This window comes from Allosphingosinicella sp. (genome assembly GCF_036402135.1).
Taxonomy (GTDB): Bacteria; Pseudomonadota; Alphaproteobacteria; order Sphingomonadales; family Sphingomonadaceae; genus Allosphingosinicella.
This window is the reverse complement of sequence record NZ_DASWTN010000001.1, coordinates 1-53,602: the sequence shown is the minus strand read 5'-3', so window position 1 is coordinate 53,602 and position 53,602 is coordinate 1. Positions and strand designations below refer to the sequence as shown.

Annotated in this window: 62 protein-coding genes and 1 riboswitch (1 of these 63 cut by a window edge); of the genes, 29 read left to right on the top strand and 33 right to left on the bottom strand. The window is 64.3% G+C overall.

Annotation, left to right across the window (positions count from 1 at the left end; genetic code table 11):
* The 9 genes from VGD10_RS00310 to VGD10_RS00270 all read right to left on the bottom strand — a co-directional run.
* Positions 1-343, bottom strand: the 5' portion of a protein-coding gene (locus tag VGD10_RS00310; RefSeq protein ID WP_331038789.1) for a hypothetical protein. Its footprint begins 935 nt before the window's first position; the window shows 343 of its 1,278 coding nt (coding positions 1-343); its start codon is at positions 341-343; its stop codon lies off the left edge, out of view.
* A 2-nt stretch (positions 344-345) separates the two neighbouring features.
* On the bottom strand, positions 346-1,926 hold the full coding sequence (locus VGD10_RS00305; RefSeq protein WP_331038788.1) for a WecB/TagA/CpsF family glycosyltransferase: 1,581 nt from the start codon (positions 1,924-1,926) through the stop codon (positions 346-348).
* Positions 1,923-3,173 carry a hypothetical protein gene (locus VGD10_RS00300; RefSeq protein ID WP_331038787.1) on the bottom strand — a complete coding sequence of 417 codons (1,251 nt, stop codon included), beginning with the start codon at positions 3,171-3,173 and terminating at the stop codon, positions 1,923-1,925. Before VGD10_RS00300 ends, VGD10_RS00305 begins: the two co-directional genes overlap by 4 nt.
* Before the next feature lie 2 nt (positions 3,174-3,175).
* On the bottom strand, positions 3,176-3,874 hold the full coding sequence (locus VGD10_RS00295; protein ID WP_331038786.1) for a CpsD/CapB family tyrosine-protein kinase: 699 nt from the start codon (positions 3,872-3,874) through the stop codon (positions 3,176-3,178).
* Positions 3,868-5,394, bottom strand: coding sequence for a GumC family protein (locus tag VGD10_RS00290; protein ID WP_331038785.1), 1,527 nt, complete (start codon positions 5,392-5,394; stop codon positions 3,868-3,870). The genes VGD10_RS00295 and VGD10_RS00290 overlap by 7 nt, the downstream gene beginning before the upstream one ends.
* A 25-nt stretch (positions 5,395-5,419) precedes the next feature.
* Positions 5,420-6,100, bottom strand: coding sequence for a polysaccharide biosynthesis/export family protein (locus VGD10_RS00285; protein WP_331038784.1), 681 nt, complete (start codon positions 6,098-6,100; stop codon positions 5,420-5,422).
* Positions 6,101-6,222: 122 nt separating this feature from the next.
* On the bottom strand, positions 6,223-7,605 hold the full coding sequence (pgmG, locus tag VGD10_RS00280; protein WP_331038783.1) for a phosphoglucomutase/phosphomannomutase PgmG: 1,383 nt from the start codon (positions 7,603-7,605) through the stop codon (positions 6,223-6,225).
* A gap of 27 nt (positions 7,606-7,632) precedes the next feature.
* The gene (locus tag VGD10_RS00275) at positions 7,633-8,052 is read right to left on the bottom strand and encodes a J domain-containing protein (RefSeq protein ID WP_331038782.1); all 420 of its coding nucleotides are present in this window, start codon (positions 8,050-8,052) and stop codon (positions 7,633-7,635) included.
* A 4-nt stretch (positions 8,053-8,056) separates the two neighbouring features.
* Positions 8,057-8,860: a division plane positioning ATPase MipZ gene (locus VGD10_RS00270; protein WP_331038781.1), complete on the bottom strand. Its 804-nt coding sequence runs from the start codon at positions 8,858-8,860 to the stop codon at positions 8,057-8,059.
* A gap of 96 nt (positions 8,861-8,956) precedes the next feature.
* On the opposite strand from VGD10_RS00270, the gene panC reads away from it, so the two are divergent.
* A complete protein-coding gene (gene panC, locus VGD10_RS00265; protein WP_331038780.1) occupies positions 8,957-9,802 on the top strand; it encodes a pantoate--beta-alanine ligase in 846 nt (281 codons plus the stop codon).
* Here panC and VGD10_RS00260 read toward each other — a convergent pair.
* Positions 9,799-10,647, bottom strand: a complete 849-nt coding sequence (locus VGD10_RS00260; protein WP_331038779.1) for a hypothetical protein — start codon at positions 10,645-10,647, stop codon at positions 9,799-9,801. The genes panC and VGD10_RS00260 overlap by 4 nt on opposite strands.
* Before the next feature lie 155 nt (positions 10,648-10,802).
* On the opposite strand from VGD10_RS00260, the gene VGD10_RS00255 reads away from it, so the two are divergent.
* The gene (locus tag VGD10_RS00255) at positions 10,803-11,102 is read left to right on the top strand and encodes a hypothetical protein (protein ID WP_331038778.1); all 300 of its coding nucleotides are present in this window, start codon (positions 10,803-10,805) and stop codon (positions 11,100-11,102) included.
* On the opposite strand, the gene VGD10_RS00250 is transcribed toward VGD10_RS00255, so the two are convergent.
* From VGD10_RS00250 to VGD10_RS00230, 5 genes are read right to left on the bottom strand one after another with little or no spacing between them, the layout of a single operon-like run.
* Positions 11,099-12,271 (bottom strand): GNAT family N-acetyltransferase, encoded by a 1,173-nt coding sequence (locus VGD10_RS00250; RefSeq protein ID WP_331038777.1) that lies wholly within the window; start codon positions 12,269-12,271, stop codon positions 11,099-11,101. The genes VGD10_RS00255 and VGD10_RS00250 overlap by 4 nt on opposite strands.
* On the bottom strand, positions 12,228-12,968 hold the full coding sequence (locus VGD10_RS00245; protein ID WP_331038776.1) for a glycerophosphodiester phosphodiesterase family protein: 741 nt from the start codon (positions 12,966-12,968) through the stop codon (positions 12,228-12,230). Before VGD10_RS00245 ends, VGD10_RS00250 begins: the two co-directional genes overlap by 44 nt.
* Positions 12,940-13,401, bottom strand: a complete 462-nt coding sequence (locus VGD10_RS00240) for a RidA family protein (RefSeq protein ID WP_331038775.1) — start codon at positions 13,399-13,401, stop codon at positions 12,940-12,942. Before VGD10_RS00240 ends, VGD10_RS00245 begins: the two co-directional genes overlap by 29 nt.
* Positions 13,402-13,456: 55 nt before the next feature.
* Entirely contained in the window at positions 13,457-14,437 is a 981-nt protein-coding gene (locus VGD10_RS00235; RefSeq protein ID WP_331038774.1) for a quinone oxidoreductase, read from the bottom strand.
* Between the two features lies 1 nt (position 14,438).
* Positions 14,439-15,479, bottom strand: coding sequence for a nitronate monooxygenase (locus VGD10_RS00230; protein ID WP_331038773.1), 1,041 nt, complete (start codon positions 15,477-15,479; stop codon positions 14,439-14,441).
* 98 nt (positions 15,480-15,577) lie between these two features.
* Here VGD10_RS00230 and VGD10_RS00225 point away from each other — a divergent pair, with 98 nt between their 5' ends.
* Positions 15,578-16,060, top strand: coding sequence for an Lrp/AsnC family transcriptional regulator (locus tag VGD10_RS00225; RefSeq protein WP_331038772.1), 483 nt, complete (start codon positions 15,578-15,580; stop codon positions 16,058-16,060).
* Positions 16,061-16,306: 246 nt separating this feature from the next.
* Here VGD10_RS00225 and VGD10_RS00220 read toward each other — a convergent pair whose 3' ends face one another.
* The 3 genes from VGD10_RS00220 to VGD10_RS00210 are packed head-to-tail and all read right to left on the bottom strand — an operon-like array spanning position 16,307 to position 17,972.
* A complete protein-coding gene (locus VGD10_RS00220) occupies positions 16,307-17,056 on the bottom strand; it encodes an SDR family NAD(P)-dependent oxidoreductase (protein ID WP_331038771.1) in 750 nt (249 codons plus the stop codon).
* On the bottom strand, positions 17,053-17,706 hold the full coding sequence (locus tag VGD10_RS00215) for an HAD family hydrolase (RefSeq protein ID WP_331038770.1): 654 nt from the start codon (positions 17,704-17,706) through the stop codon (positions 17,053-17,055). The genes VGD10_RS00220 and VGD10_RS00215 overlap by 4 nt, the downstream gene beginning before the upstream one ends.
* Positions 17,703-17,972, bottom strand: coding sequence for a DUF3572 domain-containing protein (locus tag VGD10_RS00210; RefSeq protein WP_331038769.1), 270 nt, complete (start codon positions 17,970-17,972; stop codon positions 17,703-17,705). Before VGD10_RS00210 ends, VGD10_RS00215 begins: the two co-directional genes overlap by 4 nt.
* A 37-nt stretch (positions 17,973-18,009) precedes the next feature.
* Between VGD10_RS00210 and VGD10_RS00205 the strand changes: the two genes are divergently transcribed.
* Positions 18,010-18,390 carry a response regulator gene (locus VGD10_RS00205; protein WP_331038768.1) on the top strand — a complete coding sequence of 127 codons (381 nt, stop codon included), beginning with the start codon at positions 18,010-18,012 and terminating at the stop codon, positions 18,388-18,390.
* A 34-nt stretch (positions 18,391-18,424) separates the two neighbouring features.
* On the opposite strand, the gene rpmG is transcribed toward VGD10_RS00205, so the two are convergent.
* The gene (gene rpmG, locus VGD10_RS00200) at positions 18,425-18,592 is read right to left on the bottom strand and encodes a 50S ribosomal protein L33 (RefSeq protein ID WP_022672986.1); all 168 of its coding nucleotides are present in this window, start codon (positions 18,590-18,592) and stop codon (positions 18,425-18,427) included.
* Positions 18,593-18,728: 136 nt separating this feature from the next.
* Here rpmG and VGD10_RS00195 point away from each other — a divergent pair, with 136 nt between their 5' ends.
* Both VGD10_RS00195 and VGD10_RS00190 read left to right on the top strand, forming a co-directional pair.
* Positions 18,729-19,088, top strand: a complete 360-nt coding sequence (locus VGD10_RS00195) for a hypothetical protein (RefSeq protein ID WP_331038767.1) — start codon at positions 18,729-18,731, stop codon at positions 19,086-19,088.
* 153 nt (positions 19,089-19,241) lie between these two features.
* A complete protein-coding gene (locus VGD10_RS00190) occupies positions 19,242-20,840 on the top strand; it encodes a cisplatin damage response ATP-dependent DNA ligase (protein WP_331038766.1) in 1,599 nt (532 codons plus the stop codon).
* Here the strand turns inward: VGD10_RS00190 and VGD10_RS00185 are convergent.
* Positions 20,837-21,013 carry a hypothetical protein gene (locus VGD10_RS00185; protein WP_331038765.1) on the bottom strand — a complete coding sequence of 59 codons (177 nt, stop codon included), beginning with the start codon at positions 21,011-21,013 and terminating at the stop codon, positions 20,837-20,839. The genes VGD10_RS00190 and VGD10_RS00185 overlap by 4 nt on opposite strands.
* Positions 21,014-21,158: 145 nt before the next feature.
* A complete protein-coding gene (locus tag VGD10_RS00180; RefSeq protein ID WP_331038764.1) occupies positions 21,159-21,950 on the bottom strand; it encodes a cold-shock protein in 792 nt (263 codons plus the stop codon).
* A 214-nt stretch (positions 21,951-22,164) separates the two neighbouring features.
* Here VGD10_RS00180 and VGD10_RS00175 point away from each other — a divergent pair, with 214 nt between their 5' ends.
* A complete protein-coding gene (locus tag VGD10_RS00175; protein ID WP_331038763.1) occupies positions 22,165-23,169 on the top strand; it encodes a DUF1176 domain-containing protein in 1,005 nt (334 codons plus the stop codon).
* Between the two features lie 9 nt (positions 23,170-23,178).
* Here VGD10_RS00175 and VGD10_RS00170 read toward each other — a convergent pair whose 3' ends face one another.
* Positions 23,179-23,352, bottom strand: a complete 174-nt coding sequence (locus VGD10_RS00170; RefSeq protein ID WP_331038762.1) for a hypothetical protein — start codon at positions 23,350-23,352, stop codon at positions 23,179-23,181.
* Positions 23,353-23,505: 153 nt separating this feature from the next.
* On the opposite strand from VGD10_RS00170, the gene VGD10_RS00165 reads away from it, so the two are divergent.
* From VGD10_RS00165 to VGD10_RS00150, 4 genes are all read left to right on the top strand, one after another.
* Positions 23,506-24,294 carry a transglutaminase family protein gene (locus VGD10_RS00165; RefSeq protein ID WP_331038761.1) on the top strand — a complete coding sequence of 263 codons (789 nt, stop codon included), beginning with the start codon at positions 23,506-23,508 and terminating at the stop codon, positions 24,292-24,294.
* 26 nt (positions 24,295-24,320) lie between these two features.
* On the top strand, positions 24,321-24,536 hold the full coding sequence (locus tag VGD10_RS00160) for a hypothetical protein (RefSeq protein WP_331038760.1): 216 nt from the start codon (positions 24,321-24,323) through the stop codon (positions 24,534-24,536).
* 71 nt (positions 24,537-24,607) lie between these two features.
* Entirely contained in the window at positions 24,608-25,702 is a 1,095-nt protein-coding gene (dinB, locus tag VGD10_RS00155; protein ID WP_331038759.1) for a DNA polymerase IV, read from the top strand.
* Positions 25,702-26,271 (top strand): SOS response-associated peptidase, encoded by a 570-nt coding sequence (locus VGD10_RS00150; RefSeq protein ID WP_331038758.1) that lies wholly within the window; start codon positions 25,702-25,704, stop codon positions 26,269-26,271. The genes dinB and VGD10_RS00150 overlap by 1 nt, the downstream gene beginning before the upstream one ends.
* Positions 26,272-26,273: 2 nt before the next feature.
* Here VGD10_RS00150 and VGD10_RS00145 read toward each other — a convergent pair whose 3' ends face one another.
* On the bottom strand, positions 26,274-26,579 hold the full coding sequence (locus tag VGD10_RS00145; protein WP_331038757.1) for a hypothetical protein: 306 nt from the start codon (positions 26,577-26,579) through the stop codon (positions 26,274-26,276).
* A 49-nt stretch (positions 26,580-26,628) separates the two neighbouring features.
* A riboswitch (TPP riboswitch) is annotated at positions 26,629-26,739 on the top strand.
* 28 nt (positions 26,740-26,767) lie between these two features.
* On the opposite strand from VGD10_RS00145, the gene thiC reads away from it, so the two are divergent.
* The 4 genes from thiC (at position 26,768) to VGD10_RS00125 (ending at position 30,434) form a co-directional block, all read left to right on the top strand.
* Complete coding sequence (gene thiC, locus VGD10_RS00140; protein ID WP_331038756.1) at positions 26,768-28,606, top strand: phosphomethylpyrimidine synthase ThiC; 1,839 nt, start codon at positions 26,768-26,770, stop codon at positions 28,604-28,606.
* 19 nt (positions 28,607-28,625) lie between these two features.
* Positions 28,626-29,150 carry a cysteine hydrolase family protein gene (locus VGD10_RS00135; RefSeq protein WP_331038755.1) on the top strand — a complete coding sequence of 175 codons (525 nt, stop codon included), beginning with the start codon at positions 28,626-28,628 and terminating at the stop codon, positions 29,148-29,150.
* 66 nt (positions 29,151-29,216) lie between these two features.
* On the top strand, positions 29,217-29,738 hold the full coding sequence (locus VGD10_RS00130; RefSeq protein ID WP_331038754.1) for a hypothetical protein: 522 nt from the start codon (positions 29,217-29,219) through the stop codon (positions 29,736-29,738).
* A gap of 39 nt (positions 29,739-29,777) precedes the next feature.
* On the top strand, positions 29,778-30,434 hold the full coding sequence (locus tag VGD10_RS00125) for a hypothetical protein (RefSeq protein WP_331038753.1): 657 nt from the start codon (positions 29,778-29,780) through the stop codon (positions 30,432-30,434).
* Between the two features lie 56 nt (positions 30,435-30,490).
* Here VGD10_RS00125 and VGD10_RS00120 read toward each other — a convergent pair whose 3' ends face one another.
* Positions 30,491-31,075 carry a hypothetical protein gene (locus tag VGD10_RS00120; RefSeq protein WP_331038752.1) on the bottom strand — a complete coding sequence of 195 codons (585 nt, stop codon included), beginning with the start codon at positions 31,073-31,075 and terminating at the stop codon, positions 30,491-30,493.
* A 797-nt stretch (positions 31,076-31,872) separates the two neighbouring features.
* On the opposite strand from VGD10_RS00120, the gene VGD10_RS00115 reads away from it, so the two are divergent.
* The 4 genes from VGD10_RS00115 (at position 31,873) to VGD10_RS00100 (ending at position 34,661) form a co-directional block, all read left to right on the top strand.
* Positions 31,873-32,331 carry a hypothetical protein gene (locus tag VGD10_RS00115; RefSeq protein WP_331038751.1) on the top strand — a complete coding sequence of 153 codons (459 nt, stop codon included), beginning with the start codon at positions 31,873-31,875 and terminating at the stop codon, positions 32,329-32,331.
* Positions 32,328-33,179 (top strand): DUF3800 domain-containing protein, encoded by an 852-nt coding sequence (locus VGD10_RS00110; RefSeq protein WP_331038750.1) that lies wholly within the window; start codon positions 32,328-32,330, stop codon positions 33,177-33,179. Before VGD10_RS00115 ends, VGD10_RS00110 begins: the two co-directional genes overlap by 4 nt.
* Before the next feature lie 186 nt (positions 33,180-33,365).
* Entirely contained in the window at positions 33,366-33,770 is a 405-nt protein-coding gene (locus tag VGD10_RS00105) for a VOC family protein (protein ID WP_331038749.1), read from the top strand.
* Between the two features lie 57 nt (positions 33,771-33,827).
* Entirely contained in the window at positions 33,828-34,661 is an 834-nt protein-coding gene (locus VGD10_RS00100) for a hypothetical protein (RefSeq protein WP_331038748.1), read from the top strand.
* A 116-nt stretch (positions 34,662-34,777) separates the two neighbouring features.
* Here VGD10_RS00100 and VGD10_RS00095 read toward each other — a convergent pair whose 3' ends face one another.
* The 3 genes from VGD10_RS00095 to VGD10_RS00085 all read right to left on the bottom strand — a co-directional run bounded on the left by VGD10_RS00095 (position 34,778) and on the right by VGD10_RS00085 (position 36,700).
* Positions 34,778-35,437 carry a hypothetical protein gene (locus VGD10_RS00095; protein WP_331038747.1) on the bottom strand — a complete coding sequence of 220 codons (660 nt, stop codon included), beginning with the start codon at positions 35,435-35,437 and terminating at the stop codon, positions 34,778-34,780.
* A 140-nt stretch (positions 35,438-35,577) separates the two neighbouring features.
* Positions 35,578-36,000, bottom strand: coding sequence for a DUF2141 domain-containing protein (locus VGD10_RS00090; RefSeq protein ID WP_331038746.1), 423 nt, complete (start codon positions 35,998-36,000; stop codon positions 35,578-35,580).
* Positions 35,933-36,700 (bottom strand): sterol desaturase family protein, encoded by a 768-nt coding sequence (locus VGD10_RS00085; protein ID WP_331038745.1) that lies wholly within the window; start codon positions 36,698-36,700, stop codon positions 35,933-35,935. Before VGD10_RS00085 ends, VGD10_RS00090 begins: the two co-directional genes overlap by 68 nt.
* 59 nt (positions 36,701-36,759) lie before the next feature.
* Here VGD10_RS00085 and crtY point away from each other — a divergent pair, with 59 nt between their 5' ends.
* Genes crtY through VGD10_RS00070 form a run of 3 tightly spaced genes read left to right on the top strand, consistent with a single transcriptional unit; the run spans position 36,760 to position 40,308 of the window.
* Positions 36,760-37,914, top strand: coding sequence for a lycopene beta-cyclase CrtY (crtY, locus tag VGD10_RS00080; RefSeq protein WP_331038744.1), 1,155 nt, complete (start codon positions 36,760-36,762; stop codon positions 37,912-37,914).
* Positions 37,911-39,389 carry a phytoene desaturase gene (locus VGD10_RS00075; protein WP_331038743.1) on the top strand — a complete coding sequence of 493 codons (1,479 nt, stop codon included), beginning with the start codon at positions 37,911-37,913 and terminating at the stop codon, positions 39,387-39,389. The genes crtY and VGD10_RS00075 overlap by 4 nt, the downstream gene beginning before the upstream one ends.
* Complete coding sequence (locus VGD10_RS00070; RefSeq protein ID WP_331038742.1) at positions 39,373-40,308, top strand: phytoene/squalene synthase family protein; 936 nt, start codon at positions 39,373-39,375, stop codon at positions 40,306-40,308. The genes VGD10_RS00075 and VGD10_RS00070 overlap by 17 nt, the downstream gene beginning before the upstream one ends.
* Here the strand turns inward: VGD10_RS00070 and VGD10_RS00065 are convergent.
* Entirely contained in the window at positions 40,285-40,710 is a 426-nt protein-coding gene (locus VGD10_RS00065; RefSeq protein ID WP_331038741.1) for a hypothetical protein, read from the bottom strand. The genes VGD10_RS00070 and VGD10_RS00065 overlap by 24 nt on opposite strands.
* Entirely contained in the window at positions 40,710-41,243 is a 534-nt protein-coding gene (locus VGD10_RS00060; RefSeq protein ID WP_414639483.1) for a sterol desaturase family protein, read from the bottom strand. The genes VGD10_RS00065 and VGD10_RS00060 overlap by 1 nt, the downstream gene beginning before the upstream one ends.
* Before the next feature lie 53 nt (positions 41,244-41,296).
* Between VGD10_RS00060 and sucC the strand changes: the two genes are divergently transcribed.
* From sucC to VGD10_RS00035, 5 genes are all read left to right on the top strand, one after another.
* Entirely contained in the window at positions 41,297-42,496 is a 1,200-nt protein-coding gene (gene sucC / locus VGD10_RS00055) for an ADP-forming succinate--CoA ligase subunit beta (RefSeq protein WP_331038740.1), read from the top strand.
* Positions 42,497-42,550: 54 nt separating this feature from the next.
* Positions 42,551-43,300, top strand: coding sequence for an electron transfer flavoprotein subunit beta/FixA family protein (locus VGD10_RS00050; protein ID WP_331038739.1), 750 nt, complete (start codon positions 42,551-42,553; stop codon positions 43,298-43,300).
* Positions 43,297-44,226: an electron transfer flavoprotein subunit alpha/FixB family protein gene (locus VGD10_RS00045; protein WP_331038738.1), complete on the top strand. Its 930-nt coding sequence runs from the start codon at positions 43,297-43,299 to the stop codon at positions 44,224-44,226. Before VGD10_RS00050 ends, VGD10_RS00045 begins: the two co-directional genes overlap by 4 nt.
* Positions 44,226-44,531, top strand: coding sequence for an antibiotic biosynthesis monooxygenase family protein (locus VGD10_RS00040; RefSeq protein WP_331038737.1), 306 nt, complete (start codon positions 44,226-44,228; stop codon positions 44,529-44,531). The genes VGD10_RS00045 and VGD10_RS00040 overlap by 1 nt, the downstream gene beginning before the upstream one ends.
* Before the next feature lie 110 nt (positions 44,532-44,641).
* The gene (locus VGD10_RS00035) at positions 44,642-45,244 is read left to right on the top strand and encodes a DUF4893 domain-containing protein (RefSeq protein WP_331038736.1); all 603 of its coding nucleotides are present in this window, start codon (positions 44,642-44,644) and stop codon (positions 45,242-45,244) included.
* A gap of 63 nt (positions 45,245-45,307) precedes the next feature.
* On the opposite strand, the gene VGD10_RS00030 is transcribed toward VGD10_RS00035, so the two are convergent.
* Positions 45,308-45,850: a L,D-transpeptidase family protein gene (locus tag VGD10_RS00030; RefSeq protein WP_331038735.1), complete on the bottom strand. Its 543-nt coding sequence runs from the start codon at positions 45,848-45,850 to the stop codon at positions 45,308-45,310.
* A gap of 355 nt (positions 45,851-46,205) precedes the next feature.
* On the opposite strand from VGD10_RS00030, the gene VGD10_RS00025 reads away from it, so the two are divergent.
* On the top strand, positions 46,206-47,531 hold the full coding sequence (locus VGD10_RS00025) for a DEAD/DEAH box helicase (protein ID WP_331038734.1): 1,326 nt from the start codon (positions 46,206-46,208) through the stop codon (positions 47,529-47,531).
* 48 nt (positions 47,532-47,579) lie between these two features.
* Positions 47,580-49,562, top strand: a complete 1,983-nt coding sequence (locus tag VGD10_RS00020; RefSeq protein WP_331038733.1) for a TonB-dependent receptor — start codon at positions 47,580-47,582, stop codon at positions 49,560-49,562.
* 46 nt (positions 49,563-49,608) lie between these two features.
* On the opposite strand, the gene VGD10_RS00015 is transcribed toward VGD10_RS00020, so the two are convergent.
* From VGD10_RS00015 to VGD10_RS00005, 3 genes are all read right to left on the bottom strand, one after another.
* Positions 49,609-51,564: a TonB-dependent receptor domain-containing protein gene (locus tag VGD10_RS00015; RefSeq protein WP_331038732.1), complete on the bottom strand. Its 1,956-nt coding sequence runs from the start codon at positions 51,562-51,564 to the stop codon at positions 49,609-49,611.
* Positions 51,565-51,690: 126 nt separating this feature from the next.
* Entirely contained in the window at positions 51,691-53,169 is a 1,479-nt protein-coding gene (locus VGD10_RS00010) for an AMP-binding protein (protein ID WP_331038731.1), read from the bottom strand.
* Between the two features lie 101 nt (positions 53,170-53,270).
* Positions 53,271-53,602 (bottom strand): RidA family protein (locus tag VGD10_RS00005; protein WP_331038730.1); only part of this gene is annotated, 332 nt, incomplete at its 5' end.

Sequence of the window (53,602 nt, the reverse complement as noted above, 5' to 3'; positions counted from 1 at the left end):
CCGTATGAATGAGGTAGATGGGGACCGTCACCACCACAGCGACGGTGGCGGCCCCGACGATGGCGATGCGAGAGGAAAAGGCGGCGACGCTTGCAGCTGCATCTCGGTCAGTCCCAAAAAGTGCGGGGACGCGTCGAAGGACGACGAACCTTTGTCCGAGGCTCCCGAACAACGAGGCGAAGCCCGCGATCGTGATGATGATTGCAGCCTCGCCGTAGGTGTGAACATTTGTGGTGCGGGCCACCACGATCAGGAACAGGAAGGATATGGCCGCACCGGCCAGCTTCGGCGCAAAGCGAAGCGCAAAGGTCATGCCTCTGGCGGCGAGAGCGGTAGCAGTCACGGCTATCCCAGCCTGCTGAGTGCGAGCCACAGAGCATGCGGCGAGGTGGTGAGATAGCGCCAAAGGAGCCTTCGCGGCTCCGTTCCGGCGCGGTGGACCCATTCGAGGTTCGCCTTCTGCATCCATTCGGGCGCGCGGCGATAATGGCCGGTGATGTAGTTGAAGCAGCCGCCGCAGGTGACGATCCACGGCACGTGCAGCCGCTGGCGGGCGCGGATGGAGAAGATCTGCTCCTTCGGCTTGCCGAGGCCGACCCAGAGCACATCGGGCTTGGCCGCATTAATGGCGGCGACCACAGTCTCCTCCTCATCCGCGGCGAAGTAGCCGTTGCGGCGGCCGGCGATCTTGAGGCGCGGGTAGAAGCGCCGCAGCCGCTCTACGCATTCCGCATTCACCTCCTCCTCGCCGCCTAGGAGGTAGAAGGAGAGACCTTCCGCTTCGGCGACGCGGGCGAAATCGTGAATCATGTCCGTGGTGGCGCTGCGCTCGGCGATGCGGGGACCTGCGCCTGCCCGGGAGAAGGTGACCAGGAAGCCGCCGTCCGCATGGACCACGTCGGCCTGGTCGTAAGCCTCGCGGTAGGAAGCGTCCGTTTCGCGCAGCGACAGGCCGTGGCCGTTGGCGTCGAAGACAGTGCGCGGCCGGATCTCCCCTGTCTCTCGTGCGCGGCGGCAGTCGGCGGCCATGGCTTCGGCAAGCTCCTGACGCGAAGCGGTGGCGATCGGCACGCCTGCCACCTTCACGTGCGGGAGCGGCGTCCAGCCCGGCCACTGCGGCTTGCTTTCGATGGGCGCCTTCCGCTCTTCCTTCGCGCCGCTGAAGCGGGCCATGCGGTAAAGCGCGTCCGGATTGGTCGCGATGTAGCGGGGGCCGAGCCGGATCGGCTCGTGCATCGTGCGGTGTAGCCATTCGAGCCCCGCGGAACGCATCCACTCGGGCGCACGCGGCGCCTCGCCCGTGAGAAAGGAAAGCAGGCCGCCGCAGGTCTTCACCCAGCCAATGCCGCGCAGCCGCTCTTGATGCTCGGCAGACCAATATTCCTGGAGCGGCTTGCCGAGCGCGACCCAGAGCACGTCGGTGCCGCGGGCGACGATGTCGCGGCAGATCTCGTCCGCCTCTTCGGGCCTGAAATAGCCATTCCGGCGGCCGACGACGGAGAGGCGCGGATAGAGGGCGCGGATCGCCTCCACCGCGGCTGCATTCTGATCCTCCCGGCCGCCGAGGATGTAGAAGTTGAGGCCGGCTTCTTCGGCCGCGCGTGCGGCGTCGTGGAAGAAGTCCGTGGTAGCAATCCGCTCCGGGAGCGGCGCGTCGGTAAACCAGCGGGAGCCCTTCACCACCGACATGCCGTCGGCATGGACGATGTCCGCCTTCGCCATCGCGGCGGCGAACTCCGCCTTTCGCCCGGCAAGCGCGATGCCCTGGCCGTTGGAGGAGAAGACGAGCTTCGGCAGCGGCTTTTGCGACGTGGCGCGGACGGCGAGGCAGTCCGCCACCATCATTGCGGCGAGCTCGGCGCGGGTGGCGCGGATCGTGTCGAAGCCGCCGACGCGGACGGTGGAGGGACTTGCAGCGGAGTTCACGCGGCTGCTCCCGCGCGAAGGGCGACATTGTCGAAGCGAAGATCGACGGCCCGGCCTGCGCCCGAACGGAGGAGAAGCTGGAGCTGTTGCGCGCCACAACCCGCGGCGGGGACGGTGAAACTTTGGCTGACGCGGGTGGCGCCATTCAGCTGCCTGGTAATGGGTGGGTCGGGATAGATGGCGGCGTAGCTCGGAACACAGGTGAGCTGCCACGAATAGCCCTCGATGCGCGTGCCGGGCCCCGCCGCCACATCGTAGGAGAGGGTGTAGCGGCCGGGGGCAAGCACGGCCGTCTGCCGCGCCATTTCGAGGCGAATATTGCCATTGGAGGCGATGCGGAGGGTACGGTCTTCGCCTTCAAGAGCGGTTTCGCTGCCGGACGGCTGCGGGAAGGTCCATTCGAAGGGGCGGCCCTGACCTGCCACTTCGAGCGCTGCGACGGTGAAGCCGCCGTCGAGAAGCAGGTTGCCGCGCTCGACCGCCCGGCCCGCGGCATAGCTGCGCCATAGCGCCTTCGCTTCTGCATAGCGGCCCTGCTTGAACATCACATTCGTGAGGGGCGTCATTTCCCAGGGAGCAGGCCTGCCGCCCTTGGCAGCGAAATCAGCGAGGAACTGCGTGAAGGCGCCGTAGCGCTCGGGCGGCAGCTGCTGGACGCTATCGAAGAAAAGGCCGCGCCAGTTGGGCTGCTGCTGGAGGCGTGCGATCAGCGCCGGCCGCGCCGCCGGATCGAGTGCGGCGCCGAGCAGCACTGCCCGCATCTCGGGCAGGTGCTGGCGGCGGCGGGCGAGCGCATCAGCACGTTCGAGGGCGGCTTCATAGTCCCCTTGCCGGACGAAGGCGTCCATCAACCAGAGCTGTGTCGGCGTGTCACGCCAGCCGAGGCCGCCTGCGTGCGCCATTGCGGCCGTCGCCGTTTCGGGTCTTCCCTGCGCCTCCAGCGACAGGCCGAATGTGCGCAGAGCGGCAGCGGAGTAAGGCGTTTCCTGAAGCGCGGCGCGGGCCAGCCGCTCTGCACTTGGCGTATCACCGGCTGTCAGCATCGCCTCCGCCGCAAGCGCGGCGGAATGCGGAGATACAGGCGCCAGTGCTTGCAGCAACATCGGGTTGCGTGTGCGGACGGCATGGTCGGCAAGGTTCAGCGTCAGAATCTTGGCGGCAGCGGCCAGGGCAATCGCCGCAATCGCCGCCCGAATGGTCGTCCGCCTGAGGCCCGCCTCCGCCCGCCGTTCAGGCCGGGCAAGCATGCTTAGTCACCGTAGCGGTAGCCATAGCCGTAATCCTCGCCATAGCCGTAGCCGATCGTCTGCGCATCGAACTTGGTGAGTACCGCGCCGAGCAGCCGCGCCTGCGTCGACAGGAGGCGCCGGATGGCGATCTTGGCCTGCCCGCGATGGGCGCGGTTGGCCTCGACGACGAAGACCGTGCCGCCGACCCGCGAAGCGAGCAGCGGCGAATCCGACAGGCCCATCACTGGCGGCGCGTCGACCACCACTAGGTCATAGGCGGCGGTGAGTTCGGCCAGCAACTCGTCCAGAGGGCCGGCGGCCAGCAGCTCGGCCGGGTTGGGCGGGAGCGGGCCGGCGGCGATGAAGTCGAGGTTCGGTGCGACCTGCCGCTGCACCACTTCGCCAAGCTTCTTCTGGTGGGCGAGGAGGCTGCTGAGACCGACCTCGTTCTGAAGCTCCAGCACCTTGTGCATCGACGGCTTGCGAAGATCCGCGTCGACCAAAAGCACCTTCCGGCCGATCCGCGCGAAGTCGCGCGCGGTGGCGAAGGAGCTGGTGGACTTGCCTTCACCCGGCTGGCTGCTGGTGAACAGAAGGCTGCTCGGCAGACCGGCGGGCGATGAAAGCTCGAGCGACGTCCGAAGCGCGTGATAGGATTCGGTGAGCGTCGATCGCGGCTCGGCAAGCGCGGCAGCCGGTGTCTGGCCCTCCTTCAACACTGGGATGACGCCCAGCGGCGGCGTTCCGAGCTTCGCCTGGATATCGTCCGGCGACCGAATGACGTCGTCAAACCGCTCACGCGCAAAGACCAGCAGCAAGGCGAGGCAAGACCTGCCATGCCCGCGAGCGCGAGGTTGAGCACCGGACGCGGCGAGACCGGCTCCGAAGGTGTATCGGCCTGGTCGAGCATCGAGATATTGTTGGCCGTGACGCCGGCTTCGGCGCTGACCTGACGGTAACGCTGAAGCAGGCCTTCATACATTTCGCGGTTGGTATCGGCCTCCCGCTTCAGGATATTGTAGCGAACCGACCGGTCCTGCTCGGCGAGAGTCTCGCCTTTAAGGCGTGAAATGTTGCCGGAAAGTGCCTGCTCCTGCTGCATCGCCACCTGATATTGCTGGCGGATGCCGGATTTGATGTTGTTGGCGAGCGTGGCGATCTGACGGTCGAGTTCGGCGATACGGGCGGCTGCCTGCTGCACAGCAGGGAAATCCTCGCGGCGGCGCTGGCGCTCCTGTTGATAAAGGGCAAGCTGTTCGGCGCGCTGCTGGACGAGTTCCTGAATGGCCGGATTCGCGAGCACTTCCGGAAGCGCAAGCGGCGGCGTGGCACTTGCGGTCGCCCATTTCTGCTGGGCCTGGACGCGTTGCGCGATAGCGGCGGTATGGGCGTTGTTGAGTTGGACTAGCGAGGAGGTGGTCAGAGACTGGGGCCCGTTCTGCTGATCGCTGCCGGCAACGCCGCTACTGGTATCGATCAGGCGGGCGCCGCGCGCGTAGGCAAGCATGTTACGCTCGGATTCCTCTAGGCGCTGCTTGGCGTCGGCAAGCTGGCTCGACAGGAACTCACGCGCATAACTCGACGTGTCGAACTTCCGCTGAAGATTGCTGGTGATGAAGTTCGCGGCGAAACTGTTAGCTACGCGCGCGGCAAGTGCTGGGTCCGGACTGTCGAAGCGGATGCGAGCAATCCGGGAATTGCGCGGAAGCGAGACCGAACGGTTTTCCGAGATCGTCCGAAGCACGGCTTCCCGCCGCGTCTGCTCGAGCGTCAGCGCGCCCTCGGGGTCTTCGGGCGCCTTGATCTTCATGGCGTCGAAGAAGCGGTCGTTGCCGAAGAGCTTCAGATCCTGCGCCACGCGCTCGGCGAGGTAGCGGCTGCGGATGACGTCGAGCTGTGTCTCAAGGAAACGGTCCGCATCCTGAACGCCCGCCAAAGGCTCCTCTTCCTCGGTGCCGAGCACGCGGGAAGTCTGCTGCTCGATCTGCACGCTGGCTTCCGCGCGGTAGATGCGGGTCATCAGGAAGGTTGCGGCGAGGCCCAAAAGGAGGGCAACCGCAACGACGGCTGCGATCAAATAGCGATTCCGGTAAAGCGCGGACCAGATGGCGCGAAGATCGAGCGCGGCGCCGCGCTCCTCCTCGTACAGTTCGGGCTCGTCAGCGAAGGCGTCGGCATAGAGCCCGCTGGCCGGGACCAGAGGCCGCCCTCCGCCAGCCGGAAAAGAATTGCTGTTCATGACTTCTGACGCCCCCGAATTCGATTTAGTAGCCGAGCGGGCGGAACAGCGCCAATACCGGCACTGCCGAAAGCGCGTCGCGCCAGGCGGACTTCACATTGGAAAGCCCAACCACGACCTTGTCGTTGCCGCGAATTTCCGGATCCGCCGCCTCGCCGCGGCGGATTGCGCGGACGTCGAACAGAGCGCCCATCTGCTGCCCGTTGACCGTGCGAAAGACCGCCACCTGGTCGAGTGCTGCTACGCGGCTCGGCCCCTTCGCCATGGCAAGCGCTTCAAGCAAGGTCGTTTGCCCGCGCACTTCATAGACGCCGGGTTCTTCGACCGAACCTTCTACCGTCACCTTCTGGGAAACGGAGGAGGCGACGATGACGGACACCTGCGGATCGACAAGGAAGCGGCTATTCAGGCGCTCGGCAATTTCCTGCGAAAGTTCGCCGCTCGTCTTGCCGGCCGCGGCGACGCTTCCTATGAGCGGCAAGAGGACATTGCCGCCGGCATCGACCTGCACGTCCCGAAGCGAAAGCTCCGGCTCCTGAAAAACGGTGATGTTGATCTTGTCGAGGGCACCAATCCGGTAGTCCGTGGTTACCTGCTCAAGATTTGGCGCTGGAAAGGAGGCATAGGCCTGCTGCCCTACCGGCAGTTCGGGACGAGACGTGCAGGCGCTAAGCGCCACGAATAGCGTGAAGATCAGCCGTTTCATTGCCCCACCCGAAGCTGATTGTCTAAACGGCTGCCCCGCAACGATTCGCAGCCCGCGCCTCCCCCCGGAGACGCGGGCTCTTTATAAAACTATTATGTAATTACAAAGCTTTTTAGGGGCGCCTAGTGCGCGGCTTGCGGGCCTCGCTTTAAACCCGACAAGGCAAGCTGCTCGTCAATCTGGCCGACGAGGCGATCAAGCCCCGCCTGATCCTTGGCCTCGGCGCGCGCGACGAGCACGTCCTGCGTATTCGAAGCGCGGAGAAGCCACCAGCCGTCTCCGGTATTCACGCGCGCCCCGTCGGTGCTGTTGACGTTCGCTCCCGACGCAGCGAGCCGGTCCAGCACCTCCTGCACGACCGGGAACTTGCGAGCTTCATCAACCTGGAATCGCATCTCCGGGGTGTTCACCATGTCCGGCATCGCGGAACGGAGCGCGGTGAGGGAGCCGCCGAGGCGAGTGACAGCGCGGATCAGGCGCACTGCGGAATAAAGCGCGTCGTCGAAGCCGTAATAATCGTGCGCGAAGAAGATGTGGCCGCTCATTTCGCCGGCGAGCGGCGCGCCCGTTTCCTTCATCTTCGACTTGATAAGGCTGTGGCCGGTCTTCCACATCAACGGCTGGCCGCCCAGTTCGGCTACCCGGTCGTAAAGCGCCTGGCTCGCCTTTACATCCGCTATGATCGTGGCGCCGGGCACATCCTCGAGCACCGGCTCTGCAAGGATGGAAAGCAATTGGTCGCCCCAGATGACGCGGCCTTCGCCGTCCACCGCGCCGATCCGGTCGCCGTCGCCGTCGAACGCCATGCCGAAATCGAGTCCCTTCTCCGCAACCAGCCGCTTCAGATCCTTGAGATTCTTCTCCTCGGTCGGATCTGGGTGATGGTTTGGAAAGCGGCTGTCGACGTCCGTGTAGAGAAGGTGGTGCTCGCCAGGCAGCTTCTTCACGAGCTTCTCGACCACAGGCCCCGCGGCGCCGTTACCGGCGTCCCAGCCGATGCGGAAGGCTGCGCCGTCGAAATTCTTGAGCAGCCGGTCGACGTAGCCGTCCATGGCCTCTTCGTCGCGGACCGACCCCGAACCTTCCTCCCAGTCGCCCCCCGCAGCAACCTTGCCGAGGCGCTGGATATCCTGGCCGAAAAAGGCGCTGCCGAACATCACCATCTTGAAGCCGTTGTAATTGGCCGGGTTGTGGCTGCCGGTGATCATGATGCCGCCGTCCACGTCCAGCTCGCATTCCGCATAATAGAGCATTGGCGTGGGGCCGAGGCCGACACGAACGACATCGCAGCCACTCTCATTCAGTCCGCGGATCAGCGCTTCCTCAAGCCGTGGCGAGCTTTCGCGGCCATCCCGTCCGACGGCGACGCTGCTGCCATGGCCGCGCCGGACGAGTGTCGCAAAGCTGCGGCCGAGCGCATAGGCGTCCTCCTCGCCCAGCGTCTCTCCCACAATTCCCCGAATGTCATATTCGCGCAAAGAGGTCGGGTGAAAATTGTGGCTCATTCTGGACTCCGTAGGGGTGGTTCGCCCTCAAGACGCGCGAGGCGTCTTGCGGTTCATTTCGGCAACGAGCGTATCGCGCGCCATGTTGACGCGGCGGGCAAGCTCGGGCGAGCCGCCGGTGTCGGGATGGACTTTCGCAATCAGGCGGCGATGCGCCTCGCGTATCTCCTGGAGCGTCGCATGGTCGCTGACGCCGAGCAAAGCGCGGGCGTCCTCGACGCTCATGCGCGGGCGGCGGGAAAGCTGGCTTCGGCGATGCGCGCCCCAGAGCAGGGCGCCGGACATCAGGATCGCGCCGAGAAGAAGCTTCCCCGTCGTCAGCAGCCGAAGGCCGAGAAGGAAGACGACGCCGGCGATAGCGTCCTCATATGTGACGCCCTTCAGCTTCCCCTTCCACCAGAGCCACCCGGCCCCGGCAAGGATCAGGAAGATGATGACGCCGGGCATAGCTTCAGCCCGCGGCGGCGGCGCGCGGCGCGGGCGCGCTTTCCCCTTCGTCGGGGAGGCCGAAGCCCGCAATCATTTCGCGGAGTTCCTGCCGCGCGGCGATATGGCTAAGGCCGACTTCACCAAGCTGGCCGAGGTCGAGCAGGGTAAGCCCCTTCGGGAACAGCTCGCGGTAGATGACGCGTTCGCCAAGGCCGGGAATGATGCGGAAGCCAACCCGGCGGGAAAGCTCGTCCAGCGCCTGGCCGACCCGGCGCATATTCTTCGCCTCGATATGCTGAAGGCGGTTCCGGAGCACGACCCAGTCCACGCTGGCGCCGGTCGTCTTCGCCCGCTGCGTGCGACTGTTCCAGACGAGCTCCGCATAGAAGCTCGGCCGGCGGATCTTGTAGGTTTCGGGATCGACTTCCCCGATGAGGTCGAGGTCGACAAAGCTGTCATTGATCGGCGTCACGAGAGTATCGGCGCGCAGCATTGCCGCCCGCGCATAAGGATCGTCGCGGCCGGGCGTGTCGACGACCACGATCTCGGCATCGGCCCCGAGCCGATCCAGAGTGCCCTCAAGATTGTCGTCCTTCGCCGGATCAAAAGTCTCGAACATAGGCATCGGCAGCTCCGCCCCGAGCCGCCTCATGCTCGCCGCGCGATTGTCGAGATAGCGGCCAAGGGTCCGCTGCCGCGTGTCGAGATCGAGCGCGCCGACCCGGCGGCCGGCGGCGGCAAGGCCGACCGCGGCGTGGACGGCCGTCGTCGATTTGCCGGTGCCGCCCTTTTCATTGGCGAAAACGATGAAATGCGGCGCTGCCATCTACGCTCTCTACCCCTGCCCCTCTTGATCTTGCCGGAGCGGGACCGCAAAGCGCCGCCCAGGCAATGACGAAGCTCTATCGGAGGCGCTGCGGCCGTGCAAATCATCCGTGACGTTCCCGCGCTTCGCAAAGCCATGGCGGAATTGAGGAAAGAGGGCCGCGGCATCGCCTTCGTCCCGACCATGGGCGCGCTCCATGCCGGCCACTTGGCGCTGGTGGCGGAGGCGAAAAGGCGGGCGGCGCATGTAGTCGCCTCGATCTTCGTCAATCCGGCCCAGTTCGGTCCGAACGAGGACCTTTCCACCTATCCGCGCCAGGAAGCGGCCGACGCGGCGATGCTGCAAGAGGCGGGATGCGCCATCCTCTGGGCGCCGGACGCCGCCGCCATGTACCCCGAAGGTCATGGGACGAAGGTGAGCGTCGCGGGCGTCAGCGAAGGTCTCGATGGCGCCGCCCGCCCCGGCCATTTCGACGGCGTTGCCCTTGTGGTGACGAAACTCTTCAACCAGGTGCAGCCGGACCTCGCTCTGTTCGGCGAGAAGGATTACCAGCAGCTCGCCGTCATCCGCCGCATGGTCCGCGACCTCGACATGCCGATCGAGATCGTCGGCGTGCCGACGCAGCGGGATGCCGACGGCCTCGCCCTCTCTTCCCGCAACGCCTATCTCTCGCCTGAGGAACGGACTGCAGCGCGGGCGCTCCCGCGCGCACTCGGCGAAGCGGCGACTGCGATCCGCGAGGGCGGCCATGTCCGCGAAGCTTTGGACGCCGCCACCGCCAAACTCCGCCAGGCCGGCTTCGACCCCATCGACTATGTGTCGCTATGCGACGCTGAAACGCTGCAGCCGGTGGATAGCCTCGACCGGCCGGCCCGGCTGCTTGCCGCGGCGAAGATCGGCCGCACGCGCCTCATCGACAATCTGTCGGTGCTTCCCTCTTAAAGCTGCAGCAGCGCCTCCGGCTTCTTGCTGTCGAGGGGCCCCACCACCCACTTCAGCACCCGCATCGTGCCCGCTTTCGCCGGTCCGTCATTCGTGTTGTTGGTCAGGATTTCGGCATCCGTGGTGACCGTGAAGGTGCCTTCGGGTTTCTTCAGGGTGCCCGGCTTCATCATCTCGCCCATGCCTTGCATAGCCGAACTCACCGTCGCGGCGCTGAGGCTGCCTTCATTGCCTTCGATGAAGGCGGGGGCAGCGATCCGAACCTTGTCGCCCGTCCGCCGCGTCACCTGCACGAACGGGATGAGGTAATCGACGCCGGGGAACACCGGATAGACGAAGTCGTGATCGAGGCGGCCAGTGACTTCATACTGAATATCGAAGAGGCCGTTGCCCTTGTGCGTCACACTCTTCCAGCCTTCATAGCCCTGCAGCCGCTGCGCGAACTCGTCCATTGTCTTCGGATCTGTGGGATCGATGCCGCCGAGCATCGCCTTCATCATCGCGGCCTCACGCTTTTTCTCTTCCGCTCGCTCGTCCTTGCCCTCTTCCCACTTCTTTCGCTCAGCCTCGATCTCTTGGTCGGTGCAGTCGCGGGTTTCAGGCTCGGCATCGTCCGCGGCTTCGTCCCAGCAGACCTGATCCTCCGGCTGGAATTTGTCGTCGGCGGCGCTTGCCATCGCCATCATGGTGTGACCGGTAAGAAGGACGATTTCGCCGGTGTAGCGATAGGTGAAGGTGCCATCCTTTCGCACGGTAAGTCCGGCATCGAATTTGCCCGGCGTGAGCAGGCAGCCTGAAGCAAGCAGCCCAAGCGCAGCCGCAGCGAGAGTCCTGAAGAGTCGCATCGATATTCCCCCGTTGGCCCGTGCGGGCCGAGCCCCCTCTATGCGCGGACGGCGGCGCTGCGCAATGCGGCCAGAAGGTCACCGCGCCGTTAACCATTTCTTTAAACCGTCTGCGCGAGACAGGTGCCATAACAAGCGAGCAGGGGATGTTCGAAATGGCACATAGTCTGAAAACCGCCGCCTTCCTGATGGAAAGCCGCCTCGCCGACGCCGCTCAGGGGGACGTCGAGGCGCTTTACGAATTGGGCGTTGCTTATTCGACGGGAGCGGGGGGCGCCGACGTCGACCTGATCGAGGCGCATAAATGGTTCAATCTCGCCGCCCTCAACGGCAGCGAAGTCGCCCAGCAATGCCGGGCCGAAATCGCCGACGACATGACCGCCCGTGAGATCGCCGAAGCGCAACGTCAGGCCCGCGCCTGGCTCGCCTCGACGGTTCAGCGAGTAGCCGCTTAAGCCTTTTTGAAGGGCGTGAAGTTGCCGAGATAATCGATCTCGTTCGCGACGGCTTGCCGCTCACGCTCCAGATATTCCGACACTGCATCGCGGAGGCGCGGGTCGGCGAAATAGTGGGCTGACCAGGTGGTAATCGGCGCGTAGCCGCGGCTCAACTTATGTTCCCCCTGTGCGCCGGCCTCAACGCGGGCGAGGCCGTTCGCGATGGCATATTCGATCGCCTGATAATAGCTCAGTTCGAAATGGAGGAAGGGCACATCCTCCACCGCACCCCAGTAGCGGCCGTACAGCGCGTTGGCGCCGATCAGGTTGAGCGCCCCTGCGATCGGCACCCCGTCCCGCTTCGCAAGGATCAGCAGCACCTTGTCGCCCAGCCGCTCTCCCAGAAGCGAGAAGAAGCGGCGGGTGAGATAGGGGCGGCCCCATTTGCGGGAGCCCGTCTCCTGATAGAACAGCCAAAATGCATCCCAATGCGCCTCGGTAAGCGCCGCGCCCGTCACATGCTCGATCTTGAGGTCCTTCAGCGCCTCCTTCCGCTCCCGGCGGATGGTCTTGCGCTTCCGGGAAGAAAGGTCGGCCAGGAAATCGTCAAAGCAGCCATAGCCGCGATTATGCCAATGGAACTGCCGGTCCATGCGGACCAGCCAGCCCGCTTTCTCGAACAAAGGCACCTGTTCCTCGGCAACGAACGTTGCATGCGCGGAGGAAAGGCCGTTCTGCCGCACCACCGCCTCGGCGGCGGCGATAAGGCTTGGGATCAGCGTCGGGTCGTGCGTCAGCAGGCGCGGCCCCGGAACGGGGGTGAAAGGCACGGCGATCTGGAGCTTCGGATAATAAAGCCCGCCCGCCCGCTCGTAAGCGTCGGCCCAGCCGTGATCGAACACATATTCGCCCTGGCTGTGGCTCTTCGCATAAGCCGGCATGGCAGCTGCGGGCCTGCCGTCCGCGCCGTCGATCAGGATCGGAAGCGGCTGCCAGCCGTTGCGGGCGCCGACGCTGCCCGAATCTTCCAGCGCAGACAGGAAGGCGTGGCTGAGGAACGGATTGCTGCCATCATGGCAACAATCCCAATCCTCCTGCGGGACGGAGGCGACGCCCTCCGCCAGCCGCGCGAGGATCTCCCGGTCAGCCACGGCCCTGCGGAAGCTCGTGGATAATCTGGTCGGCATAGACGGAGGCGCGTTCCTCGTCGCGGCGGTTTCGGACCGTCCAGGTGAGGACCGGCAAGCCACGCGCCCGTGTCGCGGCTGCGAAGGGCGAGGGCAGGTCGCGGATGTCGTAGGCGAGGAAGTTCGCCCGCGAGCGCCACAGGCTGAAGGCGCGCTCAACCCTGCCGCGAAGCCCCCGCTTATTCTCCTCGGTGACCACCAGCCCCCGCTTCACGTCGGGCGCGTTTCGGGAGAACCAGCGGCCCACCTCCGGGTTGAACGACATCACGGCCGCCTCTCCGCCATGGCCTTGGAGCGCCCGGTTCACCGCCGCCGAGAGCTTCGCCGCATGCCGCCTGGGCGCCTTCACTTCGATCAAGAGCCCGCAGCGCCCGGCGATCAGCCGCAGCACCTCGCCCAGCGTCGGAATGGTTTCGTCCATGCCCTTCAACATTAGGCGCTGAAGCTCGGCTGCGCTCCGCTCGATCACCGCGCCCGCCTCGCCGGTAAGGCGGTCCAGCGCATAATCGTGGAAGACCATCGCCTCCCCGTCACGGCTCAGCTGCACGTCGAGTTCGATGCCGAAGCCGGCTTCGATAGCGGCTTCGAATGCGGCGCGGCTATTCTCAAGACGCCCCGGACCATGCAGGCCGCGATGGGCGAAAGGCCGCTCGATCAGGCGGGCGAGGTCAGGCCTGACGGACCTGGATGACCGCATCGACCTCGACCGCTGCGCCGAGCGGCAGCACGGGCACGCCGACGGCGCTGCGGGCGTGGCGACCCGGTTCGCCGAACACCTGCTCCATAAGCTCCGACGCACCGTTCGCGACCTTGGGCTGGTCGGTGAAGCTGCCGGCGCTGCTCACGAAGGCGCCGAGTTTCACGATGCGCTCGACCCGGTCGAGCGATCCCAAAGCCTTGTTGATCTGCGCGAGCAGCATGATGCCGCAGGCGCGCGCGGCCTTATAGCCAAAGTCGACGTCGCGATCTTCGCCCAGGCGGCCGGTCATCAGCTGCCCCTCGTCGAACGGGAGCTGCCCGGAGATGTGGAGAAGGCCGTTCGCCTCGACGGCGGGCACATAGGCGGCCACCGGAGCGGCGGGTTCGGGAAGGCTGATGCCCTGCTGGGCGAGACGGTCTGCAATGCTCATGGACGACGCGTAAGCACCGCCTTGGGCCGCCGGTCAAGCCCGCCGTTTCCTGGCTTCACATCACTCCGTCGTTCGGGATCAGCAGTATCTTGCCAGACACAATTCGTGATTCCAGGAGACGATGTGCTGAGGCTCCGTCGGCTAACGAGAAGGTCTTGGCGATCTTAACGCACACCGATCCGTCGAGCATCCAAGAGAAGAGCTCCTCCGCGCGGCGGCGGCGCTCATCCCCGGAAACCAGCACATTCCAAAGGTCGCCGCCAGTGACGCTAAGAGAATTCTCCATCAGCATCCGCGGATCGACAGCCGGGGGGTCTCCGCCGGCCATGCCATAGAAGACGGCGCGGCCATGTTGTCGCAAGGCACCAAGACTGTCGTTCAACGTCGCCCCGATGCTGTCATAGACGACATTGGCACCGCCATCCGTCAGCTGCCGAACCTCCGCAACCCAATTTTCATATTCGATTGCATGATCGGCGCCGGCGGCCTTAGCTGCCGCCCGCTTCTCAGGCGATGAAGCGGTGCCAATCACATGAGCCCCAAGCCTCTTGGCGATCTGCACGAGCAGCAGGCCTACGCCGCCGCCCGCTGCATGGACGACGACCCATTCGCCTGCCTTAAGCGGGTGGCTGTCGCAGGTGAGGTAGTGCGCAGTCAGACCTTGAAGCAGCACCGCGGCTGCGACTTTCGTGGTGATGCCGTCTGGAAGCGGGATGAGCTTGTCGGTTGCAACCACCGCGAACTCGGCATTCGCGGCTGGACTATCGGCGAATCCGATACGATCTCCAGCGCGGAATCCGGCCGCCTCTGCCTGCGGACCAAGCTCTTCGATGACACCAGCGCCCTCATAGCCGTTGATCCAGGGCGGGTTGCCCGCTGGCCGCCACCGTCCGCGTCGACGATAGATGTCAGCAAAGTTGAGCCCGGCGGCTTCGATGCGCACTAGTGCTTCGTTGGAACCCGGCCGCAAATCTCCAACCTCACGCCATTGAAGAACGTCCGCATCGCCGAATTCCTCAAACATCAATACGTGCATTTCATTCCTTCTGTTCTTTGGAGCGTGGGCTGCCGCCTGCAAACTGTGAGAGCGCCGCGGCAGCGTCGGCGACTATGTTGCTGAAGATGCACCGCACCGGCTCGACTGATCGGACGAGCTGGGCGCTGGCGCCCGCGTAGAGCGCGGCCGACTCCCAGTCCCCCTCCATCTGGGCCCACGGAGTGGCAACGTCGTAGCGGAGGAGCGGTCGTCCGTCGGGAAAGGAGCCGACCCGTTCAGCTTCGCCCGGGCGTGCTCCGGCCGGAGGACATCCCGCCTCCTCCCAACATCGGACCGTGGTGTTCCGAATGACGCGATGCGGGGCGTTGGACCAGCCGCCATCGAAAAGCTCGGTCTCGATCAAATCTCGCGCCCCAGCCCTCACAATGCTTTCTTTATGCCCGGGATGGTTCGCCGCCTCGATGCTGGCCACAAAGCGCGTTCCCATCCAAATGCCACAGGCACCCAGGCAAAGCGCCGCTGCCAGTCCCCTGCCATCAGCAATACCCCCCGCAGCGATGACCGGAACGCCCCGTGCTGCATCAACGACAGCTGGAAGCAACGACATGATTGGGGCGGTGCCAACGAGATGGCCACCCGCCTCGCTTCCTTGTACCACTAGAAAATCGACACCGAGATCGGCTGCATGCGCCGCCTCCTCCGGGCTTCCGACTGTCCAGAAGCTGGTTGCCCCTGCCGCCTTGATCAAGGGAACGTACGGCGCGGGATCTCCATACCATAGCGACACCAGCCGAACACCTGATCCCAACGCGGCTTGCAGCCGGCGCCGTTGATCCACGATCAAGGTGAGATTTACTCCAAAGCGTCCATTAGTGGCCGCTGTGAAGGGAGCCAGCCGCGAGACGACTTCGTCCTCGGGCATTGACAGCAGTGCGACGAAGCCAATGCCGCCTGCATCAGCCACAGCGCGCAGAAAGTCGGGTGTGGTTCCCCGCCCAAGTGGAGCGGCGATAATCGGATGATCAACCCCGAGCCGCCTCGTCAGCGGCGTGCTGGGAAAAGGCGAGGCGCCCGACTGCATGATAGAAGAATATCTTCTATGAAGCCCAAAATAGAGATAGAATCAATCTAATTTTATCGAGTATGTTACAGGATCAATCCCATTGGCCGCCTGTCAGAATGAAATCCACTTACAAGCTTGACCGTTTCGAAGCACGGATTCTCCGCCTGCTGCAGACGTATGGACGTCTGTCGCATGCGGAGATCGGCCGTAGGATTGGCCTGTCCCCGTCCGCGGTCGCTGAGCGCATCCGTAATCTTGAGGCCGAACAGGTTATCCTCGGCTATGCAGCTATCGTTGATGCCGAGCGGGTGGGTCTTCCGATTACCGCGATGATTACTATGACTTGCGATGGCGAGCGCTGCCGCAAGCTCCCGGGGGAGGTGGAGGCGATACCGGAAGTTGTCGAGTGCCATCGGCTGACTGGAGATGCCAGCGCGATCCTTAAGGTAGTAGTGCCAAGCATCCGAGCGCTGGAGGCTCTGGTTGATAAGCTTGCCTTGTTCGGGAAGCCCTCGACCGCTCTGGTCCTCTCCCGTCCCTTCACGCCTCGACCACTGCCTTACGTCGGCGATGCGGAGGGGACACCGAACAAGGCATAAAGAGCTCACCAAAAGAGAGGGAGCGATAATGGAGAAGGTCGATCTCGCCGACACGTTCAGCAGCTTCGCTGACTATCGGAGCCGAAGATCGCCGGCGACATCAACGACTTTCAGGTGAAGCTCGCAAAGCCTCAAAGGTTCTCGAGCCGAACACGACGCTGAACACGGATGTTGAAGAGAACCGTACCAGTGACTCACCTATATTGCTAATCCGCTGCAACCACGGGGACTGTTATCACAACAGAGCTATCCCTCCCGCGCCACCTGAAAGCCGGCGAACGACTGGCTGACCGGCATCAGCTCGATCGTGTTGACGTTGAGGTGCGGCGGCTGGCCCGCGATCCAGAACAGGGTTTCGGCGATGTCCTCCGCCGTCATCGGGTTCATGCCCGCATAGAGCGCGTCCGATGCCGCCTGGTCGCCCTTGGTGCGGACGAGGGTGAATTCGGTTTCAACCATGCCCGGCTCGATCGAGGTGACACGGACGCCGGTGCCGTGAAGGTCGGACCGGAGGTCCAATGAGAATTGGCGGACGAAGGCCTTGGTGCCGCCGTACACCGCGCCGCCGCGATAGGGGTAGGTGGCGGCGACGGAACTCAGGTTCAGGATCAGGCCCTTCCGTTCAATCAGGCCGGGAAGCAGCGCGCGCGTGATTGCAAGGAGGCCGGTGATGTTGGTGTCGATCGCCTGCCGCCAATCGGCGAGATCGCCCTCCTGCGCGGGGGCCATGGGCGGGGCCATGCCGGCATTGTTGAGCAGCACGTCGACGGCGCGGAACGGCTCCGGCAACGCGTCCGGCGCGGCCTCGACGGCGGCGATATCGGTCATATCGAGCAGCAGCGGGTGAAACCGGTCGCCCAATTCTTGGCCAAGCGCGTCGAGCCGCTCCTGCCGGCGGCCTGTCCCGACGACTCTCCAGCCTGCTTGGACGAAGCGCCGCGCAGCCGCCGCGCCGATCCCCGCTGTCGCTCCGGTGATGAAGATGGTTCCCGTCATGTCGACTCCCTCTGTGAGGCATGGACGTAGGCGCCGACGCCGTCTGAGAAGCGGGCGGCGATCCAGCGCGTCGCGTTGCCCCAATCGTCGATGCGAGCATGGGCGTGTGGCGCGCGCGGCATGTGCGCCGCGACTTTCGGCTCAGCGATCATGTGCAGTCGCCATACGTCCGGCGCGTGCTTCGCCACCGATTCGTGATGGATGGCGAGATCGTCGACGAAGACGGCGACGCTCGGCCGCACCTCCTCGATCAGCTCGGCGACAGGGCGTCCTTTGCCGCCGCGATTGCAAAGGACGCGGTGGCGGATGTCGAAGGCTTCGAGCTGCTCCACCCGGCCAGCCTCATACTCGTCGCCAATGTTCGTGAGGATGACGATGTCGGCTTGCTTGCCGATCTCTGCCAGCGCCTCGGCCGCGCCGGGCACCACATTCTGCCGGTGCATCTCGCTGGCGAAGAAGCCGTCGAGCAGCGGCCAGATCCGCTCCTCCGCTACCGGAAGGCCGGTATCCTTCTCGCGGACCGCCTCGCGAAAGCCGGGCGCATCGAGGGCGAAATGGAGGCTGTGCGCCTCGTCCACCCATTCCGCAAAATGGCGGAGCATGTGCAGCAGCACCTCGTCGCAGTCGGTAATGAGGAGGGGCCTGGTCATGCCTCAAGCCTCCGCCGCGCCTCGACTAACTCTTCCGGCTTGACGTTGAGGGCCTCGGCGCAGGCGATCAGGTCGGGCTCATGCCCCTCGAGAAAGCGGAGGACGGCGGAAAGGACTTGCGGATCGTCGAGGCGGCTGCGCAGAGCGTCCGGCGTGAGGCCGGTCAGCGCCAGCAGCCTTTCGGCCCGGCCGTTCTCCTGCAGCGTCCAGCCGAGCGCTGACAGCGCAAACGCCTCCAAAGACTGGTTTGTTTCGTTAAGACTCATGACGTAAGATCGGCGCCCCACAGCGAAAGGCATGCGCGTGGCGAAAAAAATTCTGGTTGTCGAGGATAACGAGCTCAATCTGAAGCTCTTCTGCGACCTGCTTCGCGCCCATGGCTATGAGGCGGAGCCGGTGCGCGACGGCCGCGAGGCGATGGAAAAGACGCGCGCCTTCGAGCCAGACCTCATCATCATGGACATCCAGATGCCGCATATCAGCGGCCTCGAGCTCATCGAGCAGATGAAGGCGGATGAGGCGCTGTGTCGCATCCCGATCATGGCGGTGACCGCCTATGCCGCCAAAGGCGACGAGGAGCGAATCCGCGACGCGGGCGCCGAGGGTTATGTGTCGAAGCCCATATCGGTGATGAAGTTCGTGGAATCGGTCGGCGCGCTCCTGGAGCTGCAGCCGAGCCTCTGAGGCGTCTCCCGCGGCGGGGCGCGGGAGAGCGTGATTACTTGATCTTGGCTTCCTTGAACTCGACGTGCTTGCGCGCGACGGGATCGTACTTGCGGAAGGTCATCTTCTCGGTGATGTTCCGCGGATTCTTCTTCGTCACGTAGAAGAATCCGGTGTCGGCGGTGCTCACGAGCTTGATCTTGACGGTTGCTGGCTTGGCCATGGCAGCCTCTAATTCCCAGGTTGTATCGAAAATAAAAAGCGGCGTCGCCGCCGCTCATATGCGCCGCCGCCTCTGCCTTGATCGGTCGCTTCTGTCAAGGCCGCTCCGCTTCACGAAAAAGTAAAGCTTCCATGCCATGAAGAGCTTGCCGGAACGGCGGGAGGCGCAAATGCGCGCGGGCATGGACGGAATGCTGGTTGTGCGGGCCGAGCTTTGCGAGCGGCTCGAACATCTGCAGCTTCTCTCCCGTAGCCGCCAAGGCGCCGATTATTCCAGCCGCGTCGCTTCGATCCGCCAGATGGCCGCAGCCTATGGGCTGACGCCGGTCGCGCGCCTTGCCGAGGCCATGGAGCGGGCGATTGCGGAGACAGGGCCGCGCTCCTGCACGGCCGGGCTCTACGTCGACCGGCTGTACGATGCGATCGGATGCGGCCGGACTGACGAAGCGGCGAGCGAGGCGCTGCTGGCGTCGGTAAAGATACAAACGAGGATGTGAGAGGCATGCGTTACAGAAGCTATGCGGCGGAGCGTTTTCCCTGGGCCAGTCTGATGCTGGTGGGACTTTATTTCAGCACCCTCACAGTCATCGCTTGATCTCGATCGACCGGCTGGCGGGGAGCCTTAAGGCGCAGCTATCGTTACGGCTGCGATGCGCGAATTCTCACAGCTCCTTGACGGTCTCGTTTACACCCGTTCTCGCAACGCCAAGCTGAAGCTGATCGGTGATTATCTGAAGCGCACGCCAGATCCCGACCGTGGCTATTCGCTCGCGGCCCTCACCGGCGAACTCAACCTTCCGGCGGTGAAGCCTGCTCTTATCCGCGCCATCACTGAGGAGCGGGTCGATCCGGTGCTCTTCCATATGAGCCGCGACTATGTCGGCGACATGGCGGAGACGGTGTCACTGCTCTGGCCGAAGGCGATCGATCAGCCCCCCGAGATCGACGATGGGACACTCCGAATTTCGAGCGTCGTGGAGCGGCTTGCCGGCCTCAGCCGGTCGGAAGCGCCGCAGGCGCTGGCACAGATGCTCGATCATCTAGACGCGAGCGGCCGCTATGCGCTGCTGAAGCTTGCGACTGGCGAACTCCGGATCGGCGTGTCGGCGAGGCTCGCCAAGGTCGCGCTTGCGGAAGCCTTTGGGCTAAACGTGGATGCCGTCGAGGAGGTGTGGCACGGCATCGGCCCACCCTATCTGCCGCTCTTTGCTTGGGCAGAGGGTAAGGGCGCCCAGCCGACCACTAAAAATGTGCCGGTGTTCCGGCCGTTCATGCTTGCCCACCCGCTCGAAGACGCGCGCCTGTCGATGGAGGAATATGCCGCCGAGTGGAAATGGGACGGCATTCGCGTGCAGATCGTGCGGGCGGGCGGCGAGACGCGGCTCTACAGCCGGGCGGGTGACGACATCACCCGAAGCTTTCCTGAGGTAGCAGACGCGTTCGAATCCGACGCGGTCGTCGACGGCGAACTGCTTGTGAAGGGCGAGTTCCAAGGGGCGGACGAACATGGCGGCGGCGCGGCCAGCTTCAACGCGCTCCAGCAGCGGCTCGGCCGCAAGGTCGTGTCGCAGAAGATGCTGAGCGACTATCCGGCCTTCGTTAGACTCTACGACATTTTGATTGAGGCGGGAGAGGATCTGCGCCCGTTGCCCTGGCAAGAGCGGCGGCGGCGATTGGAGGCGTTCGCCCCGAAGCTCGATCCGGAGCGGTTCGACATCTCGTCGCTGATCGACGCGTCGAGCTTCGACGAGCTCGAGGAGATACGCTCCGGCGCGCGGGATGCGTCGATTGAAGGCGTGATGCTGAAGCGCCGCAACAGCCCCTATGTCCCGGGCCGTAAGGTGGGGCACTGGTATAAGTGGAAGCGCGATCCGCTGACCGCCGACTGCGTGCTGATGTATGCCGCGCGCGGCAGCGGCAAACGCTCATCTTATTATTCCGACTATACGTTCGGCTGCTGGACCGAAGAGGGCGAGCTGCTGCCGGTCGGGAAGGCTTATTTCGGCTTCACCGACGAGGAGTTGATGTGGCTCGACCGGTTCGTGCGCAACAACACGGTGCAGCGCTTCGGCCCGGTGCGAGAGGTGGCGAAGAGCTTGGTGCTCGAGGTAGCATTCGATTCGATCCACGAGAGCCGCCGCCACAAATCCGGGCTGGCGATGCGCTTCCCGCGCGTATCTAGGATCAGGAGGGACAAGCCCGCTGCCGAAGCGGACCGGATCGAGACGCTGAAGCGCCTGGCGACTTAAGCGACTGCCGCCTTGCAGCCGAGCGGGATCGTAGCTTCGCTGGCATTCACGAGGGCGGTATATTTTTCGGCGAGTTCGAGATGGCGCGCCCGCGCCTCCGGCGTAACGGAGCGCTTAGCCGCCAGCATTTCGGCGACCGCTCTCCTGCGGAAATATCTCAAATCGCTTTCCATCGAGCCCCCTCGAGTGAAAAAATCAGTGCATTTCGTAGCGTAACCGTAATGACGGCGTCAAGTTATCCACAGGTTAACCCATTGATGCGGCTAACACGGGGGTAAAGAAGAAGGCCCGGAGGGTCGCTCCGGGCCTTTTCGAGACTTACTGGATCGGCTGGAGATTGACCGCCGCGGTCTTGCCCCGTCGGTCGACTTCCAGTTCGAATTCGAGCCGGTCGCCTTCGTTGAGGCTGACCATGCCGGCCCGCTCCACAGCAGAAATGTGCACGAAAGCATCCGGCTGTCCGTCGTCGCGGCTGATGAAGCCGAAGCCCTTCATGGCGTTGAAGAACTTGACGGTACCCGATGCCTTTTCGCCGGTAAGCTGACGCTGCGGTCCGCCCGCGCCGCCGGGGCCGCGGTCCTCGCGAGGGCCACGATCCTGAACGGGGAGCGGCTCACCTTCGATCTTGAGATCGGTCGCCGAGATGCGGCCGCCGCGATCGACGAGCGTGAATTCGAGCGGCTGACCATCGGCAAGGCCGGTGAGGCCGGCCTGCTCGACTGCCGAGATGTGCACGAACACATCTTCGCCGCCATCGTCACGAACGATGAAGCCGAAGCCCTTTTGCCCGTTGAAGAACTTTACGACGCCCGTGCCTTCGCCGACCACCTGGGGAGGCATGCCGCCGCCGCCGCGGGGGCCGCCGAAGCCGCCGCCACCGCCGCCGCCGCGGAAACCGCCGCCACCGCCGCCGCCGCCGAAGCGATCACCGCCGCCGAAGCCGCCGCCACCGCCGCCGAAGCGATCGCCGCCACCGCCAAAGCCGCCACGGCCACCGCCATAGCTGCTCCGATCTTCGAATCCGCCGCCGAAATTATCTTCGCCAAACCCGTCGCGCTTGTCTCTGCCGCGCCCGCCGCGCTCGCCGCGGCGTCCTCTGTCGAAACCCATGCCTTCAAATACTTTCCCGCGCCCGTAACCCTGTTAGATCCATAGCGCTGGGCTGAACGCGCAAATGGTCTTGGCGCGGAATTATGGCGCACCGCCGAATCCCTTAGCGTAAAAACAGGCATGTAGCGAGGCACTTTAGCGCGGTCGGGAGAGCAAGCTCTTTTCCGAGCACCCCGCATAAGGCAGACTGTGTTGAATTTCGGGGGAGACTTGGATGGTAATCGCCCTTTCGCTCACGGCAGCCGTGATTCCGCAGCCTACGAAGCTCGAACTCTTCAAGGACTGGCTGGTCGGCTGCGACAATGGCCGCGCCTGTCACGCGACGTCGCTCGGCCCCGATGCTGCCGAGCAGCGCTTCGACGTCAGCATCAAGCGCGGCCCCGAACCCGATGCCGAAGTGGAAATCGAAATCTGGTCGGTCGATCCGCAGGTGAAGGCGCTCGCCGTCGACGGAAAGCCGCTTCGCCTCACGCTCACTCCAAGTCGGGAAGTATGGCCGATCGAAGGCGAGGCGCGCACCTATTTCCTGGATGCGGTGAAGCCGGGACGGCAGCTCCAGTTCCTGAAGGCGGACGGCAGCATCCATGCGGTGACATCGCTGGAGGGCCTGAACGCCGCCCTCCTCTACATGGATGACCGGCAGAAGAGAGTGGAGACGATGAGCGCCCTCATCCGCAAGGGATCGGAACCGAGCTTCAAGGTGCCGAAGGCGCCGATCCTGCCGGTCGTCGAAGTGCCGCCCCCGTCCAAGGAGCCGCCGCTGACCATAGGAGAAGCGATGGTGAAGCAGCTGCAGAAGGACAATTGCGACTTTGAGCTTGAGGCCGAAGAACCGGGCGCGGAGACGGCGCGGCTCGATGCTCATCACACGCTCGCCATGATCCCGCTCCGCTGCTGGAGCGGCGCCTACAATCATGCCTCTTTGCTGCTGGTCAATTGGGGCGAGGGCAAGTGGAAACCGGTTCGGTTCGACACCGATTCGTTCGACGAGACCGACAATCCGCCGGGCATTGCCTTCAACGCTATGTGGGAGCCCGAGAAGAACCTTCTCACCACCTATATGAAGGGGCGCGGCATCGGCGATTGCGGCGTCATCCACAATTATGCCTGGGACGGCACCCGCTTCCGGCTGGTCGAGCGTGCCGATATGAGCGAGTGCCGCGGCTCGGTGGATTACATCACGACCTGGCGCGCGGAGATTCGTACCGCGCGCCAATAATCCGGTGCGTCAGGGGCTGGTGTTCGCGCCAGTCTTCCGCGCTGATTTGCGGTCGACTGAGGTCGCCGACTTCTTCTCGCCCATGATGGCGTTGCCCGACACGCCCTTGTCCTTTTCATGATCGCGCATAGTGGGATTGTGGTTGTTGTTCTGGCTCTTTCCGCCGCCGCTATTGTCGCGCATCTTCATTCTCCTTTCATTGACAACTGGATTGGGTGATCGGTGTTGCGGCGCATTTCAAAGCGCGCGGCGGGCCGTTAGAGGAAGCGCGACGTTCCGACAGATTTGGCGCGGAACGGAGCCTTGCCTGTTCGGTTCGGCCTTTCCGGAGAGTGGATGGGAATGCGCCTCAGCATAGACGCAGAGCTGGATTATCATCTGCCGCGCCGCGCGGATGTTCTGCTACAGCTCGAAGCGGCGCAGATGCCCGACCAGCGCGTCGTCGAGGACAAGCTGACGGTCGCCAGCGACCAGGCGCTGAAGCCGGTAGAGGGGCTGCAGGGCATCGGCCGCCGCGTCTGGACCAGCGGCGAGGGGCATTTCACCGCTCGTTACATGGCTACCGTCGAAGTGGAGCGAACGGCGTCCGACCTCTCCAGCATGAGGATCGCCGCGCTGTCTGACCTGCCTGGTGACGTGATCCATTTCCTCTGGCCAAGCCGCTACTGCCAGTCGGACAAGCTGCACGGCTTCGCAGTGAAGGAGTTCGGCAGTTTCCAGGGCGGAGCGAAAGTGCAGGCGATCGCCGATTGGACGCGCGAGAACCTCGATTATGTCCCCGGCTGCAGCGACGCGACCACGACCGCCCATGATACGTTCCAGCAGAAGAAGGGCATATGCCGCGATTTCGCGCACGTGATGATCAGCCTCGCGCGCGCTCTCGACATTCCGGCGCGGATGGTGAGCGCCTACGCCTGGGGCCTGAAACCGCCTGATTTCCACGCGGTGGTGGAGGTGTGGCTGGACGGCGGCTGGCAGCTCGTCGATCCGACCGGCCTCGCGCCGGTCGAGGGGCTGGTGCGGATCGGGGTCGGGCGGGATGCGACCGACATCAGCTTCATGACCATCTTCGGCGGATCGGCCAGCCTTAACCGCCAAAGCGTACGCGTCCAAAGGCTGGATTGAGCGTTGTCTCCGCAAAGGAGACGACGATGAACGACGACAAGCAGCAGTTGGTGGACGAGGAGACGATGGAGACCGCCTCGGTCGCACCGCCCAATCCCGAAGAGCGGGCCTTCAACGGCCACCCAGACCATCCGCCCGCGGTTCCCGACCAGCCAGTCGAAGGAAACCAGGAACTGATCCGGCAGTCGGATGAGTCCACGCCGGAGCAGGGTCTGGAAGAGGCCGAGCGTCAGCCGTCTTGAGGGCTGGCGAGGCTCGGCAGGCCCGCATTGGCCTCTGGCGCCTGAGCAGCAAACTGCTATAAGAACAGGCCGTGAACGACACGGGCGGCGCCTCTCCCTTGCGGAAGATCATCCATATCGACATGGACGCTTTCTACGCGTCGGTGGAGCAGCGGGATAATCCGGAGCTTCGCGGCAAGCCGCTCGCCGTTGGCGGCGGCCATCGGGGCGTGGTCGCGGCCGCAAGTTACGAGGCGCGGAAGTTCGGCGTCCGCTCGGCCATGCCGTCCGTCACCGCCAAGCGCCGCTGCCCTGACCTCATTTTCGTCAAACCGCGCTTCGACGCCTATCGCGAGGTGTCGCACCAGATCCGCGCCATATTTCACGAATATACGCCGCATGTGGAGCCGCTCTCGCTCGACGAGGCCTATCTGGACGTGACTGAGGACCTGAAGGGCATCGGCATCGCGACCCGCATCGCCGAGGAGATCCGCGCCCGCATTAAGGCGGAGACCGGCCTCACCGCATCTGCCGGCGTGTCCTACAACAAGTTCCTGGCCAAGCTCGCCTCCGACCAGAACAAGCCCGATGGCCTCTGCGTCATTACGCCCACCAAGGGAGAGGCGTTCGTCGCCTCGCTGCCGGTGAAGCGCTTCCATGGCGTCGGTCCGAAGACGGCCGAGAAGATGGCGCGGCTCGGCATCGAAACCGGCGCCGATCTCCGCGCGCAAAGCCTCGAATTCTTGCAGCACAATTTCGGAAGCTCGGCAGGCTATTATTACAACCTCGCCCGCGCCATCTGCCACCGGCAGGTGAAGGCGGACCGGCCCTACAAGTCCGTCAGCGCAGAAGACACTTTCTTCGACGACCTCACGGAGGACGAAGCGCTGGTTACCGAGCTTGACCGGATCAGCCGCACCCTCTGGACCCGCATCGAGGCGAAGGGGCTGTCCGGCCGCACCGTCAACTTGAAGGTCAAATATCAGGATTTCCGCATCGTCACCCGCGCCCGCTCGCTCGGACGTGCAGTGGCAAGCCGCGAAGAGATGCTGGAGATCGGCGCCGCGCTCCTCCGCAGCCTCCTCCCCGCCGAAAAAGGCATCCGCCTCCTTGGCCTCGGCCTCTCCAGCCTTGGCGAAGAAGCCGCCGCCGCGCCCCCGCCTCAGCTTGAGCTGCTCACCGCCTGATGTGCAACGATTACTCGAACAAGCTCGACATTACGCAGATCGCGAAGATGTTCGAAGGCCTCACCTATCCCGAAGGCGTTCCGAACCTCGAACCGCGCGACGACATCCGCATCACTGATCGGGCCCCGATCGTCCGCGCCTCAGCCGCCGGCTACGAACTCGTCCAGCGCCGCTGGAGCTGGCCAGGTCCAGGCGGCAAGCCCGTCTACAACTTCCGCTCCGACGGCCGTGACTTTCCGAACGGCCGCTGCATCATCCTCGCCGATGGCTTCTACGAATTCACCACCCACTCCGACCCCAAGTCGAAGCGCAAGCACAAATGGCGCTTCACCCTGACCGGCGCCGAATGGTTCGGCATAGCCGGCCTCTGGCGCGCCGCTCCAGACGTGGGCGAAGCCTTCACCATGCTCACTACCGAGCCCGGTCCCGACATCACGCCTTACCGCAGCCGCCAAGTCGTCGTCCTGCCACCTGCCCACTTCGCCCGCTGGCTAGATCCATCGGTCCCCGCCCGCGACCTCCTGAAGCCGCTCCCCGTCGGCAGCCTCGCCGTCGAGCAGATCTGCTAGGATCAAAGCCGCTCCGATGCCCTGGCCCGCACCACGATTTCGTCCTGCCGGAACCGCCGTTCCAGCTCTCGGCGACAGCTCGACCACCAGCCGCGATCAAGTTTGTCCACCATCACTTCGAAGATGACGATGTCGTCCCGCGCCACCTCACCTTCGTCCTTCCAAAGCCCCTCGGCAGGACTTCGCGTAAAGGCGGTGAGACCGCCGAACTTCTCTATCAGCTCCTTCCGCACCTCGGTGTAGAGCGTCCGCTCAAAGCGGCGACCTCTATTGTCGTAGAGCGGCAGGAAAATTTCGATTACGTTCATCGGGCCCTAACGCAGCCGCTTCCGTCCGGCTCCGATTGGGCCTATGCATGCGGCTTCCCCGGGGGACTCTGCGCACAGGGTTGAGAGGCGGCTGATACGGCTGCGACCCGCCGAACCTGATCCCGTTCACACGGGCGTAGGGAGGGAGCGAGCGCGAGCCCGTTCTCCTTCCAGTTGAGGAGATGAAGATGGCCGACGCACCTGCCCGCACCGAACTGAAGGTCACCACCGGCCCAATCCGCGGCAGCCGCAAGGTCTATGTCGGCGAGTACCGGGTCGCCATGCGCGAGATCGACCTTGAGCCCTCGTCCGGCGAGCCGCCGCTCCGCGTCTACGACTGCTCCGGCCCCTACACTGATCCCGCCGCCACCATCGACATCATGACGGGCCTCCCCGAGCTCCGCCGCGACTGGATCCGCGCCCGCGGCGATGTGGAGGAAGTCGCCCAGCGCGAGGTCCGTCCCGAGGATAATGGGCAGCTCGGCCCCGACCGCTCAGGCGGCGTCCAACCCTTCCCAAACGTCCGCAAGCGCGTCCTCCGCGCCAAGCCCGGCATGAACGTCACGCAAATGCACTATGCCCGGCGGGGCATCATCACCCCCGAAATGGAATATGTCGCCGTCCGCGAAAACCTTGGTCGCGAAGCCATTCGCGACCAACTGCGCGACGGCCAGGATTTCGGCGCCTCGATCCCCGACTACGTCACCCCCGAATTCGTCCGCGACGAAGTCGCCCGCGGCCGCGCCATCATCCCCAACAACATCAACCATCCGGAATCCGAGCCGATGGCGATCGGCCGCAACTTGCTGGTCAAGATCAACGCCAATATCGGCAATTCCGCGGTCGCGTCGGACGTCGCGAGCGAAGTCGACAAGATGGTCTGGGCGATCCGCTGGGGCGCCGACACGGTCATGGACCTCTCCACCGGCCGCAACATCCACGACACCCGCGAATGGATCCTCCGCAACTCGCCGGTCCCGATCGGCACCGTCCCCATCTACCAGGCGCTTGAGAAGGTCGGCGGCATCGCCGAGGACCTGACCTGGGAAATCTACCGCGACACCCTCATCGAGCAGGCCGAGCAGGGCGTCGACTATTTCACCATCCACGCCGGCGTGCGCCTGCCCTACATCCCGATGACGGCGAAGCGCGTCACCGGCATCGTCTCCAGAGGCGGCTCGATCATGGCCAAATGGTGCCTCGCCCACCACAAGGAGAGCTTCCTCTACACCCGCTTCGAGGAGATTTGTGAGATCATGAAGGCGTACGACATCGCCTTCAGCCTCGGCGACGGTCTCCGCCCCGGCAGTATCGCAGACGCCAACGACGAAGCCCAGTTCGCCGAACTCGCCACCCTGGGCGAACTCACGCAGATCGCGTGGCAGCATGACGTTCAGGTGATGATCGAAGGCCCCGGCCATGTGCCGATGCACAAGATCAAGGCGAACATGGACAAGCAGCTTGAGGCGTGTGGCGAAGCCCCCTTCTACACGCTTGGTCCCCTCACCACCGACATCGCGCCGGGCTACGATCACATCACGTCTGCGATAGGCGCCGCGATGATCGGCTGGTTCGGCACCGCGATGCTCTGCTACGTCACACCCAAGGAGCATCTCGGCCTCCCCGACCGCGACGACGTCAAGGTCGGCGTCGTCACCTACAAGCTAGCCGCCCACGCCGCCGACCTCGCCAAGGGTCACCCCGCCGCCAAGCTCCGCGACGACGCCCTGTCACGCGCCCGTTTCGAATTCCGCTGGCGCGACCAGTTCCACCTGAGCTTGGACCCCGACACCGCCGAGCAATATCACGACCAGACGCTTCCGGCGGAAGGCGCCAAAACCGCCCATTTCTGCTCGATGTGCGGGCCGAAATTCTGCAGCATGAAGATTACCCAAGAGGTGCGGGATTTTGCAGCGAAGCAAAACGCCAGCGCCGACACTTTCCTTGAGGCGAACAAGGGCATGGCCGAAATGAGCGAGAAATTCAGGGAGAAGGGCGGCGAAATCTACCTTCCCGCCGCCGAGTAGCCCGGGGTAGGTTGGCACCATGAAGGCGCTCGTCATCATTGACGTTCAGAAGGGCATGTTCGCCTTTCCCGAGGCACAGCCGCATGAGGGGGAGGCCGTCGTCGCCCGGATCGCGGAGCTCCTGTCCCGCGCCCGCGCGGCAGGGGCGCCGGTGCTCTTCGTCCAGCATAGCTGCGATGAGGAAGGCGACCCGCTCCACCCGGACGGCCCCGGCTTCCCCTTTCGCGACGAACTCGCCCCTCATCCTTCCGAACCCGTCATCGTCAAGACGAAGTGCAGCGCCTTTCAGGCGACCGATCTTGCTGAAAGGCTGAGCACCGCCGGCGTCGATCACCTCGTCATCTGCGGCATGCAGACGGAATATTGCGTGGACACCAGCATCCGCTCCGCCTTCGAACAGGGCTATGAGATCACGCTGGTGGCGGACGGCCACACCACGTTCGACACGCCGGTTCTTCCCGCCGCGCAGATCATCGCCCACCACAACCACACGCTCCGTGGCTTCGCTAAGCCGGTCCCGGCAGTTGACGTGCGTTTCGACTGAAGCGCCAGCTTCGCCCCCGGGGCATCCCGCGGCGGAACAACGGATCGCCCGCGCGTTAGGGGCATCATGAAAGTCTCCCGCCGCTTCCTCTCCACTGCGCTCCTGCTCTCCGCCTGCGCGATACCGACGTTCGCCGCCGCCCTAACTGGCACAGCGCAGCGCGCCTCCTCCCCCTCAAGGCCGCTCCTTGGCGCAGAGGTCACCCTTGCCGAATGGCGAAAAGCCGAAAATCGCTCGGCCTGCGCGCCGCTTGCCTTCTCCTCCAACGGCGGCGCGCCCGGCACGCCCAAAGGCGAAGCGCAGAGCGGCGGCTGGCGCGTGGCATTCGATATTCCCGGCACGTCGTCGGCTTACGGTGTTGCGGGGACCTGGCTGCGGCCGGACATCGACACGGCGGAAAAACTGAAGCGCGCGGCGCTCTGGGGCAGGCCTTATACGCGGGATCTCGGCCGTCCCGGAGGGCTGCCGCCGGGAAGCATCGCCGGCTACGGCATTGGAAGCTTCTCAGCCTATTCGCGCGATAACCCGCTTGGGCAGGGCCTGCGGTCGCTCGCTTATGTCTGGGTACCGGGGCAATCCTGCATGTAAAACGTCTGGAGCGATCTGAGCCGGACCCATCTGGAAGCCTTGCTGGACTCGCTGCGCCTGGTCCCGGCGCCCGATCCCCGCGGCTTGCCGCCGCTGCCGCGCTCGGTGTCGACCCTACCGCCTCCGCCGGCGCGCCCGCCCGCGCCGCGGCCGCCCTCCGTTTCTTCAACAACGGCGGGAGAGGAGCGGCTGCTCGATCTTGCCGGGGGCAAGATGATCCTGACGGCGGAGGGCTATAGCGAGATACGCGTCGGCAGCCTGCTCAAGGATGTGCGGAAGAGCTACAATTTCACCGGATCGCCTTACAACAGCAACGAATGCGGGCTCTATTCGGCCCCGGAGATTCCCGGCCTCCTGCTCTATGTCGAGAATATGCGCATAACGCGCGTCAGCGTCATGCCCGTCCGGCTATCGGCCTATGTCCGCGTGCCGCCGTTGATACGAACCGATCGCGGGATCGTCATCGGCTCGACGGAGGTGGAGGTCAGGGCAGCCTATCCGGAGGCGATACGCGAACCCTGGTCTCACGGCGCGCAGCAGCGGGGGCGTGACGGCAGGCTTTCCTATGCCGATCTCTACGTCCTCGGAGAAGGGCGAGCGCCCGCCCTCCGCTTCCTGTTCGACAGCGACGGGCGGGTGAAGGAAATCGCGGCGGGCATCGCGCCTGCTTTGCTCCTCAGGGAGGGATGCAATTAGGAAAAAGGCGCCCCGGCCGAAACCGGAGCGCCCTTACGCATACACGTTAGCAAGACTTAGCGGCGGTTGATCACCCGCACGATGTTCCCGGTGCGGCGGTCGATCTGGTAGATGCGGCCCCCGTCATAGCGGTACATGTAGCGGTTGGTGTCGCGAAACTCGTTCTGCCACTGGTTCGGCACGCCGCCCCAATTCTGGTCGTAACGCTGACCCATCTTCCTGGCCTGTCCCGGCGGCATGCAGCCATTGTTCTTCTTGGCGAGTCCCGGCGGGCAGTCGCGGCCGTTGCCATATTCGTAATCGTCATCGTCACGGTCGTAGCGTGGGCGGTTGTCGCCGTTGCGGGTCGCCATGCGGATCTGCTGGCGCAGCATCTGAATGCGCTGCTGCAACTGGTCGCGCTCCATGGCGGTGAAGCCGCCGCTTCTGAACTGCCGTTCTAGGTCGCTTAGCTGGCGAAGCTGGTCGCGAAGCGGCATTGCCTCGTTCCGGGTGATCCGGCCGGATTGGACGCCGGCCTGCAGGCTGGATTGCAGCTCGTTGATCCGCACCTGGAAATTGCCGCCGCCATATTGGGCTGCGGCCGGAGCGGCCGCGGCGAGCGCCGAAACCGCCGCCATCGTCATCATCATCTTTTTCATAACATCCTCCATCACGCCCCAGCGCTTGGGTGTGACAGAGCGCCTTGTGCTGTGAGGCCCGCCTGAACGGCATCGACAGGCGAGGTTCACAGGGGCGGCGGAGATGGAGCGGCTCACTCTTACGCCCCTCATTTCTCCTTGAGGGGAATCACAACAGCGGGATGAACTCGCCGCAAGGAAAACGCAGGCACCTTTTGCCGCCCAGGCGCAAGGAATGGCTAAGGCCGGGATATAGCTGCCGTCCGTTCATGTAGGAGTTGAGCCGCCCCGAGGACTGGAGCACAGGAGCACGTGAGCACATGGAGCACATTGAGCACATGGAGCACCGCCAGCCCGCGCTAAGCTGCTGCTATTAAATACTTCTCGTGCAGGTGCGCCACAGACTCGATCTTCGAGAATGCACGTGTATTGCACTATACGACCTCCCAAAATTGTCGCAAAAGAACATCAGCTGGTGCTCAGTTGCGCAAACTGAACAGTCGACTTTGCGCGAGCTATGATGCATTTGACTGTTGTCGCGACGATCCGGTGTGGTCGCGCCTCGGTCCAAACTTGGCGCAACCACACCACCCTGCGACGGGATCACAATCGGAGCGAAGGGTTGGTGTCCAAAGCCGACCCGCTCCCTCGGAGGCAATATGGCAGTTTTTCCATCTACGTCCAAGTTGGCGGCAAAGCGGAAGCTGGAACTCAGGCAGAAGCTCTGGCCCGGAGTAACAGAGGACCATCTTTGGGATCGGAAGAACCGAGATGGCTTCGCCACCATACCGCGAACGCTGCCACTAATGCTCACGATAATGAACGATTTAGCGGATAAGGGTAAGCCGGTAGCCCATGTTTACTTAGAACTATGGTCGCGGCTCCGCGACGAGGGCTTTCTTAGCTTAAATAGCGCCCAAGAGATGGCATTTGCGTCGGGGCACACCGGCCAGCGTGCGCTATATACTTGGCGTGATCGGGTTACAAAATTGAAAGAGCTCGGCTTTCTTGATGTCAAGCCCGGGCCATTCGGGCCGTTGTCATATGCGCTCGTCTGGAACCCATACCACGTCATCCGCAAGCACTACGAAGAAGGCCGCGTCCGCGAGGATAAGTGGCAGGCTCTGATATTTCGCGCGAGCGAGATCGGGGCAGACGATCTTGATGAAGATGTGCCGCCCGTTAGTCCCCCGAAGCCGAAGCCGACGCCGAAGCCGAAGTCCAAGGCCAAGGGGGCCAGAAAGAGCTCGGCAAAGTCTGTGGCGCTAATTGTATGAGTAGGTACATCCTCTACTGCGACGAGTCCGACGCTAAGGGTAAGTTCTACTCTCACTTCTATGGCGGTGCCCTGGTCGAGGCGCGCAAGCAGCAGGCAATCGAGGATGAGCTTCAGGCTGTTAAAGATAGCCTAAATATCTTCAATGGCGAGATGAAATGGCAAAGGATCACTGAGCCATACCAAGACAAGTACATCACGTTTGTTGACGCGGTTTTTGATATCGTGCGGCGGGGCGACATGAGAATCCGTATCATGTTCACTCAGAACAGGTGGATCCCGTTGCTGGACGACTTCCAGATCGATAATGAATACTTTCTCCTTTATCACCAGTTCATCAAGCATGCGTTCGGCTTCCGCTACTGCACGGAGGGGGCGGGTGATGCATCGGCAGCGGTTCTCTTGGACAAAATCCCGCACAACGCAGATAAACTACATGAATTCAGAAAGTACCTATCTAGCCTCTCTGACTTTCCAATCTGGCGCCGGGCTAGGTTTTCGATCGCGTACGAGGATATCGCTGAAGTAGACTCCAAGGAGCACAACATCATGCAGGCGCTGGATGTGGTGCTAGGCGCTGCTCAATCGCGGCTCAACGAGAGGCACACACGCCCGATACCCCCCGCTAAACGACGGACCAAGCGAGCCCGCGCGAAGGCAGCGGTGTACAAAGCTGTTCAGCAAAGAATTTGTGAACTCTACCCGAACTTCAATGTCGGCATCAGCACTGGTACCCCCCACGGTTTGTCGGATCGATGGCAGCACCCATATCGACACTGGCTATTCATGCCTTCGAGCGCGCGCGAAGATAGCGCTCGCACGAAAAAAGCAGCTGGCGTTAGGAAGTGACCCCATCGATCCCTACAGAGTACCTCTCGCAGGGCGTGAGGCTTCAGGAAAGACAGGGTCACACTCTATATGCGACTTTGTCGGATTCCGTCAAGAGTCTCAACAACTTAGTTAACTGAGATATCTATTTGATTTGACTCATTTTTTCGCTCTTCCAAAAAATATCTGGATGATTGCTATCGAGCTATGTCGCAGACCCTCGCCCACATATCTCTCATCGTCCGTGACTATGACGAGGCGATCGCCTGGTTCACGGACGTGCTCGGCTTCACGCTCGTCGCTGATGAATATCAGCCGGAGCAGGACAAACGCTGGGTGCTCATCGCGCCGCCGGGTGCGGGCGAAAATGCCTCCACCCTCCTCCTCGCCCGCGCCGCGACGCCGGAGCAGGAGAAGTTCATCGGCAACCAGGCGGGCGGGCGGGTGTTCCTGTTCCTCCGCACCGACGACTTCTGGCGCGACTATGAAGCGATGACCGCCAAGGGCGTGCGCTTCATCCGCCCTCCCGCCGAGCAGCCCTATGGCACCGTCGCCGTGTTCAAGGACCTGTATGGCAACCTTTGGGACCTGATCGGCCCGCCCGCTGCCTGAACAAGGCGATGAAGGCCGCCCCTTCCAATGTAGGATTTCGTCTGTTCTACACTCGGGATGAGCGACTCATCCGATCCCCGCACCGACCTCGATCACCCGCCGAGCCAGGCACTTGCCGCCACTGACGACGGCGCGCCGCCCGAGGACGGCTACGATCCCGCCGATTATCGCTGGGTGCCCGTCCGCCGCCGCCCGCGCTTCGATGGCTGGACCGAGGAGAAGCAGCGCCGCTTCATCGAGGTGCTGGCCGATACCGGCCTGGTCTCCGCCGCGGCCAAGGCGGTCGGCCTGTCGCGGGAAAGCGCCTATCGCCTCAAACGCTCGCCGCACGGCGCCGCCTTCGCCCGCGCCTGGGACGCGGCGCGCCACCATGCCGGCGGCCTCATCGAGGACACCGCCTTCGAACGCGCGATCGAGGGCGTCGAGCAGAATGTCTATGACGAATGGGGCGAGGTGGTCTGCACCAAGCGCGTTCACAACGACCGGCTGCTCATGTTCCTCCTCCGCAACCTGAAGCCCGAACGCTATGGCGCGGCCGCGCCCGCCCAGCCGGGGCCGGAGATCACTGTCGATGCCAGCCTCCGCGCGCTGGAGCCGCAGCTTCCCGCGCCGCCCGAGCAGCTGCTCGGTCCCGAAACGCTGGCCGACGAGCTGGAGATCGCCGACATCGCCGACGGCAAGCTGCCGCATTTCTTCTCCGAGCAGCGCCCGGCGAAGAGCGCGGCCCGGATCGAGGCGGAGGCGCGGGCGGCGCAGGACGCGCGCGGCGCTGAGGCCTGGGAAAGAAGCCAGCGCGGCGACAAGGATTTGAGCCGCCAGGAATTCACCGACATGTGCCGCTATCTCGACCCGCTCGGCCGGGCAGAGCGGTCGCGGAAGCATTACCGGTGATGGGTTTTGGTGTGACCTTAGTGTGACCTTCCGGCGTCGGCGGGACGCGCTTCCCCAACGGAAAAGCGCCCCGGCCGGGGCCGAGGCGCTTCATTGATTCCGATTAGGATGCGGTCTTACGGAATGTCCCAGACCCGCGTCACGACCTGCGTCCGGGCATCGATCTGATAGATATTCTGCCCGTCCGACCGGTAGACGACGCCGTTGCCGTCGCGGAACTGGTTCCGGTACTGGTAGGGCACCGCATAGAGGTTGGCGCCCGCGCGCATGCCGACGCGGAGGCCGCAGTCGTTGTCTCGCCCCAGCACGCTGTCGAGCACGCCGCCGATGCCGCCTCGGGTTTCGCAGGCTTCCTCATAGGGGCCGCCCTGGCCGTAGGTGGCATCAATCCGGCCGTCGCGGTTGGCGTCGCGATCGTCCCAGCCGTCGCGATTGGCGTCGATGAAGCCGGAATTGCCGTAGCGTGTGGCGTCGTTCCGCGCCGCAAAGCGGATCTGCTCGCGCAGGTTCTGGATGCGGGTCTGGAGGTCGCGGCGTTCGGTCTGCGTCAGGCCGTTCGCGCTATACTGCCGCTCCAGATCACGAAGCTGGCGATATTGCTGACGAAGCGGCTGCGCCTCGGCGCGGGTGATTGTCCCGGCCTGCACGCCCGCCTGAATTTGGGTCTGCAGGTTGCCGATGCGATTGACTATATTGGCATTCGCCGTCTGTGCAGCCGCCGGTACGCCGATCGCCAGCGCCGAAACGGCCGCCATGGTGAAGATCGTGCTTCTCATGTCCTTTACTCCTACTCACGCCCCCCACGCGTCAGTGTTCAACCGCATGAGAAAGCAGGGAGTTTGCTCCGACGGGACAGGTCGTGGCGGAGAAGAGGTGAGAGGAGCCTTACTAGCCCACTCACACTACCTGCACACCGTCAAAGGAAATAGCGTATCCGCACATTTTGCTGCGCCTCGCCCGCACCGATCGTGAAGCATGCCGCGTCGAACTTAGGCGGCCCGAAGCGGACGACGGGATTGCGGGAGAAGCCGATGCCTTCGCGCGGAATCCTGGCGAAGGTGTCGAGCTGCGCGTTGTCATTCTCGTCGTGGATCACGGAGAGGGCGTAGGCGCCGCTCGGCAGGTTTCGGAAGCGGAGGCGCTCGGAGGCTGCAGGCGCCGCAAGGCGATGGGCGGCGGGATCGCCCTTGCAATTGGGGAAGTGCTTCGGATTTGCGGTGAGGCACAGGCGGACATGTCCGTCGCCGCTGCGGAGGTTCGAAAGCTCTACTTCAAGCTGTCCCGCCGGCGCGGCGCCTACGGCGATCGGCGAGGCGAGGATCAGGGCCAAAGTCGCCAAGGCCTTTGTCCGTGCCGCACAGCCTGTCCCAGAAGCGGAAATAAAGCCCATAATTGCACCTATACTCGCGGTGGTGCCGCTGATGATGGCTTGCCGTGATCAGCCAGCGCCCAGCGCCGCCTTCCACCAGCCATTTCGGAAACAGCTCCCACCCCATGTGATTGGTGACACCCATAACCGTCATCACCATAAGCACAAACAGCAATGCCCCGTAATGAATAGGGATGAGGAGGATAAGCGCCGGGATCACGATCGCGCCGGTCAGCGCCTCGACCGGATGGAAGCTCATCGCCGCCCAGGCTGTCGGCGGGCGGGAGGCGTGGTGGACCGCATGGGCGATGCGGAACAGCTTCGGCCGGTGCATCCAGCGATGGGTCCAGTAGAACCAGCTGTCGTGCAGGAAGAGGTAGGTGAGCACCGACGCGGGCAGCCACCAGAGCGGGTAGTCCGCAACATTCGAATAGATGCGCGTCCAGCCATGCTCCTGCCAGCCCCAAGCGAGGACGCCCGCAGGGACGCCATAGATGGCGGCGCTCGCCAGCGACCAGCGGATCTCCTTCCCGATCTGCGCCGACTGATCCTTGTAGAGGCCCGGGTGACGCCGCTGCGTCAGCCAGGCGAAGCCGCCGCTCACCGCCAGATAGCGACCGCCAACGATCAACGTCATGGCAAGCATGGAAAGGAGCAGCGCCGCGGTCATCGGCCCTGCCCTACAACAATGATGGCCTGCCGCGAACCGCTTCTATAAGGGCCGACCTGATGGCAAAGGGCGACGAGCGGCGATTGCTGATCGCGGGCGGGGGGCTGGCGGGATGCCTTGCCGCGCTTGCGATGGCCCATCGGCGGCCTGACGTGCCGCTGCTGATCGTCGAGGAGGGCCAGAGCTTCGGCGGCAACCATATCTGGTCCTTCTTTGATGCCGACGTGGCGGCGGAAGACCGCTGGCTGATTGAGCCGCTGATCGGCGCAAGATGGCGCGGCTATTATGTTGCCTTCCCCCAGCACCGGAAGAAGTTCGCCCACGGCTATAACAGCATGCCGTCCGAACTGCTCGACCGGCATGTGCGCGAGACTTTGGGGTCGGATCGCTATCGCCTCGGCGCCAAGATCGTCGCGGTGCGCGAGGACGAGCTGGTTTTGGAGGGCGGGGAGCGGCTTAAGGGCGCAGGGGCGATCGATGCGAGGGGTGCCGCCAACCTGTCGCTGCTCGACCTTGGCTGGCAGAAGTTCGTCGGCCGTGAATATCGCTTTGCCGAGCCGCATGGCGTCGACCTTCCCGTGATCATGGATGCGACGGTGGACCAGTCGGAAGGCTATCGCTTCGTCTACAACCTGCCCTTTTCCGACGAGCATATGCTGGTCGAGGACACTTATTATTCCGACACGCCCGACCTCGATCTGCCGGAGCTTGGGGCGCGCATCGAAGCTTATCTCCAGAAGCGCCGCTGGAACCCGGCCGAGATGGAGCGGGAAGAGAAAGGCGTGCTGCCGGTCGCGATGGGCGGCGACTTTGCCGCTTTCTGGCGGATGGGCGGCGCGCGGGTGGCGAAGCTCGGGCTCCGCGGCGGCTTCTTCCATCCTACCACCGGCTATTCCCTTCCCGATGCGGTGTGCTGCGCGGCCTTGCTGACGCGGCAGAAAGATCTTTCGGGCGCGGCGCTCCACGATCTCTTTCAGCGTGAGGGGGCAAGGCTCTGGAACGAAAGGCGCTTTTACCGGACGCTCAACAAGATGCTGTTCCGAGCGGCGGAGCCGGCTGAGCGCTACCGCGTGCTGGAACGCTTTTACAGGCTGGATCCAGCGCTTATTGCGCGCTTCTATGCAGGCCAATCCACCATGTTCGACAAGCTTCGGATCCTCAGCGGCAAGCCGCCCGTGCCGATCGGCCGCGCGGTGAAGGCGCTCCGTTCGTGAAGCGTGTAGCCATAATAGGCGCCGGCTTCGGCGGCCTTGCGCTCGCTATCCGGCTGCAGTCTGCCGGTATCGCAACGACCGTCGTGGAGGCGCGGGACAAGCCCGGCGGACGCGCGTATCACTGGAAGAAGGACGGCTACACTTTCGACGCCGGCCCCACCGTCATCACCGACCCCAATTGCCTGAAGGAGCTTTGGGCGCTTTCGGGTGCGGACATTTCGCAGGATGTCGAGCTCCTGCCGGTTCACCCCTTCTACCGTCTCAACTGGGGCGACGGCACGAACTTCGACTATTCGAACGACGACGAGGCGCTGGCGCGGGAGATTGCGAAGCTCGATCCGGCTGATGTCGGCGGGTATCAGCGCTTTCTCGATTATTCGGCGGGCGTCTATGCCGAGGGTTATGAGAAGCTCGGTCATGTCGCCTTCCTCGACTTCAAGTCCATGGTCCGGGCGGCGCCGTCGCTTGCCCGTTACGAGGCGTGGCGGTCGGTCTATTCGATCGTGTCCCGCTATGTGAAGAATGAGAAGCTCCGGCAGGCGCTGAGCTTCCACACCCTCCTCGTCGGCGGCAATCCGATGACCACGAGCGCCATCTATGCGCTCATCCACAAGCTGGAAAAGGACGGCGGCGTCTGGTTTCCGCGGGGCGGCACCAATGCGCTGATCGCGGGCATGGTACGGCATTTCGAGCGGCTGGGCGGGGAGCTGCGGCTCGGCGATCCGGTCGAGGAGGTGACGACGCTCGGCGACAGGGTGACCGGCATCCGCACTAGGAGCGGCTGGTCGGCCGAGGTCGATGCGGTCGCATCCAACGGCGACATCGTCCACAGCTACGGCCTGTTAAAGCACAACCTTCATGCCCGCCGGGCGCAAGACAAGTTGAAGCGCAAGCGCTTTTCGCCCTCGCTTTTCGTCGTCCATTTCGGCGCGAAGGGGCGGTGGGAGAATATCCCGCACCACATGATCCTGTTCGGCCCGCGTTATCAGGGGCTGCTCGCCGACATTTACGATCACGGCGTGCTGTCGAAGGATTTCTCGGTCTATCTGCACCATCCGACTATAACGGATCCGGCGCTCGCGTCTGAGGGGAATTCGACCTTCTACGCGCTGGCGCCGGTGCCGCATCTCGGCAAGGCGCCGGTCGATTGGGACCAGCTTGGGCCGATCTACCGCGACCGCATCCTCGAGCTCGTCGAGCAGCGGGTCGCGCCGGGGCTTCGCGGCCAGATCGAAACCTGCTTCCACTACACGCCGAAGGATTTCGAGACGGACCTTGCCGCGCATTTAGGTTCCGCCTTCAGCCTCGAGCCACTGCTGACGCAGAGCGCCTATTTCCGCGTCCACAATCGCGACGATGCGATTCCGAACCTCTATTTCGTGGGCGCGGGCACGCATCCGGGCGCCGGCATTCCGGGGGTGGTCGGAAGCGCCAAGGCGACGGCGGCCCTGATGATCGATGACCACCGGGCCTAGCCGCGCCGCGCTCGTCGCGACGGCGGGCGAGACGATCGCGAAGGGCTCCAAATCCTTCCGGCTGGCGAGCCGCCTGTTCGATCGCGCGACACGGGAGCGGGCGTGGCTGCTTTACGCCTGGTGCCGGCATTGCGACGACATTTCGGACGGGCAGACTCTGGGCGGGGCGCGGGAGCGGGTGGCGGATGCGCAGGCGAGGCTTTCCTACCTTCGCGTCCAGTCGGCGCGGGCGTTGGCAGGGGAAGAGGTGGGCGAAATGCCGTTCGATGCGCTCCGCATCGTGGCCGCCGAATGCGCGATCCCGCACCGCTTCATAGACGATCATCTGGAAGGCTTCGGCCTCGACGCGCAGGAATGGCGGCCGCGCACTGAGGAGGACATGCTCCGCTACTGCTACCATGTGGCGGGCGCGGTCGGCTGCATGATGGCGGTGATCATGGGCGTCGACCCAGAGGATGAGGAGACGCTGGATCGCGCGTCCGACCTCGGCATCGCCTTCCAGCTCGCGAACATCGCTCGCGACCTCAGCGAAGACGATGCGGTGGGGCGAATATACATTCCCGAGGAATGGCTGTCGGAGCTCGATACGCCTCCGGGGGAGCATATGAAGCCCCATTATCGCCAGCGGATCGGACAGGTCGGTAAGTGGCTCGGCGAGCTGGTCGAGCGCTACGAAGCCTCGGCACGGATTGGGGCGGCAAGGCTGCCCTTCCGATCACGCTGGGCGGTGCTGGCGGCGGCAGGAATTTACGGCGACATCGCCCGCGAGGTCGCACGGCGCGGCGGCCATGCCTGGGACAGACGCGTGGTAATCGCCAAGCGGCGGAAGCTCGGCTGGGTGGTGGAAGCATGGCGGAACGCGCGAGGGTCCGCGCCTGCTGCCTCCCGCGACGGCCTATGGACCCGGCCGCGCGGCTAGGATCTCCAGCGCATCGGCGATCCGCCGCCGCTCCTTAAGGCTCCGCCAGAGGATGAGGGCGCCGAGCGCGGCGAGGCCAGCGATGGCGAGCAAGGCATAAGTGATCGCCTCCAGCCATTCCGCCGGATCGACGGGCTCGTCGGGAGCGGGCGCGGTCGTGACCATATCCCCACGAGCAGCTGCCGAAGTCATCACGTTGGTGTCCTGTTGCTGTTGGGGCGCGGTGACATTCTCCTCCGGAACTTGCTGCGGCGGCTCCGGCTGACGCTCGGCGTCCATGCCGACGCGGCTTTCGATAATGCCGGAGGGAATGGCGGCGATCGAGCCCATGATCGAAAGTGTCACCATGCCGGCGAGGACCAGCATAACGACGCGGCTGATCCAGTCGAGCGGCCCCTGCATTAGGCGGCAGGCTCCCGTGGGCTTCGGACGCCCTGGCGGCCGCGACGGGCGAGCTCCGCCTTCAGCGCCTCGGCGGGCGGGGCCCAGAGGAAGCCGAAGCTGACCGTGCCCTCCTTCGTCTCCACCGCATGATGGAGGCGGTGGGCCTGGACGATGCGCTTCATGTAGTTGGAGCGCGGCACGTAGCGGTGGCCGACGCGCTTGTGGACGATGACGTCGTGGAAACCGAAATAGATGGCACCGTAAGCGGCAATCCCGGCGCCGACCCACACCGCCCAGACGCCCCAGCCGCCATGCACGCCCATATAGAGGAGCGCGATCGAGGGCAGCGCGAAGATCGCCGCATACCAATCATTCGCCTCGAACGGCCCTGTGCGCGGTTCGTGATGGCTCTTGTGGAGGAACCACCCCGGTCCATGCATCACCCAGCGGTGCGCCGCATAAGCGACGGCTTCCATCGCAAGGATGGTGCCGAGGAAGAGAAGAAGGCCGAGCCATATAGGCATGAACCCCATATAGGCGCGGCTTCCCATCGGCGCGACTCTATGCTTTAGGGCCGCCACACTTTTCTGCCCGAAGGACCGTCATGAACATCCACGAATATCAGGCCAAGGAACTGCTCGCGAAGTTCGGCGTGCCGGTGCCGGCCGGCCATGCCGCGATGAGCGTCGAAGAAGCGGTTGCGGCCGCCGAGAAGCTTCCGGGGCCGCTTTATGTCGTGAAGGCGCAGATCCATGCCGGCGGCCGCGGCAAGGGCAAGTTCAAGGAGCTGGGGCCAGACGCCAAGGGCGGCGTCAGGCTGGCGCGGACCATGGAGGAAGTGCGGGCCGCAGCCTCCGAAATGCTCGGCAATACGCTGGTGACGATCCAGACCGGCGCCGAGGGCAAGCAGGTTAACCGGCTCTACGTTACCGACGGCGTCGATATCGCCAAGGAATTCTATCTTGCTTTGCTCGTCGACCGCGCCACCGGCCGCATCGCCATGGTCGCCTCGACGGAAGGCGGTATGGATATCGAGGAAGTGGCGCACTCCAGCCCTGACAAGATCCACACGATCACGATCGATCCGGCGCAGGGCTTCATGCCGCATCACGGCCGGGCCGTGGCGTTCGCGCTGGAGCTTGAGGGCGACCTCAACAAGCAGGCGCAGGCAATGGCGAAGAAGCTTTACGAGGCTTTCATCGGCACCGACGCTTCGCAGATCGAGATTAACCCGCTTGCGGTAACCGACAAGGGCGAACTGCTCGTGCTCGACGCCAAGGTCGGCTTCGATTCCAACGCTATGTACCGGCACAAGGATATCGAGGAACTCCGCGACGTCACCGAGGAGGACCCGATGGAGGTAGAGGCATCCAAATACGACCTCGCCTACATCAAGCTGGACGGCGACATCGGCTGCATGGTGAACGGCGCCGGCCTCGCCATGGCGACGATGGACATCATCAAGCTGAACGGCGCCTTCCCGGCCAATTTCCTGGACGTCGGCGGCGGCGCCAACAAGGAGAAGGTGACGGCGGCGTTCAAGATCATCCTTTCCGATCCGGCCGTGAAGGGCATCCTCGTCAACATCTTCGGCGGCATCATGCGCTGCGACATCATTGCGGAAGGCATCATCGCCGCGGCGAAGGAAGTGAACCTGGGCGTGCCGCTGGTCGTCCGTCTCGAAGGCACCAATGTCGAAGAGGGCAAGCGCATCCTTGCAGAGAGCGGCCTTCCGATCGTCGCCGCCAACGACCTTGGCGATGCCGCGAAGAAGATCGTCGCACAGGTGAAAGAGGCTGCTTGACGTTAACGTAAGGGCTGTGGAAAGCGGCTCCACACGAATTTGGAAGGTGAAGCAATGAAGCTGCTCGTGCCGGTCAAGCGCGTGATCGACTACAACGTGAAGCCGCGGGTGAAGGCCGACGGCACCGGCGTCGATCTCGCCAACGTCAAGATGAGCATGAACCCGTTCGACGAGATTGCTGTCGAAGAAGCCATCCGCCTGAAGGAAAAGGGCGCGGCGACCGAGATCGTCGCGGTGTCGATCGGAGCGGCCAAGGCGCAGGAGACGCTCCGCACCGCACTCGCGATGGGCGCCGACCGCGCGATCCTCATTCAGACCGATGCGGAGGTCGAGCCGCTCGCCGTGGCGAAGCTGCTGCAGAAGGTCGTGGACGAGGAGCAGCCGCAGATGGTGATCCTCGGCAAGCAGGCAATCGACGATGACAGCAACCAGACCGGGCAGATGCTGGCGGCACTCCTCGGCTGGGGCCAGGGCACCTTCGCCTCGAAGGTCGAGGTGAATGGCGATGCGGTGAACGTCACCCGCGAAGTGGACGGCGGCCTCGAAACGGTGAAGCTGAAGCTGCCGGCGATCGTCACCACCGACCTTCGCCTCAACGAACCGCGTTATGCCTCACTTCCTAACATCATGAAGGCGAAGTCGAAGCCGCTCGCGACCAAGACGCCGGAAGATTATGGCGTAGACATCGCGCCGCGCCTCACCACCGTGAAAGTCACCGAGCCGCCGAAACGTTCGGCCGGTGTGAAGGTCGGATCGGTGGACGAGCTCATCGACAAATTGCGTGAAACGGGAGTGATCGGATGAAGACGCTCGTCCTCGTCGAACATGAAGGCGGCCAGCTGAAGGACGCCACCCTGGCGGCGGTGACCGCAGCCTCGAAGTTGGGCGACGTGAGCCTGATCGTCGCGGGCAGCGGCGTCGGCGGCGTAGCCGAGCAGGCGGCGAAGATTGCCGGCGTCACCCGGGTCGAAGTCGCGGATGATGCCTCGCTGGAACATGGCCTTGCCGAGAATGTCGCGCCGCTGATCGCGGAGCGGATGGCGGATTATGACGCCTTCCTTGCGCCCGCCACGACCACCGGCAAGAATGTCGCGCCGCGTGTGGCGGCCCTGCTCGACGTGATGCAGATTTCCGACATCCTCTCAGTCGAGGCTCAGGACACCTTCACGCGCCCCATCTATGCGGGCAACGCCATCGCGACCGTGAAGTCGGCCGACGCGAAGAAGGTGATCACCGTGCGCGGCACTGCATTCGAAAAGGCGGCACTGGAAGGCGGTTCGGCCGAAGTGGCGCAAGTCGGGGGCAGCGGCGACAAAGGTCTGTCCAGCTTCGTCGGTCAGGAGGTAGCGCATAGCGAGCGGCCGGAGCTGACCAGTGCCAACATCATCGTATCGGGCGGCCGCGCGCTTGGGTCGTCCGAACAATTCCACGCTCTGATCGACCCGCTCGCGGACAAGCTCGGCGCGGCGGTCGGCGCCAGTCGCGCGGCGGTTGATGCCGGCTATGCGCCGAACGACTATCAGGTCGGCCAGACGGGCAAGATCGTCGCGCCGGAAGTCTATATCGCAGTCGGTATCTCCGGCGCGATCCAGCACCTTGCCGGCATGAAGGATTCGAAGACCATCGTCGCTATCAACAAGGACGAGGACGCGCCGATCTTTCAGGTGGCGGACATCGGCCTCGTCGGCGACCTGTTCAAGATCGTCCCGGAGCTGACCGAGAAGCTCTGATGATCGTCGAGCACATCCGCTATGTTCTGACGGACCATAAGCCTGAGGATGTGATCGCGGGTTACGAGGCGGCAGCGGAGCATTTGCAGGCGGCGCCTGAATGCCTCGGTTACGAGCTTACCCAATGCGTGGAAGAGCCGAACGTCTTCCTCCTGACTACTCGCTGGACCTCGGCCGGCGATCACATGCAGGGCTTCCGCCGCGGGCCGAACTTCCCGCCCTTCCTTGCCGCCATTCGGCCGTTCGTCGGAGAAATCGCGGAAATGCGTCACTATCGGCAGACCGACCTAGTGTGGCAGCGCTGAGCCTCGCAGACGGGTAAAAGGCGCCCTTTGCGCGACCAAACGAGCCGCCGACGAAACGTTTTCCGCGCTGCCGTCGTTCAGAATGCTCCACCAATTGGCTAGGAGTATTCATGCCAAAGCTTATCACTATCTTGGCGCCGCTCGGCTTCGCAGCGGCAGCCCCCGTTCTCGCTCAGGCGACCGACAATTGGCGCAGCGTAGCGACCGCAGCCGATGAGAGGCGCATCGCGGAATCCGCCGACGCTTGGCAAACCGGTCTTGCGGAAGCGCGGCGTGCCGACCGCCGCGGCCTCGCCCGCCTCGGCACCGTCGTCAACAGAACTGCCGCTTTGCCACGGCCGCAACCAACGCCGGGCAACTACCGCTGCCGCACAATCAAGCTGGGCAGCAAAGGCGAAGGAACGTCCGGCTTCATTGCCTATGGCTGGTTCAACTGCCGCGTCACCTTGTCGGCGGGAGGCGACCTGACGCTCACCAAGACTACAGGGTCGCAGCGACCGATGGGCAAGCTCTATCCGCACAACAGCCGGGCGCTCGTGTTCGTCGGCACGCTTGCACTCAGCAGCACCGAGCGGACCTGGCCTCGCTACGGCACTCTGCCTGACCGGGACGTGGTCGGCATCTTTGAGCGTATCGGGTCCAACCGCTACCGGCTCGTGATGCCGCAGCCTTCCACTGAGTCCGAACTCGATATCCTAGAGCTCGTGCGCTAGATCTGAAAAAGGGCGGCCAAGCATCAGCGCTTGGCCGCCCCATTCATTCCGAGAGATTTCAACTTAGGGGGCTGCGCTCGCCATCTGCGTGCCTTGGCCACCGTAATTAGCTTTGGCCATGGCGAGCGCAGCCTTCGGCGAGCCGGGCGCTGCGTCCATGATGTAGACGGACGAACCGAGCGTCGTTGCCGCGAACAGTTTCTGCGCGAACTTGTGCGGCAGGCGGACGCAGCCATGCGAGGCCGGGTAGCCCGGGATCGCGCCGCCGTGCAGGGCAACGCCATGCCAGTTGAGCCGCTGCATGAACGGCATCGGCGCATTGTCGTACTTGTTCGAGAAGTGCTTGGCGCGCTTCTGCAGGATCGGGAAGTGGCCGACTGGCGTGTCGTGACCGGGCTTGCCGCTCGACACGGTGGACGCGCCGATCAACGTACCGCCGCGATAGACATAGGCCATCTGCTGCGAGAGGCTCACAACGACTTCAAGCGGGCCGGACGAGGCACGTTCAGGATGCCAGGCGAATTGGCCGGGCTTCAGGGTTTCGACGGCGATTTCGGGAGCAGCGCTCTTGGCTGCGAGAGAGTGAACGGGCGCGAACGCGAGCATCAAAGCAACAGCCGTTCCGCGCACGAACCTGACAGGTGTGCGGACCATAACATTGTACCTTCTTCATCAAAGAAAGGCAGTTTGGGCCCGCCTTTCTTCACCTGTGTTGGTAAACGCGCATGTCGCAAAAGGGTGCCAAGGCCCGTTTGCAGGCCGCGCAACATTGACTTTTTGCGCTGCAGCATCCATGTAGCTCGCAGCGAAGCATCATTGCAGCGTGATCGAGCGTCAACCGCTCCGGCTCTGCTTCGTCGTTTTCAAGGTCTTCCCTTATCACGCGGGTTGGCAGAACCCGCCGCGTATTCGCGCGCCCTTTTGGCGTCTGCGATTGCGCCGCACTTTATGTGAGTTTTTCATGACTGAATTTTCCGACCTCGGCCTTTCGCAGCCGATCATGCAGGCGCTGGCCCTGAAGGAATATGGTGAGCCGACGCCGATCCAGGCACGGGCAATCCCGATCCTTTTACAGGGCCGCGACCTGCTCGGCATTGCGCAGACCGGCACCGGCAAGACGGCAGCGTTCATGCTGCCGTCGATCGACCGGCTCATCAACAGCGACAAGCGCCCGCAGCCGCGCACCTGCCGCATGCTGGTGCTTGCGCCGACGCGCGAGCTTGCAAGCCAGATCGCGGAGAATGCGAAAAGCTACAGCCGCTTCTCGCCGCTCAAGGTTGCGACTGTATTCGGCGGCACTTCGCTGCACAGGAATAAGCAGGACCTTGCCGGCGGCGTTGACGTGCTCGTCGCTACGCCGGGTCGCCTGATCGACCTTATCGAGCAGGGGTTCCTGATGCTTCGCAACGTCGAGATCCTGGTGCTGGACGAGGCCGACCAGATGCTCGACCTCGGCTTCATCCATGCGCTGAAAGCCATCGTGAAGCTGCTTCCGGCCAAGCGCCAGAGCCTGTTCTTTTCGGCAACCATGCCGAAGACGATCAAGGAGCTTGCCGACAAGTTCCTGACCGATCCGGCGCAGGTGTCGGTCGCGCCAGCCGCGACCACGGCCGAGCGCGTCGATCAGTACGTGACCTTCGTCAACCAGATGGAGAAGCAGGCGCTTCTCACCATGATGCTGCGCGCGGGCTTTTCCGAGCGCGGCAATATGGACCGCGTCCTCATCTTCACCCGCACCAAGCATGGCGCGGACCGGGTGGTGAAGCTGCTCGCCGGCAATGGCATCGCGGCGAACGCGATTCACGGCAACAAGAGCCAGCCGCAGCGCGAACGCGCGCTCGGCGAGTTTAAGTCGGGCAAGGTGAAGATCCTGATCGCGACCGACATCGCGGCGCGCGGCATCGACGTGTCGGGCGTCAGCCACGTCATCAACTTCGAGCTGCCGAACGTGCCGGAGCAGTATGTGCACCGGATCGGCCGCACCGCGCGTGCGGGCGCCGCGGGCGTCGCGATTGCCTACTGTGCGGATGACGAGAAGGCGTATCTGCGCGGCATCGAGAAGCTCACCAAGCAGAAGATCGAGGTGGTGCCGCTGCCGGAGAACTTCCTGGCCGAGGCCGAGCGGATCAAGAAGAGCCGCGTTGCGCCTGCTGCGACGACGCGATCCGATCAAGAGGAGCGGCCGGAACGTAACCGGGTGCGGCGTCCGAAGAGCCGGCGTCCGAATTTCGGCCATGCGGGGAAGCCGAAGACCAACAGGGCCCGGCGGCGCGCCTCGAGCAGATAAGTTTCGGATCGAAGTGGCACTTCGGCCCGGGAATGCTAACGAGGGAGGATGTTGCGTGGCTTCATCCTCCCTTTTTTTGTCGCCGCGTCACCGGCAGTTGCGCAGGAGGCGGAGATCGTCGTCACCGGGCGCGGCCTTGGCGCGGCGCTGGGCGACGACGTCTATGACGTCGTTGTTCTCAATCGGGAGCGGCTGACCGGGTCGGCTTCAAACCGGCTCGACGAGTTGCTGAAGGAAGTGCCGGGCTTCCAGCTCTTCCGCCGATCCGATGCACGTTCGGCCAATCCGACCAGCCAGGGGGCGACCCTGCGCGCGCTCGGCGGCAATGCGTCGAGCCGCGCGCTGCTAGTGCTCGACGGCGTTCCGCAGACGGATCCGTTCGGCGGCTGGATCAGCTGGCCCGCTTACGATCCGCGACGGCTCGGCGAAGTGCGGGTCGTTCGGGGCGGCGGCAGCGGCGCGAACGGATCCGGCGCGCTCGCGGGAACGATCGAACTTTCCAGCGCCCGCCCTTCCGAGTTGCGGGGCGCCGGCGGCAGCTTTGCTTATGGCAGCCGGGACAGCCTGGACGCCTTTGTCGGCGCGGGGCTGACATTGGGCGCCGGTTTCCTCAGCCTCTCCGCCAGCTATGCGCGCGGCGATGGCTTCATCCCGGTGGTCGCGGAGCAGAGGGGCCCGGTCGACCGTCCCTCCCCCTACGAGCAGGGAAGCCTTGCCGTTCGCGGCGTGGCGCCGATTGGGGCCAGTACGGAAATCCAGGTGAGCGGCTCGTTTTTCCGGGATAAGCGCGAGCGGGGCACGGCATTCAGCGACATAAGGACTGCCGGAGCAGATGCATCGGTGCGGCTGGTCGGGCGGCGCTGGTCGGCGCTTGCCTACGTGCAAACGCGCGACTTCTACAACAGCTTCGCCAGCGTCAACGCTGCGCGGACCAGTGTCAGTCGCGCGTCGGAACAATATGATGTGCCCTCGACCGGCACCGGCGCGCGGGTCGAGTTCCGGCCGCTCTTGGGGCCGGTCGAGCTTCGGGTCGGCGGCGACTGGCGCGCAACGGAGGGCGAGACGCGCGAGCTGTTCAACTTCCAGAACGGCATCGGCACGCGGCAACGGATTGCGGGCGGCGAGACGCAGACGCTCGGCGGCTTTGCCGAGGCGGCGTGGCAGGTGGGGCCACTGATGCTGACCGGCGGCGGCAGGATCGACCGCTGGTGGATCGATGACGGCAAGCTGCACGAACGAGTGATCGCCAACGGCGCGGTGCTGACCCACCTTCGCTATGCCGACAGAAGCGGATGGGAGCCGACCGGCCGCGCCGGCGCAGCATGGCTGCTGCGGGAGGGGCTGACGCTCCGGGCCGCCTCCTATCTCGGCTGGCGGCTGCCGACACTCAACGAGCTCTACCGCCCCTTCCGCGTCGGCAACGACACCACACGCGCCAATGCTGCGCTGGAGCCGGAGCGGCTTAAGGGAATAGAGGCAGGGATCGACTTCAGACCCGCCTCAGCGGCTCGGATCGGTGTCACGCTTTTCGCCAACCGGCTGGAGGACGGCATTGCCAACGTGACTTTGTCGCAGGGCGCCGGCGGCACGATCCGGGAACGGCAGAATATCGACGCTATCGTCACGCGTGGCATCGAGCTGGATGGCCGCGTAGCGCTCGGCCGCTGGTCGCTCTCCGGCGGCTACAGCTATGCGGATGCCGAGGTGAAAGCGGACGGACCTGCGCTGCCGCTGAACGGCCTGCGCCCCGCCCAAACGCCGAAGCATAGCTTCGCGGCGACCGCGGCCTGGGCAAGCGAGGCTGGCGCGAGGGCCTCCCTCACAGGGCGCTACGTCGGCAGCCAGTTCGAGGACGATCTGAACGAACAGGAGCTTCCGGACGCGCTTACCTTCGATGCCTCCGCCGCATGGCCGCTGACCCGAACGTTCGCGATCGAAGCGCGCGCGGAAATATCGGCAACGAGCAGGTGGTCGCCGGCGTCAGCGGCGCAGGCATCGTGGAGCGCGCAACGCCGCGGACCTTCTGGGTAGGTCTTCGGACACGCCTCTAGCCTCAGCTATCGTGGGTGCGGGTAAGTTAGCTGAAGTCCGCCGCCAAACTTAGGCCGAAGCGCCGCGACGCATTATAGCCGAAGGCCCCGTTACCCGATACGCGCCAGCCGTAATTGTTAAACACATTGCCCAGGAACAGCCTGAGGGTGGCCGGCGCTTCTCCCAGCTGGAAACGGTAGCGCGCACCAATGTCGAGAACTGCTCGGCCGGGGACGGTGAGTTCGTTGTCCGCGCTCGCGATCCTCCTGCTGAAATTGGTGAGCGTACCGTCGATCGAGAATGCCGGTGCCGAAGGAAAGCGATAATCGACATTGAAGATCATCGTACGGCCGGCGCTTCCCACCGGCTTCTCCCCAATGAGGCCCGCATCCACCTCCTCGCCCGTCACTTGTGGGTCGAGGAGCACGGCGCCGAGGACGGCGTTCAGGCCGGGCGCAACCGTACCAGCCAGCGAAAGCTCCACGCCGCGGTTCTTGATCTCGCCCAGCCGCCGGTAAAAGTTTAATGCGTCCACGTTGTAATACGGCTTACGGACGTCAAAGACGCCCGCGACGAAGCGCAGGTCGCGGCTGATCTCGTAACGAATGCCGGCGTCCTTCTGCTCAGTCCGTATGGCAGGCGCCGCGGAACCCCGATTGGTGGCGTTGGAAGGGGCGACACCCCCTTCCTCAAGGCCGCGAGTGTAGCTGCCGTAAAGCGACAGACGGGGGCTCAGATAGGCTGCGGCTCCAACATTGTAGAGCCAAGGCTTGTCCTTGTCGGTGGTCGCCGGCAGCGTCGGGGGTTGGACCGTTTTCTCGTAGAACGATTTCTGGATACCAAGGCTGAGCTCGCCCACATTCCGCCAGCGCCCTTCATAGGCAGTGCCAAACGTCATTTGCCTAACGCGGTCGCGCGTCTGCGGGCCGAAGTCGAATTCGGGCTCCTCGACGTCCACGGGGACGCCAATCGTTCCCATGCCGAGGTCGACGACATCCCCTCCTCCATAACGACGGCGCTGGTCCCGGCCACGCGCGGAGAGATGCACCACATGCCTGAGCCTTTCGCCCGTAAACCCTTTCGACAGCCGCGCTTCGCCGGACCATGAGGCGAAGCGTTGCCCCGGGACCGCGACGATCAGATGCTCGCCTGTCCCATCCGGCTGCACGTTACGGAAGATGTCGGCAAAGCTTGCGCTAGGCTCTGCGACCGAGCGGAAGGCGCCGAGGCGAAGCGTAAGATCGCTGCCGAAGCCGAAGCGGGATGCAACACCGTAATTCATGTTCTGGCCGGCTCCCTCGGTCCAGTCCTGGCCATAGTAACGGCCTCTCTCGATCTTCGGCGGGAGATAGTTGCCGCCGCTGAAGATGATCGGCGCGGCCTTTGCCTTCGAGTAATCCACCATCCCCCAAAATGGCATGATTTCGATATTCTCGGTCGGCTGCCATCGGGGAAGGACGGCGGCAGACCAGGCTAACTGGCCTTGGCCGGACTCCCACTCATTACGGTAGACGCCCGCACCCGCCGCGACGGAGAGGCCCTCGCTCACGGGAAAATGTCCGTCGAACTCCGCTTCAATCGTCTCCCAGGGGCCGAGATTGACAAGCGGGCTCACGAGTAATTTGTCGCCCGCTTTCCTCAGGCGGAAATCAGCGATACCGGTCGGTGCGGGGAACGGGTAGCCTTGCGCGGACAGGCCGACGCGGATCGTAGATCCTTCGATCAGGTGGGACGTAAAATCGGTCTGACGATCGATGTAGAGACCCTCGACACGAATATTTCCGGCATCGACGGCGCTGAACCCCCGAACATCGAAAGGATTGTAGAGGCCAACGCCATAATTGCCGACGCTCGTCCCGAACGCGTCGTCGGCCGACGTGACTGCATTGTCGTCCGTCCGTTGCGCCGCCGCGGGCGCGCTCGTCAGAGCCAGGCCGCTTGCCGCGACAAGAAGAGCGGGTTTGGAGAGGACAGACGAAACGAGAAGCCGTCGGAGGTGCATACTCAAATCTCCAAGCATGACGCGCGGTTACAGCTTCGCTTCTACGGCCGGATCAAAGGCGCTGCGCGCACATTTCGACAAACGGCGAACTAGGGGAGACAAGCGTAACATCGGAACACAAGATTTTTAGGGTGTCTTCAGCGCGTAACGCTGCAGCTTGCCGGTGGCGGTTTTCGGCAGCGCTTCCACGAATTCGATTTCGCGCGGATATTTGTAGGGCGCGATCACCTGCTTCACATGCGCCTGCAGTTCGGCATCTGCGACCGGGGCGGACGCGACCACGAAGGCCTTCACCTTCTGGCCGCGCTCCTCGCAGGGGACGCCGATCACGGCGCATTCGGCGACGGCGGGATGGGAGAGAAGCGCATTCTCCACCTCCGGCGCGGCGATATTGTAGCCGGCGGAGATGATCATGTCGTCGGAGCGGGCGAGGTACCAGAAATAGCCCTGCTCGTCCTGCCGGTAAGTGTCCCCGGTGACGTTCCAGCCGTTCACCACGTAATTCGCCTGTCGTTCGTCGTCGAAATAGCGGCAGCCGGTGGGGCCTTTGACGGCAAGGCGGCCGGTGGCCGGGGCGGGCAGCGGCTGGTCGTCGTCGCCGAGCACGCAGGCCTGATAGCCCGGCACCGCCTTGCCCGTGGCGCCGGGACGGATGTCGTCTCCCGAGGCCGAGATGAAGATGTGCATCATCTCGGTTGCGCCGATGCCGTCGACGATCCTGAGCCCGGTCGCCTCGTGCCACGCCTGCCATGTGGCCGCGGGCAGATGCTCGCCTGCAGACACGCAGGTTTTGAGGCTGGAAATGTCGTAGTCCGCCAGCATCCCAGTCATCACCTTGTAGGCGGTGGGCGCGGTGGCGAGGTGAGTGGCGCGATGCTTGCTGATGGCTTCGAGAAGCGGCTGCGGCCCCGGCTGCTCGATGGTGACGGCCGCCCCGCCGAAGCGACAGGGGAAGACCAGCAGCATGCCGAGGCCGAAGGTGAAGGCGATCGGTGCCGAGCAGGCCCAGCGGTCGCCGGCGTTCGGCTTCAGCACATAGCGGGCGAAGCTGTCGGCACTGGCGAGGACGTCACGGTGATAGTGGACGCAGCCCTTGGGACGCCCGGTGGTGCCCGAGGTGAAGGCGATCAGCGCCACGTCGTCGCGGAGCGTGTCGACGGCTTCGAAGCCCTCGGCCACGCCCGCAAGCCGCCGCTCAAGCTCGCCGGTCCCGAGGTCGCCGTCATAGGTGAGGAGCGAGCGGACCGTGCCCGCCTGCTCGGCGCCTGAGCGGAAATCGTCGAGGCTTCGGCTGTCGACGATGGCGTGGCTGACCTGGGCCCGCTCGAGGATCGTCGCGACCTCGCCCGGCCGGAGCATCGGCATCGTCGCCACGACCACGCCGCCCGCCTTCAGCACGCCGAGCCATGCGGCGAACATCGTCGCGTTATTAGGTCCGCGCAGGAGCACGCGGTTGCCCGGCACCAGCCCTTCCTCCTCGGTGAGCAGCCGAGCGATGCGGTCGGACAGCGAGCGCATCTCGCCATAGGTCCATTGGCCGGCGTCGTTGACCACCGCGAGGCGCTCGGCCGACTGCCGATCGATCAGTTCGACCGCGGCATTCATCCGGTCGGTCTATTGGAGCTCCGGCAGCTCGAAGAGGAATTCCGGCTGTGTCTCCGCCGGGGGCAGGCGGTCGCGGACGAAGGTGTCGACATGCGCCGTGGTCATAGCTCGGGCACCACCGCCGTGGTTTCGATCTCGATCCTGGCTTCCGGCTCGACCAGCGCGGCCACCTCGACCACCGCCATGGTGGGGAAATTCTTGCCCATCAGCTCGCGCCACGCGGCGCCGATCTCGGCGAGGCCGTCGCGATAGTCGGCGACGCTGGTCACGTACCAGGTCATGCGCACGACATGCTCCGGCCCGGCGCCGCCCTCGGCGAGGATGGCGAGCGTGTTGGCGAGCACCTGTCGGAACTGGCCGCCCAGATCGCCGGACACGAACCTTTCTTCCTCGTCCCAGCCGACGACTCCGCCGGTGAAGACGAAGCGCCCCT

Coding starts and splice junctions, on each gene's coding strand:
- VGD10_RS00300 (WP_331038787.1), bottom strand. CDS start 3,173: ATGCTTGCCCGGCCTGAACGGCGGGCGGAGGCGGGCCTCAGGCGGACG.
- VGD10_RS00290 (WP_331038785.1), bottom strand. CDS start 5,394: ATGAACAGCAATTCTTTTCCGGCTGGCGGAGGGCGGCCTCTGGTCCCG.
- VGD10_RS00285 (WP_331038784.1), bottom strand. CDS start 6,100: ATGAAACGGCTGATCTTCACGCTATTCGTGGCGCTTAGCGCCTGCACG.
- pgmG (WP_331038783.1), bottom strand. CDS start 7,605: ATGAGCCACAATTTTCACCCGACCTCTTTGCGCGAATATGACATTCGG.
- VGD10_RS00275 (WP_331038782.1), bottom strand. CDS start 8,052: ATGCCCGGCGTCATCATCTTCCTGATCCTTGCCGGGGCCGGGTGGCTC.
- VGD10_RS00270 (WP_331038781.1), bottom strand. CDS start 8,860: ATGGCAGCGCCGCATTTCATCGTTTTCGCCAATGAAAAGGGCGGCACC.
- VGD10_RS00260 (WP_331038779.1), bottom strand. CDS start 10,647: ATGCGACTCTTCAGGACTCTCGCTGCGGCTGCGCTTGGGCTGCTTGCT.
- VGD10_RS00255 (WP_331038778.1), top strand. CDS start 10,803: ATGGCACATAGTCTGAAAACCGCCGCCTTCCTGATGGAAAGCCGCCTC.
- VGD10_RS00250 (WP_331038777.1), bottom strand. CDS start 12,271: ATGCCGACCAGATTATCCACGAGCTTCCGCAGGGCCGTGGCTGACCGG.
- VGD10_RS00245 (WP_331038776.1), bottom strand. CDS start 12,968: ATGCGGTCATCCAGGTCCGTCAGGCCTGACCTCGCCCGCCTGATCGAG.
- VGD10_RS00240 (WP_331038775.1), bottom strand. CDS start 13,401: ATGAGCATTGCAGACCGTCTCGCCCAGCAGGGCATCAGCCTTCCCGAA.
- VGD10_RS00235 (WP_331038774.1), bottom strand. CDS start 14,437: ATGCACGTATTGATGTTTGAGGAATTCGGCGATGCGGACGTTCTTCAA.
- VGD10_RS00230 (WP_331038773.1), bottom strand. CDS start 15,479: ATGCAGTCGGGCGCCTCGCCTTTTCCCAGCACGCCGCTGACGAGGCGG.
- VGD10_RS00225 (WP_331038772.1), top strand. CDS start 15,578: ATGAAATCCACTTACAAGCTTGACCGTTTCGAAGCACGGATTCTCCGC.
- VGD10_RS00220 (WP_331038771.1), bottom strand. CDS start 17,056: ATGACGGGAACCATCTTCATCACCGGAGCGACAGCGGGGATCGGCGCG.
- VGD10_RS00215 (WP_331038770.1), bottom strand. CDS start 17,706: ATGACCAGGCCCCTCCTCATTACCGACTGCGACGAGGTGCTGCTGCAC.
- VGD10_RS00210 (WP_331038769.1), bottom strand. CDS start 17,972: ATGAGTCTTAACGAAACAAACCAGTCTTTGGAGGCGTTTGCGCTGTCA.
- rpmG (WP_022672986.1), bottom strand. CDS start 18,592: ATGGCCAAGCCAGCAACCGTCAAGATCAAGCTCGTGAGCACCGCCGAC.
- VGD10_RS00195 (WP_331038767.1), top strand. CDS start 18,729: ATGAAGAGCTTGCCGGAACGGCGGGAGGCGCAAATGCGCGCGGGCATG.
- VGD10_RS00190 (WP_331038766.1), top strand. CDS start 19,242: ATGCGCGAATTCTCACAGCTCCTTGACGGTCTCGTTTACACCCGTTCT.
- VGD10_RS00185 (WP_331038765.1), bottom strand. CDS start 21,013: ATGGAAAGCGATTTGAGATATTTCCGCAGGAGAGCGGTCGCCGAAATG.
- VGD10_RS00180 (WP_331038764.1), bottom strand. CDS start 21,950: ATGGGTTTCGACAGAGGACGCCGCGGCGAGCGCGGCGGGCGCGGCAGA.
- VGD10_RS00175 (WP_331038763.1), top strand. CDS start 22,165: ATGGTAATCGCCCTTTCGCTCACGGCAGCCGTGATTCCGCAGCCTACG.
- VGD10_RS00170 (WP_331038762.1), bottom strand. CDS start 23,352: ATGCGCGACAATAGCGGCGGCGGAAAGAGCCAGAACAACAACCACAAT.
- VGD10_RS00165 (WP_331038761.1), top strand. CDS start 23,506: ATGGGAATGCGCCTCAGCATAGACGCAGAGCTGGATTATCATCTGCCG.
- VGD10_RS00160 (WP_331038760.1), top strand. CDS start 24,321: ATGAACGACGACAAGCAGCAGTTGGTGGACGAGGAGACGATGGAGACC.
- VGD10_RS00150 (WP_331038758.1), top strand. CDS start 25,702: ATGTGCAACGATTACTCGAACAAGCTCGACATTACGCAGATCGCGAAG.
- VGD10_RS00145 (WP_331038757.1), bottom strand. CDS start 26,579: ATGAACGTAATCGAAATTTTCCTGCCGCTCTACGACAATAGAGGTCGC.
- thiC (WP_331038756.1), top strand. CDS start 26,768: ATGGCCGACGCACCTGCCCGCACCGAACTGAAGGTCACCACCGGCCCA.
- VGD10_RS00135 (WP_331038755.1), top strand. CDS start 28,626: ATGAAGGCGCTCGTCATCATTGACGTTCAGAAGGGCATGTTCGCCTTT.
- VGD10_RS00130 (WP_331038754.1), top strand. CDS start 29,217: ATGAAAGTCTCCCGCCGCTTCCTCTCCACTGCGCTCCTGCTCTCCGCC.
- VGD10_RS00120 (WP_331038752.1), bottom strand. CDS start 31,075: ATGAAAAAGATGATGATGACGATGGCGGCGGTTTCGGCGCTCGCCGCG.
- VGD10_RS00115 (WP_331038751.1), top strand. CDS start 31,873: ATGAACGATTTAGCGGATAAGGGTAAGCCGGTAGCCCATGTTTACTTA.
- VGD10_RS00110 (WP_331038750.1), top strand. CDS start 32,328: ATGAGTAGGTACATCCTCTACTGCGACGAGTCCGACGCTAAGGGTAAG.
- VGD10_RS00105 (WP_331038749.1), top strand. CDS start 33,366: ATGTCGCAGACCCTCGCCCACATATCTCTCATCGTCCGTGACTATGAC.
- VGD10_RS00100 (WP_331038748.1), top strand. CDS start 33,828: ATGAGCGACTCATCCGATCCCCGCACCGACCTCGATCACCCGCCGAGC.
- VGD10_RS00095 (WP_331038747.1), bottom strand. CDS start 35,437: ATGAGAAGCACGATCTTCACCATGGCGGCCGTTTCGGCGCTGGCGATC.
- VGD10_RS00085 (WP_331038745.1), bottom strand. CDS start 36,700: ATGACCGCGGCGCTGCTCCTTTCCATGCTTGCCATGACGTTGATCGTT.
- crtY (WP_331038744.1), top strand. CDS start 36,760: ATGGCAAAGGGCGACGAGCGGCGATTGCTGATCGCGGGCGGGGGGCTG.
- VGD10_RS00070 (WP_331038742.1), top strand. CDS start 39,373: ATGACCACCGGGCCTAGCCGCGCCGCGCTCGTCGCGACGGCGGGCGAG.
- VGD10_RS00065 (WP_331038741.1), bottom strand. CDS start 40,710: ATGCAGGGGCCGCTCGACTGGATCAGCCGCGTCGTTATGCTGGTCCTC.
- VGD10_RS00060 (WP_414639483.1), bottom strand. CDS start 41,243: ATGGGAAGCCGCGCCTATATGGGGTTCATGCCTATATGGCTCGGCCTT.
- sucC (WP_331038740.1), top strand. CDS start 41,297: ATGAACATCCACGAATATCAGGCCAAGGAACTGCTCGCGAAGTTCGGC.
- VGD10_RS00050 (WP_331038739.1), top strand. CDS start 42,551: ATGAAGCTGCTCGTGCCGGTCAAGCGCGTGATCGACTACAACGTGAAG.
- VGD10_RS00045 (WP_331038738.1), top strand. CDS start 43,297: ATGAAGACGCTCGTCCTCGTCGAACATGAAGGCGGCCAGCTGAAGGAC.
- VGD10_RS00040 (WP_331038737.1), top strand. CDS start 44,226: ATGATCGTCGAGCACATCCGCTATGTTCTGACGGACCATAAGCCTGAG.
- VGD10_RS00035 (WP_331038736.1), top strand. CDS start 44,642: ATGCCAAAGCTTATCACTATCTTGGCGCCGCTCGGCTTCGCAGCGGCA.
- VGD10_RS00030 (WP_331038735.1), bottom strand. CDS start 45,850: ATGCTCGCGTTCGCGCCCGTTCACTCTCTCGCAGCCAAGAGCGCTGCT.
- VGD10_RS00025 (WP_331038734.1), top strand. CDS start 46,206: ATGACTGAATTTTCCGACCTCGGCCTTTCGCAGCCGATCATGCAGGCG.
- VGD10_RS00020 (WP_331038733.1), top strand. CDS start 47,580: ATGTTGCGTGGCTTCATCCTCCCTTTTTTTGTCGCCGCGTCACCGGCA.
- VGD10_RS00015 (WP_331038732.1), bottom strand. CDS start 51,564: ATGCACCTCCGACGGCTTCTCGTTTCGTCTGTCCTCTCCAAACCCGCT.
- VGD10_RS00010 (WP_331038731.1), bottom strand. CDS start 53,169: ATGAATGCCGCGGTCGAACTGATCGATCGGCAGTCGGCCGAGCGCCTC.